We start from the raw sequence: 57,671 nt of genomic DNA, 5'->3' as shown, positions 1-57,671 counted from the left end.
CAAATATCCCCTCGTTTACGTATTTATCTATGTAAGCAAAATAAAGCTGACTTATTTCATATCACTTTATTGCGCTTTAGCAACAAAATTTACAACTAAGCGACGTTGAATCGAAACAACGTTAATTAAATTAAAAAGAGCTAAAACGAAACAGCGCTAATTCAATTAAAACAAAGTGAAAAGCTTGAGGGAAAATATGACCATTACATTTAAAAAATCTGCGGTTTATTGTGCAACATTGGCAGCACTTGCAATAGGCTCTTCAGCAATGGCTGAAGAAGTAAAAAAAGAAGCAGGCAAACCAGCAGTTGCAGATTTAGAACGCATTGTAGTAACGGGTAATACGGGCCGTGGCCAAACTATTCTAGAATCATCAATATCAGTCACTTCTTTAGGTCCAGAGCAACTTGCCAGAGAAATGCCTTTAGGTACTGCTGATTTATTAGAATCAGTACCTGGTTTTTGGGTAGAAGATTCAGGCGGCGAAACGAATAATAACGTAGCACCTCGTGGTTTACGTGGTGGTGAAGGGTTTCGCTATATTGGTGTCGAAGAAGATGGCTTACCGGTTGTATATGATGGCGTATGGGTTGATTTTTATCAGCGTCAAGATATTACCATTGAACGAATGGAAGCAGTACGTGGCGGAACAAGTGGATTACTTACCACCAATGGTCCCGCCGCATTAGTTAACTTTATTACCCGTAAACCTAGCGATGAAGCTGAAGGTACAGTTAAGTTATCATATGCAGATTATGGTATGACTCGTCTTGAAGGTTTTTATGGGGCTCCAATCAGCGAAGACTGGAAAATGTCAGTGGGTGGTTTTTACCGCCAATCAGATGGTGTGCGTGATACGGAATTTACTGCTGATCAAGGTGGTCAAATTCGTGCCAATTTAGTCCGTGAGTTTGATAATGGTCAATTGACTATTTCAGCAAAACATCTTGATGACCACACCACTTTTTATGTGCCTATTCCATTGCAAAACCAAGCCGACCCTCAAGGCATACCAGGAGTTGATCCTCAATCAGGTACGCTTATTGGTAAAGATCAGCAAAACCTTGGTTATTTAAAACAAGATGGTAGTTATTTAAACCGAGATCTTGAAGATGGCCAGCACACTAAAGTGACTACTTTAGGTTTTGAGTTTGATTATGACCTATCTGATAACTGGTATATGAATGCAAAAGCTCGTTACTCTAAGTTAGAAAATGATATGTATATCTTACTCAACTTTGATAACTCAACTCTGGTTGATGGCAATGCGCGCTTACAAGCTGATGATGTTCAAAATATGCTAACTCATTTTGCTGATGACGGTGCAGTAAGTGCAGCTTATCAATTTGTGAACTCAGGTGAAATATTTAACGATGCCAGTAGCCTTAACGGTAATGGCTTAGTTACAACAAGTTACCCACTTTACTCGCGTTATGAAGCTGACCAACTAGTGACTAAACTAAGTTTTACTTACGAAAATGATGCTCACAGTTTAACCTTCGGTTGGTTATATGCTGGTGTTGATGCCGATGATTTGCCTGTAGATAAGTGGGAGTCACAATTTTTAACCGAGGTGAGAGACAATGCACGTCGTTTAGATATTGTTGCGCTTGACTCACAAGGTGGTGTTATTGGTCAACTTACCGATAAAGGCTCTACAGGATATGCGCCAGGTTGGGGTCAAGCAACTGCTTATGGCACCACAAGCTCGCACTCACTTTTCGTTAATGAAGAATTTCAAGTTACCGATGATTTAAGACTCGATGGTGGTATTAGGGTTGAGCGTTTAAGTTTAAATAGTACTGGTTCAGGCACTTCATTTGCACAAGAAGTTGATGGCGCTTTTGATGCTAATGGCAATGATACTGATAACATTATGGCAAACAACTATACGGATATGCCTTCTAATGTTTTCTTCAATAAAAAAATGGATGTTACTGAAACGGCATGGACATTAGGTTTTAATTATACCTTTAATGAAAATATTGCCATGTTCGGTCGTTATGCTGATGCGTTTGAAATGCCACGTTTACTTAGCCATGGTCAAGGTATTCACTCAGGCGAAGATGCACAGTTTAATGAAACGGTAAACCTTACTTTCGGTGAAATAGGTGTTCGTTATTCAGGAGATACTATTGGTACTTCCGTGACCTTATTTAATACTAATTTTCAAGACTTAACTGAGCGTAACTTTACCGGTAGTAACGGTGAAGTGTCTAACCAAACGGTTGATGCAATTACTACAGGTATTGAATTCGAGGCCGTTTGGCGGCCAGTTGAGAGCATCTCAATAGAGCTGACTGGTGTAGTACAAGACCCTAAAATGGAAGGCTTTGAAGGTGATTTCAGTCATTGGGAAGGCAATCAAGTTAAGCGTACGCCTAAGATACAAATGCGCGTAACGCCGACTTATCATTTCGACGAAGGTAATGTGTACTTAACAATTCATCATTTAGGGGAACGTTTCTCTGATGGTCAAAATGAATTCGCTTTACCTGCATATACCACCGTAGATGCAGGTGTTATGTACCACTTCAATCAAGGGTTAAGTATTCACTTAAAAGCAACTAACCTATCAGATGAAATTGGTTTGACGGAAGGTAATCCTCGTGCAATTAATGACCAACAAGCTGGCTTTGAATATTACTATGCTCGTCCAATCTTAGGTCGAACGTTCACAGCTTCATTAACCTACGATTTTTAAGCGTTAAATTGAGGGGTAGCTGTGATGATTTATACCGCCACGGCTAGCCCTAGATACACGTAAATCAGTATACGTAAAACAAACACACGTTGATGGCATTAATACGCTTTACCCTTGAGCGTCGTTGATTTATTTGCCCCCGATTTCATTTACATGGCATGAAATCGGGTTTTTTATACCGAGGATTATTTGTGAAAATATCACTTTTTTTATTATTGCTTACTTTATCTGCGTCACCCTTTACCTCTGGCGCACAAAAAAGTGCACAGCAAAACGCGCTATTCCCATATCCTCAACAAGTGAGTTGGGGAAAAGAAACCTTTACCTTTAATAATGAAACTCAATTAATTTATACCAATAATGACGCTAAAAAAGTTGCTCATTATTTTAGTGACTTCATACAACCAGCCACAGGATATTTGCCATCATTGTTGACTACAGAAGAAGCTAGGTTACAGTATAAATTGGCTAATTCGGCTAATAAAATAGCGTTCTTACTGCTGGAAAAATCAAGTGAAGAAGCTGTTGAAGGTAGTTATCATTTAACCATTGATGCCAACAAAGTCACGGCTAGTGCCAGTAGCGAAGTTGGTTTATTCTACGCTGCGCAGACCTTAAGGCAGTTATTCTCAAGTGATATAGAAAGCCGTATGCCAATTAATAAAGCGCAATGGCTATTACCTAGTGTTGATATTATTGATGCACCACGTTTCAAACATCGCGGTATGCACTTAGATGTAAGCCGTCATTTTTTTGATGTTACCTTTGTAAAACGTTATATCGACTGGCTAGCATTTCATAAAATTAACTATTTTCAATGGCACCTCACCGATGATCAAGGTTGGCGTATTGAAATTAAGCAGTTTCCTAAATTAACTTCGGTGGGCGGGCATCGCGCACAAACGGTTGTCGGTCACACTTACGATTATCAATCAGTGTTTGATAATAAATCCCATGGTGGTTTTTATACTCAGGCACAAATTAAAGAGGTATTGGCTTATGCTAAAGAACTTCATGTTGAGGTGATTCCAGAAGTGGGTGTACCGGGGCATAGCACTGCATTTTTAGCGGCTTACCCAGAATATTCTTGCCATAAAAATCTGGTTAAGGTTGAGCAACGCTTTGGTATATTTGAAGAAGTACTTTGCCCTACTGAGGATACTTTTACTATGCTTGCTAAAGTTTACCAAGAAGTTGCGACTCTGTTCCCATCAAAATATATTCATATTGGTGGTGATGAGGTGATTAAAAAACAGTGGCTTGAAAGTGACTTTGTACAACAGTTGATGAAAGAGCAGGGCTTAACCAATGGAGAAGAGGTACAAAGTTACTTTATTAAACGTGTTAGTCAAATCATCACCGGCTTAGATAAAACTCTTATTGGCTGGGATGAAATCATTGAAGGTGGTATTGCCAAAGACGCTGTGATTATGTCGTGGCGCGGTATTGAAGGAGGTATTGCTTCAAGTGAAGCTGGACATGATGTAATAATGAGCCCTTACCAATATACTTATTTAGATGCTTATCAATCGCGTTCAGTTGATGAACCTAAAGCCATTCATGGTTACTTACCCCTTAAAATGGTTTATGGATACGACCCAGTACCGGCAGATTTATCACCACAGCATCAACAACATATTCTAGGTGCACAAGGGGCATTATGGACAGAGTACATTGAGAGTCCCCGCCATGCGGAGTACATGTTATTACCAAGGTTAAGTGCTTTAGCTGAAGTATTTTGGACACAACCGACAAATAAAAACTGGTCTCGTTATAGTGCTAATGTTGATCATATTATTACGCGATATCAGAAAATGGGGCTTAACCCAAGCACCAGTGCTTTTACCGCAAGCACTAAGATTGACGTTGTAAAAAGTGGTGAATTAACCGTAAACTTAACAGCCGATATTGCGGGGAAGAATATATTCTATACTATTGATGGTAGTGAACCCGCCCCCTACAGTAAAGCAACCTATTTATATAAGAATGCCATCACAGTAACGCAGCCAGTGTTAATACGGGTGGCTGTCGAATCAGCCCAGGGAAGAACGCTTTTTAGTGAAGTGAATGTGGCGTTAGCGCCGCATAAAGCTTTAGGTAAAAAAATCAGTTTTGCTGCACCTCCAAAAACGGGTGAAGAACGTTTATTAGATGGCATTATGGCTTACCAGCAGTATTACAATGTTGATGATTTTGCGGTGTTTTACGATGAGGATCTAGATGCGATTATTGATTTTGAGCAGGCCACTGAGTTCAGTCAAGTGCAACTGGGCATTGATACCGGTAAACACAGGCAGTTGCAGCCTCCTGTGTCAGTTGAAGTGTTAGTTTCGAATGACGGCATTAATTGGCAATCATTATTACGTTTAACGCCAACTCAAATTAAAGGGCCGTTATTAACCTTAGACTTTGAGCAAGTAAAAATGCAATTTCTTCGTGTTATTGCTATTAATGCTAAGAACTCTACTGATCCACAAATACCAAAACTTCCTTTATATATCGATGAGATTGCAGTCTATTAGTTTATATAAAAAACGCTAGGGAAGTTATTTAACGAAGAGGTTTAGACTACTTCGTTTAGATTATGGTAATAGTGACTTCCTTAGGTATGATAAAAGTAAATTAGGTGGAGTAAAAATAAAATTATTTATTTATTCCCAAAAATGCCACCTCATTCGTTTTATAAGTATCCAGCAATCTTTATTAAAGGAATACGATGGCACTCCCATGGCACTACAAGGATTTAATCCTGTTATCTTACCGTGTTGCAATGGCCTCTTATTTAGTAGAAATTCGATATGTTGTGGTTAGTTATGACTGATTTTTTAAAAAATATTGAACAGGCTTCTTCTGATGAAAAGAGAGTGGCCCAAGTCAAATTGCTGTATCAAGATCATCATCTACGCTTGATTCACCGTGTTATGGCAAAAGGTTTAGCTAAACGTGAGGCCGAAGATGTAGTTCAAGAAGCTTTTGTTAAATTACTTGGACTCGATAACCAAGAAATAAGCAGTTATATCCAAGCTTACCTTTATCGTATTGCCTTAAATCTGGCTATTGATAAGCTCAGGTCTAACGCAAGAAGTCCGTTGGAGTCAATGCATGAACAAGAAGATTATAGTGACGAAAGTACCTCGCCCGAGCGGAAGAATGAATCTCAACAGCTTTTGCGTAAAATGTCAGAGTCAATCAAAACGCTACCTCTTAAGTGTCGACAAGCTTTTATTTTATATAAAATAAAAGGCATGTCTTATGCGGATATTGCTAGCACCTTGGAAGTATCAGAGAGTATGGTACGAAAATATGTCCTAAGAGCAGTCAGACACTGCTTTGATGAACTCAAGTCAGATTTGTAACTTAATGCATTAAATAGATAGTCACTTTGACTAGAGCAAACTATGAAACCAATTGATATTAAAGAAAATAAGAACCCGGTTGAAAGCGCCCAGTTTGGCAAAACTCAAGATGAGCCATTAAGCGATAAAACACATGTTCAAATAAGTGATGAAGCAACTCAATGGTTGCTCACTATTGAAGAAGATGACTCTGAGAACAATCAACAGGCATTAAACGCTTGGTTATCTTTGAGTGCCCAGCATAAAAAAGTGTATCAGCAACTACAAACCCTTTGGGAAGTAGCTGATGAGCTTCCCGTCGATTTATTTAGTGAAGACTTACTTGGGTTATCAATGACACCGAGCTCTGCAGTAAATACTTCCTCCAGAGTTAATCCATATGCTTTAAAAAAAGAAAGTATTTTGGCGAAATTTATTTCCTTCTTCACCTTGAGAAAAACTATGTATACGGCCAGTTTCGCCAGTGTCATTTTTGCGACTTTTATTACATTTACACAATATAACCGCGAGATGGTTACGACCGATAAACCATTACAAGTAGCAAGTTCAAGTACCTTGCGTACCAACGAATATCAAACAAAGTTAGGCGAGCATAAAACTATTACCGCACAAGACGGATCTATTATTGTTTTAGCGGCTAAGTCACAGGTGTTTATTGATTACTCAGCTAACCGTCGAGATATTCATTTATTGTATGGAGAGGCGCTTTTTACTGTTGAAAAAGATAAAGAAAGACCTTTTATTGTGCATAATCATGGCCGTAGCGTACAAGCGTTGGGTACTATTTTTAATGTCAGAGAGTCTAAAAGCGCGATGCAAGTTTCAGTATTAGAGGGTATTGTTGAGGTGAACGTTGAGCCAGAGGTTAAGTCTAAAGTAACTAACAGTAGTGACAAAAATCAAGTCGCTACCCTTGTGGCAGGGCAAGCACTTGAACTTGATAGCTTAGGTCAATTTTCAACAACCTATGCGATTGAGGTTAATGAGCGTATGGCATGGCAAGATGGCCGATTAAATTATGTTAATACTGATTTAGCTAACGTGATTTTTGATTTGAAACGCTACTCTACTTTATCTATTCATATACCCAATAAACAGGTGGCTAACATGGGCTATACCGGTAGCGTGATATACGATAAAGTGGATGACTGGTTAATTGCCCTACCTTATATTTTTCCTGTTGAGGTACAACGTCACGGTAATAGTGTCGTTATCGTAAAACGTAAGGAATAGCTTTAAAATTATAATAGCAATAATGAGAGCATATATGACAACGCCCTTATATAAGTCGGGATGATTTATACACCGACCTCAAATTTTTTTATTGGTTTAAACACTATTAAAAGCGTTATTTTTAATAGTGTTTTAGTCGTTTCTTTCTTTTTATCCTCTACTTCCTTTGCTCAAGAGTTTGACTTTGAACTTACTGCGGGCACATTAAATAACATGCTACTGAGTATTGCTAAGCAAGCCAATATGCAATTGGTTATGCGCGCTAATGTTGAGTATGGAGAAGATAATAAACGCTATAAAGCGCTAAAGCAGCAATCGAGTTTGGACGATTTACTCTCTCAGGTATTAAGAGATAGCCCATTTAATTATCAGATTTTAGTGGATACACACGTCATCCTTATTCTTCCTAAGACAGTTGTTGCCCCTGAAAATAGCGATGCTTTAGAGGTTAATCGTGTATGGGAGCATATTTTGGTGACGGGGCATGGAAGTGAAAATAGAAACCTATTATCTTCTTCTACTTCGGTAAGCTATATAAGTAGCGGTACCTTACAGCAGTTATCTAATGAAAATACTGCAGAGTTATTACAAAATGTACCTGGATTTTGGGTAGAAGGATCTGGCGGCGAAACAAATAATAATGTTGCACCTCGTGGGTTAAGGGGAGGTGAGGGCTTTCGATTTATCAGCCTGATGGAAGATGGCATCCCTATTGTTTATGATGGTGTTTGGCCAGATTTTTTTCTGCGACAAGATTTAATGACTCAGGGAATAGAAACAATACGTGGCGGAAGTAGCGGTATTTTTACATTTAATGGACCTGCTGCGATTGTAAATTTTATTACGGCTAAAGGGACTGAAAAACAAGTTAATCGACTTAAGCTTAGTCAGGGGCTTGATCATCACTTTACTCGGCTTGATGGCTTAACAAGTGGCGCCATTAATGAGCAATGGTTTTATGCGTTTGGTGGCTTTTATCGGCAAAGTGACGGTGTACGTGAACCCGGTTATACGGCAGATCAGGGCGGTCAATTTAAGGTTAACCTTACGCGAAAGACTAAAGCTGCTGAAATGAATTTTTCCTATCGATTTTTGGATGACAAAACCAGTTTTTTCTCACCCACACCTATGACCAATGCTAATTCCCCACAAGGTGTTACAGGCATAGATGCTAGCTATGGCACTTTACTCAGTGCCGACTTTAATAACCTTACCTTTAAAAGCCCCGAAGGTTCTTTTCAACGTGACATTGAAGATGGTCAACAAAGTAAATTACACCGCTTTAATGCCAGTATTGATTGGGATGTAGCAGAAAAGATCTTACTTAAAAATAAGTTCAGTGTTGCTGATATGGAAAACACCATGTATGCCTTAATTAATTTGGGTAATGACACCTTACTTGATGCAGCTGAGCGACTTAAACAAAAGGATATAACTGATTTTATTAATCAACAACAATCACAAGGGGCAACCCAACCTGCTTATGTTTATAGTCACAGTCAACAAATAATTTCAAATCCTGCTGACTTAAACTCTAATGGATTAATCACTACCGCGTACCCTCTATATTCACATTATCAGCAAAAACAATGGCTAAATCATTTTAGTGTCAATGTAGATTTAGATGAAGTGCAAGTCAGCTTAGGACATATGTTCGCCTACAATGATTTTGGCAGTTTACCTCTCGATAAATGGCAAGGGGAAATCCTAACCGAAGTAAAAGACCAGCCACGTCGTTTAGATATTGTCGCACTTGATGATCGCGATAATGTTGTTGCTAGTTTCAGTGAACAAGGTTTCACCTCGTATGCGGGGCCGGGTTATTTAGATGGAGAAGGGGAAGCTATATCTAATTCTATTTATGGTTACCTTGAATGGCAGCCTATAACGCCATTACTTTTAGACTTTGGGTTACGTTGGGAGCACTTATCATTAACATCAACCGCGGGTACTGATAGTGTTTATGCATTAGCGGATAGTAATTTTGATGCGGTATACAAGAGCGGTTACACTTTTACTAAAAATGATGACTTTAACAAGCTTGCATGGAATTTAGGTGGTAATTATCAGTTATCACCATTATCTGCAATATTTTTTCATTTATCGAGTGGCTTTGAAATGCCGAAGCTAATTAATTTTGGCAATGAGATAGGTTGGGGGGATTATCAAGACACTATCCCAGAAGAAGCTGGTTTTGGTGACCCCGTTGAATTAACCTTTGCTGAAGGTGGCGTACGTTTAGCTGACAATAATTGGCGTATAACGGCTGCATTATTTGAAACTCGCTTTAATCCATTACCCTTTACCGTATTTCGTGGCATTTATGATCGCCAACAAAGTATTTTTATTGATACTAAAACTAGAGGTATTGAATTTGACTTTACTGTTAATTTAACCAAGCAGCTAACCGTTGCAGGCCTAGGCGTTTGGCAAAAAGCTGTACTTAGTGGCATTCCCAGTGATGCGATTGAAAGTGCATATAATGGTAATCAAATTACTCGAACGCCTGAATTCCAATTACGTATTAGTCCGAGTTACACTATAGATAAGGCGAGGTTTTTTTTAACCTACGCTTATATAGGGAAACGCTATTCAGATATTGCTAATAATTTTTCGTTAGCGGCTTACTCTGTTATCGATTTAGGTTTTACTTACCAACTTACCAAGCAGTTTAGCTTTGCGCTACACGGTAAAAATATAACCAACAGTGTTGGATTAACTGAAGGTAACCCTCGAAATGCATTAGCGCACCGTAATAGTACTAATTTTTACGCGAGAGCTATCTTTGGCCGTTCGGTAATAGCCAGTGTGGAAGTAACGTTTTAAACCTGAAATATCTAACAGGTAACTAAATTTGGCAAAGTAGCGCTATCTATTAATAAATAAGCATAAAGCCAATAACTCATGCCAGGTGCTTTTTTATGGTAAACATTCAGGTAAGAAATGACAGCGTTGTCATGTTTTATTTTCAATGGTATGGTACTGTCCAGCCATTTTTGCTTACAATTTTTTAGAGTAAAAACTTAAATTAATACTAAAGTTGTATATTAAAGTCGGATTAAAAATTTTAGCATGTTAGTTATCCAATTGTCGTTAGCTGCAGAACTTATGTAGTTTTATTGCTGGAAATAAAGAAAACAATACGTTAAAACTATGTTCAAATAATATGTAAAAATTATTAAAAGATATTTAACGTTGATGAATGAACAATATAAATAAAAAATATTTCATGTTATACCAATGGGTTAATTAATGGGTCAACGTAAAGTTAATTAATTAATCCCAATGGTATTAATAACCTCAAGTTAAGTCCGAAGGAAGAGAAAATGAAAGAATTAAAATCTTGTTATCCAGTTTCAGAGAAAGCTAAAGCGCATACCCACATTGATGCGGCTACATACGATGCTATGTACAAAAAATCAATTGAGCAACCTGATGAATTTTGGGGCGAGCAAGCGAAAGAGTTTATTGACTGGTACAAACCTTGGGACAGCGTAAGTAAAGTTGATCTTAAAAACTCTGAAATTAACTGGTTCTCTGGCGGTAAACTTAACGTAAGTTATAACTGTATTGATCGCCACTTAGCGACTAAAGCAAATGATACAGCTATTATTTTTGAAGGTGATGATCCAAATGATGACTCAAAAGTAACGTATCAAGAATTACACGACCATGTTTGTCGTTTTGCTAATTTATTAAAAGAACGCGGCGTTAAAAAGGGCGACCGAGTATGTATCTACATGCCAATGATCCCTGAAGTAGGTTACGCGATGTTAGCGTGTGCACGTATCGGTGCCATTCACTCTGTTGTATTTGGTGGTTTCTCTACTGAATCAATTAAAGCGCGCGTACTTGATGCAGACTGTAAAGTGGTAATCACTGCGGATCAATCATTACGTGGTGGTAAACGTATTCCACTTAAATCAAATGTTGATGCTGCGGTTATTGATTGTCCTAACGTTCACTCAGTAATTGTTGTTGCTCGTACCGGTGGTGATGTTGCTTGGAATGATAAAGTAGATATCAACTACGAAGAAGCCGTTGCGAAACAATCAGCAATCTGTGAACCAGAAGTAATGGATGCTGAAGATCCTTTATTTGTTCTTTATACTTCAGGTTCAACGGGCACACCCAAAGGTGTAGTACACACTTGTGGTGGTTACATTCTTTATGCTGCGATGACACACAAGTATGTGTTTGATTATAAAGAAGGCGAAGTTTACTGGTGTACAGCCGATGCTGGTTGGATTACTGGTCACTCTTATATCTTCTACGGCCCGTTAGCAAACGGTGCAACTACTCTAGTATTTGAGGGTGTACCAACTTACCCAGATGCTGGTCGTTTTTGGCAAGTCTGTGAAAAACATAAAGTTAACGTATTCTACACAGCACCTACTGCCATTCGTGCATTAATGAGTATTGGTGATGATTTAGTTAATCAAGCTGATTTATCCTCTTTACGCTTGTTAGGTACGGTAGGTGAGCCAATTAACCCTGAAGCATGGCATTGGTATTATGAAGTTGTTGGCAAGAGTAATTGCCCAATTGTTGATACGTGGTGGCAGACAGAAACAGGTGGTATTTTAATTACTTCACTACCTGGTGCAGTCGATATGAAACCAGGTTGTGCGGGTAAGCCATTCTTTGGTGTACAACCGGCACTATTTGATAAAGACGGCAATACCTTAGAAGGTGAAAATGCAGGTCTGTTAGTAATGACGGCAAGTTGGCCAGGACAATTACGTACCGTTTATGGTGATCATAATCGTTTCTATCAAACTTATTTAGGTCAATACCCTGGTAATTACTTTACTGGTGACGGCGCTAAACGTGATGAAGATGGTTATTACTGGATAACAGGTCGTGTTGATGATGTGCTTAACGTCTCAGGACACAGATTAGGTACTGCTGAAATTGAAAGTGCATTAGTACTTCATCCAGCTGTTGCTGAAGCGGCTGTTGTTGGTTACCCACATGAAATTAAAGGCCAAGGCGTTTATTGTTACGTGACCTTAATGGGCAACGCGACTGAATCAGACGAGTTAAATGTAGAGCTACGTGAATTTGTGGCGAAAGAGTTAGGTCGCTTTGCAAAACCTGATTACATTCAATGGTCACCGGGCTTACCGAAAACACGTTCAGGTAAAATCATGCGTCGTATTTTACGTAAGATTGCTGAGAATGATGTAGATAGTTTAGGAGATACTTCAACATTGGCAGATCCAAGTGTTGTTGAAAACCTGATTGATAAACGTATCATTCACGGTGCATAAACCTTAATGGCTTATCACTCGTAAACTAATTAAAAGCGCCGAAAGGCGCTTTTTTTATGGCTTTATTATTACTTAGTTCTTTTTTAGTAATTGTTTAGTGATTGTTTAGTGATTGTTTAGTTAATTGGCATAACCTAGTGAATCATCGACTCTGGTCTGAGTCACGATAGCCTGAGCCACGATAGAAACAGCGTAACAGGTCTTAATAAAGCAATATAAAGTAGCATTGACTTCCTTCGCTTACATTAAAGGGAAGATAACAGTCATCATAATGAGCCCAAAAAACCATCGCTATCTACTATTTTCCTTTATCGATAAAGTTTTTACTTCATTTTCTCTGAATATTTCGAATTAACACTATACATACGTAAAAAAGAGTGTAAAAATAACAATACAAATCGCGTAATTAAATCTTTACGATTTCTTGTTTTTGTTTTTGGTTGAGCTGTAGCCCTTATTTAGTCGCTTTTTTCCTACCTTGAATTTCACATGTTTAATCTGTTTATTTAGCTAGCGTAAACACACTTTAAAGATCCACTTGGTGGAAAAAGAACTACATTGAGGAAAAATCATGACAACAGCCAACGAATTATCTGCCGTGCCGACCAGCTCAAATAACATTCATGTGAATGCTGAGCATGTATTAATTACCCCAGAAGCGTTACGTGCTGAATTACCACTTTCAGAAGAAGGTCGTGAGTTTGTACAGCAGTCGCGTAAAACGATTAGTGACATCATCCACAAGCGAGATCCTCGTTTGCTCGTTATTTCAGGTCCGTGCTCTGTACATGATGTTGAAGCAGCTAAAGATTATGCTCGTCAGTTAAAGGTGCTACACAATAAATACCAAGGCTCACTATTCATTGTTATGCGTGTTTATTTTGAAAAGCCAAGAACAACAGTGGGTTGGAAAGGTTTGATCAACGACCCTCATATGGATGGTACGTTTGATGTTGAAACGGGCCTTCGAAAAGCACGTGAATTGATTCTTTACTTAACAGAACTTGGTTTGCCTTTGGCAACGGAAGCGCTTGATCCGATTAGCCCGCAATACCTTGCAGAAGCATTTAGCTGGTCAGCTATTGGCGCACGTACCACTGAATCACAAACTCACAGAGAAATGGCAAGTGGTTTATCCATGCCAATAGGTTTTAAAAATGGTACTAACGGTAGCCTAAGTGTTGCAGTAAACGCATTACAATCAGCAGCTTCGCCACATCACTTTATGGGTATAAACCGTCAAGGGCAGGTTGCTTTAATCCAAACTAGCGGTAACCCTGACGGCCATGTTATTTTACGAGGTGGTGCAACGCCTAATTACGATGCAAAAAGTATTGCAGAGTGTGAGCAAGCCTTAGCTAAACAAGGTATTGCCCCAGGTATTATTGTTGACTGTAGTCACGGTAACTCAAGTAAAGATTACACTCGACAACCACTGGTAACACAAGATGTTGTCGAACAAATTTGTGCGGGTAATAAATCAATTATTGGTATAATGTTAGAGAGTAATATTAACGCGGGTAACCAAAGCAGTGATTTAGCAAAAGAAGACTTAGCTTACGGTGTATCTGTTACCGATGCTTGTATTGATTTTGCTGAAACCGAACAACTATTAGATGATGCTAATGCACGCCTATCGGGTTGTTTAACTGCACGTACCGCCTAAAGGTTATTTGCCTAACATTGTTAGGTAATACCAAACGGATTAATTAGTCCGATTGGCATAATATATTTTAATTAGACGTGACTTATACCCACTACCAATCAAAGTGAGCGGGTATATGTCGCGTTTTCTATTTTAAAGGTATTGTGTAATATGCTTCAAATACTCTGTTTTAGATAAGAGACATTAATGAAAAATTCAGATCCCGATTTTGATAAAAAGTTAACAAGTTTACGTGACGAAATTGATGAAATTGATAGTGATTTAGTCAAATTATTGCAAAGACGCCTTGCTGTTACCAGTAAAGTTGGTCAACTAAAAAGTGGTGTTGGCAGACCCATTTATGATGCTAAACGCGAGGCGAGTTTATTTGCTAAACGTCGCCAGCAGGCAAGTGAGGCTGGTCTATCACCTGACTTAATTGAAGATGTTTTACGCCGTTTAATGCGTGACTCTTATGTCAGTCAAGATGCTAGTGGTTATCGCTGCGTTAACCCAGAATGTAAAAAGGTTGTGGTAGTGGGCGGTAAAGGGCAATTAGGCTCTGTTTTTGTCGACCTTTTTCAACGTTCTGATTACCAAGTTGCTATTATTGAGCAAAATGATTGGCCCAACAGTGAAGCTATTTTAGCTGATGCGAGCTTAGTCATTGTTGCTGTGCCTATTCGCCTGACGACTATGGTTATTAATCATCTTAATAACTTACCAAAAGAGTGTATTCTTGCCGATTTAACCAGTATTAAAGAGTCGCCTTTGTTTGAAATGAAAAAGGTACATGCTGGTCCTGTTGTTGGCTTACACCCTATGTTTGGTCCAGATGTCACAGGCTTAATTAAACAAACCATTATTAGTTGTGAAGGGCGTAACCCTGAACAATATCAATGGCTCATTGAGCAGTTTGAAGTGTGGGGCGCTAAAATTTATCCGGTGCAAGCGCATGAACATGACCAAGCGATGTCAATGGTACAAGTTATGCGACATTTCTCTACTATCGCTTACGGCTATCACTTGATGAGTGAAGGGGCTGATATTGAGAACCTAGTAGCGATGAGTTCACCTATCTATCGATTAGAGTTGATTATGGTAGGGCGATTATTTGCTCAAGATCCTACCCTTTATGCGGATATTATTTTTGCTAACAAAGATAATGTCAGCATGATGAAACGCTTTGCTTACCGATTTTTAGAACTACTTGAAGATGTCAGCCTTGATGATAAAGATGCCTTTGTTGATATGTTTAATAATGTTTCGGGTTGGTTTGGTGATTATGCCGGAGATTTTCTCGAAGAAAGTAAATCGATGTTATTAAAAGCTAATGAGCTGAAAAAACATTAATTTATCTTTAGTGTTTCAAACCTATCGCGCTAGTGCTTTCACTAGCGTGATTTATCCTTCTTTATTCCAATAATTCATAACAACAAATTTACTTACTTTGGTGTAACTACGCATAATGATCGAAATTAACTTATTTTCAGCTGCTTGTTCTTAGTAAGTTACGGCCAAATTACTGTTGATAAAAAATGTAAATGTTAGTCGTACTCCCCCCACGTAACTTCTGAATGAAGAATAAATCACTTTTAACTAGCAATAAGAATAAATATCTGATTAATCTAAGAAATCAGTTATAGTGAAACTCAATAATTTCTTTGCAGAGAACAAAATGGTTGATACAAAAAATAATGGCGAAGAAAGAAAAAAACTGATTTATGCTGGGCAAATGCACCTTGTTCATTGGCTAATTGTGTTGCTATCAGTAGTGTTAACGTTTGGTGCTTGGTATTATTCAAAATCTCAATTTAATCAAAAACTAGAAGATAAATTTCAACGTAATGCTGAACAAGTCGTTAGTTTAGTAAAAGAGAGAATGCAACTCTATGAAAATGCACTGTGGAGTTCGGTAGCATATATTGATGCTGATGAGACTGATATCACTCATACCAAATGGTTAGCTTATTCAAAGAGTCTAAAAATAGATTTAACGTACCCTGGTATTAATGGTATAGGTATTATATATAATATTCAGGCGGATCAACTTGATGATTATATAGAAAAACAACGGGTGCTTAGGCCAAACTATGCAATACACCCCAGCCATAATGAATCCGAGTATTGGCCCATTACTTATGTTGAACCAGCAGCCCCTAATAAGAAAGCTATAGGGCTTGATATGGCCTTTGAAACCAACAGATATTCATCAATTAAAAAAGCGCGAGATACAGGAGTCGCTCAATTAACAGGACCAATTACCTTAGTACAAGATGCTAAAAAAACGCCTGGTTTTCTGTTTTATACCCCTTTTTATAAAAATGGTACTAAGCCTGAAAGTACTGAGGCGAGAAGAGACGCTATTGACGGTGTAACTTACGCGCCTTTTATAATGAAAAATTTAATGCAGGGAACTTTAGCTGAAAAAAATAGGCATGTAAGTATTCAAATACGTGATGCTGGCGATTTGCTCTTTGATGATCATGACGACGAAAGTGTACTTGACGCGGACGCTAATCCTTTATTTACCAAAGAACAGGACATTTCATTATATGGTCGTACATGGTCATTCACTATTCAATCTAATCTAGATTTTAGAGATGAGTCAGCAGCTAATCAATCGTCATTTATTTTAATGGGAGGTTTAGTGATAGATGCCTTATTACTTGGCCTTTTTCTCTTTTTATCGCGAGCTAATCGGCAGGCCTTAGCTTATGCTGATCACATGACCCATGCGCTGGAAGAAAAAACAATTCATTTAGAAAAATCAAATAGTGATTTAGAACAATTCTCTTATGTTGCTTCTCATGATCTTAAATCGCCTCTTAATGCGATTAAACAATTGGTTGGTTGGATAGCCGAAGATTGCCAAGACATTATTCCAGATGAATCAAAAAAGCATTTAGCCTTGTTAGCTCAACGAAGCGATCGAATGATGAAGCTACTTAATGATTTGCTAGATTATTCACGTATTAATCGAAGTGAATTTAAAAGTGAACTTGTCAATTTAAATGAAATGAGCATCGATATTCTCCATTTGATAGACAAGCCCCCTGGATTCAATATCTCCGCACCAGATATTGAAATAATGATCCCCAGAGCTCCGTTTGAGATAGTCCTTAGAAACTTAATTTCAAATTCAATAAAGCATCACGATGAAAAAAGTGGCTATGTGCGTATTTCATGCAAAAGCAGTTCTGATTATCACGTAATAACGGTAGAGGATGATGGTCCTGGCATTCCTGAAAAATTTCATGATAAAGCGATGGAGATGTTTCAAACACTAAAATCTAGAGATAAAGTCGAAGGTAGTGGTATGGGATTGGCAATGATAAAACGAGTTACTGAACATTATCAGGGGAGCATTTCAATTGTTTCTGATGGACAACGTGGAACAAAAGTAATTATTCATTGGCCGAAATCATAAAGACCTAATTAGCAGTAATTCATAAAAATAAAGAGAGAGAATTATGGTTGAAAATCCAAGCGACGTAACGTTATTATTAGTAGAAGATGATGACGTTGATGCGATGACAATTGAAAGAAGTTTTCTAAAACAACGAATCGCGAACCCCATCGTTCGGGCTTATGATGGTATTGAAGCGTTAGAGTTATTACGAAGTAATAAAGTTTCTCGTCCATTAATCATTTTGCTTGATTTGCAAATGCCACGTATGGGAGGCATCGAGTTTTTAAAAGAGTTACGTGCTGACGAAAACTTGTCAGAGTTAGTCGTTTTTGTCCTCACTACCTCTAAATCTGAAGAAGACATGTTATCTAGCTACCGCCAGCATATCGCAGGTTACTTTGTAAAAGGGAAGTCAGGAGCTAAATTTTTAGATATTGTAAACGTGTTAGACAGCTACTGGAAAGTAGTGCAACTCCCAAAATAAAAGCATAAAAATGTAGCGTACTTTAGCTATATTTATTAGCTATATTGAATCCTAATCACTATTATTTGGAATGCCATTGCAACACATGAAAGTATTAATTGTTGATGATGATATCGTTGACAGAGAGCTCATAAAAAGAACGTTAAAACGAAGTGATATTAGTTGTAATATTACTGAAGTTGAATCCGTGGATGATGCTCTGAAGAATCTACAAGACTCTTCTTTCGATGCGATATTGCTCGATTATAACTTACCGCAACGAAACGGGATTGAGTTACTTTTAGAAATAAAAGGCGATCCAAATAGGCATGATACTGCTGTAATAATGATGAGCACATCAAAAGAAGATGAGTTAGCACTTAATTGTATTAATGCAGGAGCCCAAGATTTTCTGGTTAAAACTGAGATAAACGTCTTTCGATTACAAAGGGCGATAGTCAATGCACAAGCACGCTCAGACTTGGAAAAAAGACTATATCAAAGTTACCAGCGTACTAAAGAACTTGCAGAGCATGATAGCTTAACCGGTCTAGCCAACCGTTATTATTTTGATGAATCCTTAGTAAAAGATATTAAGAGTAACCAAAGAGAAAAGAAAATCCTCGCATTGTTATTAATAGACTTGGATAATTTTAAATATGTAAATGATAACTTTGGTCATGATATTGGTGATAAATTGTTAATTGAGGTGGTTAAACGCATAAGTAACTGTTTACGTGGTAATGAATTATTTGCGCGTTTAGGTGGAGATGAATTCGCCATTACATTAACGCGTCTACCATCCATTAATGGAGCTAGTATTGTTTCTCAGCGCATTATCAATGCGTTACGTGAACCTTTTCAAATCGATAATCATTGGATTCAATCGGGTGCCAGTATCGGCATTTCCACATGTCCGTGGGACAGTTCAAATACTAAGGAATTGTTTAAATTCGCTGATATTGCAATGTATCGAGCTAAGAATAAAGGCCGCAATCAATTTTCATTCTTTGAAGAAGAAATGCAAAATGAGTTTCTAGAGCAATTTAAGATTGAAACTCAACTAAGATCAGCAATAATGAATGACGACTTTTATTTACACTATCAACCAGTCATAGATGCTAAAAGTAAAACAATAACAGGGGTGGAGGCACTAATTCGATGGAATATCGACGGTGATATGATCAGCCCAGACAAGTTCATCCCGATTGCTGAAAAGTCTCGACTCATTATTGATATTGGTAAATGGGTAATACAACAAGCAATAAAACAGCTTAGCCTTTGGAACAAAAATCGAAGCTCGCCACTAACCATGGCAATTAATTTTTCTTCAGTGCAGCTAGCGGATGAATATTTATTTGATTTTATTCGCGACTGTTTAAGTCAGCATAATGTTGCTGCTCATTTAATTGAAGTGGAATTGACTGAAACAGCTTTAATTATTGAGCCAGAAAAGACAGTTAAAATTATTCAAGGAATAAGTGACTTAGGCTGTAAAGTCTCACTTGACGACTTTGGCACTGGCTTTTCATCTTTATCACACTTACATAGCTTTCCAATTAATATTGTTAAAATAGATAGAACATTGATGCCGAATGCTTCTTCGTCAGAAAAAGTTAAGCAGCTATTAAGCGGTTTAGTTCTTATGATCAAGTCGCTAGATTTACAGATTGTTGCTGAAGGCGTTGAAACAGAAAGTGACTTAAATTTATGTGTGAAACTGGGTATAGGTAAAATCCAAGGTTTTTATTTTGATAAGCCTTTATCTCCTTTTGATTTAGAAAGAAAATATTTATAACTGAAACCATTTTATTCACAATATATATATATAAAATTTAATAATTAACTCTGCTTAAGATAATTAAGCAGAGTTAATTATTGAAAATTTACCCTCACTGAATTCTGTAACTTCACTTAATAAAAATGGGATAATATACGCCCCCTTCAAACTCTTTACTGTTGTCGATATTTCATATATAGATGGCACCTGTGACAACTCCATAGTCATTCATTACCTTTAGAAATGTTAAATCAATAGTCCATTTTGCTTGAGTTCGCTGGTCTGAAAATTTCAGTTATTTGCATTAACAATATATGTGAACAATAATTGAGCTGAAGTAATTTTAGAATGATGTCTTGGGTAATAGTTCCTCCCACGTTTTCTTTGGTCAATTTAATCAAGGAATCATAATGAATAATTTAATAAAGTTTACGATCCCCTTAATACTTATATTTAGCGCAAATTGTTACGCTGAAAAACATATTGTAGATGTTTGGCAATGTAAGCTGAAAGAAAATAAAACGATGAAAGATGCTGCAGTATTGAATGAAAAATGGGTAAAATTCATGAATGCTAATGTTAAAGGAGGCGGGATTAACTCCTATGATATGGAGCCTAGAGTAGGAAATCACAATGGGTTTATGTTTGTTGATGTCTATCCAAACATGCAATCTTGGGCAGCAGGGGAGAATGTAATGGAGAAAACAGAAGAAGGTAAAGCGCTACAAAAAGAGTTTAAAATGTTGTCAAAGTGTTCAAGTAATAGCTTGTACTCGTCAACAAAACATTAGCTAATCTATTGACGTATATGTCAGCTAACCATCGTTATATTTATACATAGCTGACATTATTTATGCTTACTGATTAGTTATCAAAGCCCAACTAAGTGAGTTAGCGTAATAGTGCTTAGTTCATATTCCGCCAAACGATTCATTAACAAAAGTCATAATAAAAAGTCACATTTTAGTTCATGATAACCTCCATTATCAGCAGGCCATTTGATAAGTGTGATTGTTCAGCCATGTCCACTGTAGGTCAAAATATACAAAAAATTGTCAGTATAAGCTCTTAAATGCTAACTCCAGATTAGTGGTAAAAGTGACAGTTTGCTTTGAATAGTTTTCTATATGTTTCAGTATCTCAGTAATATTAGTGGATAACTTCTATAGTTAAACTGTTTAAACCCTATAGGAAATAAAGTAATGAATTTAGCCAATATAGTACAACGTGGTTGGGAAGCTCTTGGTGCTGGAGATTTTGATACGTTAGTAACTGACTATGTAGAAAAAATGATATTCATCATGCCAGGACAAGCTGATGTTTTAAAGGGGCGACAAGCATTCCGTTCTGCTTTAGATAATCTTGGGGAAATCCTGCCTCCAGGTTTCGAAATTACGGGGCTTCGTCAGCTCGAAGGAGAAAATGAAATTGTCTCTATTGTAGAGTGGAAGTCCGATAAGATGATAGCCTCTCAGTTGTCAGTCTTGTTCAAGTTTGAAGGTGATCAAATTTATGAGGAACGGTGGTTCGTAGACACTGAGCAATGGAAAAGCGTATTTTAAATTAGTTGATAAACATAACAAGAACTTCAAACGGAAAAATACAGTTGGCTTTCACTTCGTTCTTCTTTTGCCAACTATATTTACCGCTTAAGTCGGTGTTAGCTACTTCTAAACTTCACTGAGAGTATTTATGGCGATGGAATTAACATTTAAGCAAGCAGTAATACTAGCGATAATACCTGCCGCAATTTCTGCTTTATCAGCATACTTTGCTCAAAGTGCTGAACACTCGGCTACTAAGGCAGAACAATCAACAGCGAAAATTGAATTAATGCAGGCAATTCGGCAGGCGCGCTTAACTGAACGAGATTTAATAAGTCATGATGCTATAGGGCAAGGAGAAATAGCTTACCTAATTCCTGTTGCTGATAACCGATCTTGGGGTAGTTATTATAATTGTCGTAAAGGTGATGGATCTAGATATATTTGTGCAAGAAATCAAAAACAAATCATACCTGAATTAACCTCTGAAATAGTATCTAAAGAACTTGAAGGTGGTTACTAATACCGCTAACAAGGCATTGCATCGGGGGGATGAAATCCCCAATCGGTTTATCTTTAGCACTAATATTTATCAGCGCTAATGCTCCTTTGGTGTGTAGAGAAGACGAAAATCCCTAAGAGTATGAAAGTCAATTATACAATCATATAGCCGACATAAATTTATGCTTTTATAGTTGTTGTGTAAAAAACTAGTTAAGCTTAATAAAAAATTTATGCTGTTGATAACTATTTACTTACTCAGCGTTATCATGAGCTATTAGCGAACTTCTAGATTGGAGAATGACTCTAGTAACTTAGGAACTATCCAGTCTTCAAATAGCTTAACTTTATTCCATGAAAATTGTTGTTCCGGCGCAACAAGATAAAGTGAATAAGGACTTTTGCTAGAGTAGTTGAGTAGTTTGACCAAACGACCTGTGCGTAAATGTTCGATGACTAAGCTAGTATTTACTAATAAGAAACCACGGCCTTGAACAGCACTATCAATCAAAGGAAGTGCGTCATTCGTTTTAATTACGGGTACTAATGTTTCAAATTTAATATTTACGCTTTTACAATAATCTTGAAACCTTTCCTGTATTCCAATACTAGTGTCTTCTATCCAAGGCAAACGAAATACTTGCTCCGGGATGTCTTTATTAATACCAGTTAGTAACTCTGGGCTTGCAACAAATGTCAGATTATCATCATAGACTTTTTTTTGTACTAACTCAGAGTGACCACCTCTTCCCATACGAATTGCTAAATCAATATGTGATTGTTTAAAATCAATAAGTTCACTGGAAGGAGCAAGTTGCACCATTATTTCAGGATGTAATTTCTGGAACTCTTGAAGCCTAGGAATTAGCCAGAGAGAACTAAATGAATGTACTGTAGAAATACGTAAAACTTGTGGGTTTTGATCACCTGTAATGCTTTGTATACCGGATGATAGTTCTTCAAATGCTCTTTGTATGAAAGGTAGTAGTGTTCGGCCTTTTTCGGTAAGCATTGTGTGTCTATTTGTACGTTCAAATAGTTTTGATTGTAAGTTTTCCTCTAACGATCGAATTTGTTGGCTGACTGCTGCTTGCGTTACGTTAAGTTGTTCGGCTGCTTGTTTAAAGTTTTTAGATTGTCCCGCAGCCAGAAAAAACTGTAAGGACTTCAATGGTGGTAAATATTTCATACTTAAGTTTTTCTTAATTGAAGTTAATTTTATATCGTTTGTTTTTAAACCTTATCATATTTAATCTGTTATCTACACTTTAGAGATTAATCGAGAGAATAAATGAATGACTCATTAGTAAAATCATTTAAAACCATGTATTTAACAAGTGTCTTTTTGTTTTGTAATTTAGCAGGTGCAGAACATTTTACTGTAGATAGGGCTGAAAATTACCCCTACAAGAACCTAATTAATCGAACTGATAGTCTTAAAGTTTTCTATATCATGAATGGTGAGAGCTTTAGCTGTAAAGTTGAAGCTGTTTTAGACAACATGATGTGGGTATCCCCTGAAAAAAAAATTAGCAAAGAATTATTTTATAATGACCCTTTATCTAACTGTCTATCTCGAGAGAAGGCAAAACAGATACTATCTCAAACGGTGCTTGAGTTCGGGCAAGGATTGTAAAAAGTGGATTCGATTAGACATGTCGATATCTTTTTAAGGGCTGCTGTTTGAGCACAAAGCAGTCTTTACATGGCTGCTTTTTCATATCAATTGAAGGTCAGGTTTTTGGCATAATTTGACTTACCTAATTGCTCGCTTTAGACAAAGCTATTATTTAAGAATGTTAGATTAAGCCTCAGCAATTATTATTATTATCCTGCTAGACTATTTTATTGTAGAAAATATAGAACTGGCGACCTAAAAATTATGCAGGTCATTTTTATGCATCTTCCTCGTGCATTTGGCCGTCGATTAACGTCATATTTTCAACGAATTTTTCATCATGCTTTGCCAATCGATAGCTGCCGTCAAACATGTTTTCTAAGAAAATACATTGCCCACCGCTAGCTTGTAGTTGGTCAAGTACTTCTTGAGGTAATTCAACGCCAAAGCCAGTGCCAACCTTTTGTAACGTAAGTTCAATCATGGTAATAATTCACTTATATAATAATACGTTAAGTACCTAGTTTGCATTTTTAATAAAATGCGCCAGTTCTAATTATAGTTGTTGAATTTCATTGCAACAAGGCGATTTATCGATATGCAGTTTGAAGAAAAACATTTTACAGTGATACTAATCTACAATATTCATGACCTCTCTGTGGCACAAGTGACGATTACACCCTCAGCTGCTTTTTGTCTGGTGCTAATCTTTATTAGTGCTAATGTTCCCTAAGCGCGCAGAGAAGAAATAAGAGTTTGACGTTTTGAGTGTTTGTCGAGTTCAACAGAACATCAGTTAGTTGATCTAAGCAAGTTGGCAGAGGAATTAAAAAGTTTTGTATAGCGGACGTTCCCAAAATCGTTTTGAGACGAATTCCATACCCAAAAGAGCAAAGTATAGTTACAGAACGAGAACAATATGTGACTGCAGCTAAGCTCATAATCCAAGTGTTTGTCTACTCCACATTAATCGAAGTAGGATCTTTATATACGTGAAATTTTTTCACTCATTACTTAAAAAAATTCGTTTGTCTAGATATACCTTTTTGAATTAATCTTTAAATATGTTATCGCAATACTGTCGCTAAGGAACATATATGAAAAGTAAAACTGTCTGGTATCTATACTGCCATATGATTGATGAGTGGAAATGCATATCATCAGGAAACCTTTCTGATATCAAGAAAGCACAAAGCATGTACATACAAAGTGGAATAACATCTCCATTGAGAGTTCAGCATAGTAAATTAGATATTTCGAATGATTAAAGTGGATAGGTATTAGTTAAAACGAGAAAAATCATATTGCGCTGTATTTTTCGTTTTAACGCTCATTGAAGTTTGATAAAAATAATAACCAGTCTCGGTCTGTATGTATTGGCAAAAGTCACTGCCAATTAAAATATAGGTAAAATAGACGTCATTTTTCTTAAAATGAAAACACATGTTGGTATGTGATACTCCCCTTTTTGGTAAAAGTTAGGTACTTTTAAGTTAACAAAATCCGAACTAATTATTTTCCAAAGTGAACTTCTGCGTTATTGACCTATAGTTCTGTTTGGTCTGAATTTCTTAGCGTTTTCCCTTTATTCCACTAACATTACTGCATCCTCGACTGTCTTAAATTGGTGGTTTAGTTCGCATTCATGTTTAACCGGTTATTGGCAATAGTTTCTCATCAAAATACTCATGTTCTTATCTATGGGGAACCTCCGCTATCGGGAAAATGTCAGAGGAATGTGTTTGATATGCCATGTCCGCTATAGATAAAACAGACAAATATTTTCGGTATAGATTCTCAAAGACTAACTTCAGCAAAGTGGTATTAGAGAATACTGTTCAGAAAAATATTAGTTTAAAGCGGAATTAGTTTGCAGATTTTCAGCGAGTAAGTCGATAAAACTTCTGACTTTTGCGGAAGAAAATTTATCCTCTCTATGAACTATATTAATGGGTTTGGCAGGATACTCAAAATTTTCTAATAGTATTTTAAGCTTATTATTTTTAAGCTCTTCAGCAACTTGATATGAAATAATTCGGGTTATTCCTAAACCATTTTTTGCCGCATTAATTGCTGCCTGATTTGTAGTAACGGTCAACCTAGGGTTGATCTTTATTGTTTGATTTTTTTTATTAACCAGAAACTGCCAATCCGGATTTAGGCTACCGGTATTAGCCGCAATAAGTGTGTGCTGAGCCAACTCCTGACAGTTTTTTGGAATACCATTTTTCGCTAAATACTCAGGAGATGCAACGAGTATCAACCTAACGTTACCGACCTTTTTTGCACGCATACTTGAATCATGTAGCTCACCAATGCGAATGCCAACGTCATGACCTTCTTCGAGTAAATTAACCACCCTATCTAAAAAAACAGCATTCACTTGTGTCTGTGGATAACGCACTAAATAGTCGGTGATCGTTGGCAATACGAACTGCTGACCAAAAAGTACTGGGGCGGTAACGCTAATTTTTCCTTGTGGGGTAGCGTTGATACCTAACGCAGCTTCGTTGGCAACTTTTACATCGTGCAAAATTCTTTTTGCATCTTCCAAATAACGAGCACCAGCCTCAGTCATTCTGACATAACGCGTGGTTCTATTGAGCAACTTTACTTTTAATGTCTCTTCTAAGTGTGCGACTGCTCTGGTAACCGTGGGCGCAGACATATTGAGGCGTCTGCTCGCCGCTGAGAAGCCTTGCTCTTCAGCAACGGCAATATAAACCTTCATTAAGTGGAATGTATCCATTGTCTGTCTCTTCGTTGATTATTTCAGTATTTGAAATAATTAATTGTAAATCATGCTTATTCTTAATTAAACCGTTTTGTTTCACAATAGCTTCATCGCTTGGTTAGCCGCATTAAATCATCAGATGAGATGACAATAACTAAGCGTAATATTGCAACGTAGTAAAGAGTAATAACCGACAGTGCGTTGTTGAAAGATAGTTATTAACACCATCATGAACATGAGCATAACGTTATATGTCAGTTCATATTTTATATTTTAATGAGAATAAGGAAGAACAATGAGTCGTATTAATTTAGTTACCCCAGAGCAAGCAAATCCAGAACAAGCAGAGCTTTATGCTGCGATAACAAGCCAACTCGGCATGGTACCAAATTTTTTAAAAGTATTTGCAAACTCACCTGCAGCCTTAAAAGCATTTTTAGGTTTACACTCTATAGCTAACGAGGGAGAGTTAACCTCTAAAACTAAAGAGCGTATTGCCTTAGGTTTAGCTGAACAAAATGCCTGTGAATATTGTGTTTCGGCGCACACTGCAATAGGTAAAGGCGTTGGTTTAACGGAAGATGAAATGGCTGAAAATAGAGCGGGTGGTAGTCAAGATGCACAAGCAGCTATCGCGGTGAAGTTTGCGCGTTCTTTAGCTGAGCACAACGGTGAAGTGACCACTGCTGAGTTACTTGAAATACGTAATGCAGGTTATTCAGATGCTGAGATTGTTGAAATTATTACTCATGTGGGCATGAATATCATGACCAATATTTTGGGTAAGGCAAGTCGTGTAGCTATCGATTTTCCTAAAATTTCCCTGCAAAAAGCATCTTAATAATAGTTCAAATGAACAGGGAGTTCATTTGAATTATTTCAATTTGAAAGTTTTATTCAGTAAAAGGTGGTTATCAAAACGTTATAGCTAACAACAATTATCAGCTGTCAACATAGTGTAACCATTTACTTAGTCTAATAATCAGTTTAATGATCCTGTAGGAGTCGACCATGGCACATAAATACGCACAACTAGCCTTTACTGAGACAGTAAGAGCAATGCAGCAAGAGCAGAATAGCCGAGCAGGTTATGCCAGTATGGACCAAGGTGAGGATTACAATTTTCTCTTATCCGCAGTTGAAGCCGAGTTTATTGCCCAACGAGATAGTTTATATATGGCCAGCGTTAGTGAAACCGATTGGCCTTATGTTCAACACCGTGGCGGACCTAAAGGTTTTTTGAAGGTGCTTGATGCTTCTACATTAGGTTTTGCTGATTATAAAGGTAATCGCCAGTATGTAAGTGCAGGAAATTTCCGTAATAATGATCGTGTTGCTTTGATATTTGTCGATTATCCAAATAAACGTCGCTTAAAATTGATGGGACGAATCAGTCAAGTAGCTGAAGATGATTGGCAAACACTTGCCAGTCTTGAAGATGATGATTATCGAGCTAAAGTAGAGCGAGGTTTTGTTATTAAAGTCGAAGCATTTGATTGGAACTGCCCACAGCATATAACACCTAGATATAGTGAAAGTGAAATTGAGTCATTAATTATTCCGCTAACGAATGAGCTTTCAGACCTAAAAGCACAGTTGAAAACGCAGCAGCTTGCCTCGTCATCAGGTGAAGGTTTATCAAAAAACAGTGCAGTAGCCAAAGTAAGCTTACCTGATTATCCGAAAATATCTGGAGAGGGAGAGTTACCGTTAGTTATTAGTGGTATTAGACAATTGACCCCTCGTATTAGAGCTATTGAGCTCAGACATGTAAAGGGTGAGGCATTACCTGCTTTTGAGGCCGGTGCACACTTGGCAATACCTGTAGTATTAAATGATGGGAAAGTTACGCACAGACATTATTCACTTTGTTCAAATCCCAGTAGAACTGATTGTTATGAAATTGCCGTACTAAATGATCATAATGAGTTGAAAGAAGACAATAACGTAGATAATAGCGATATTGAAGAAAGTGGCTCTGCGGTTATTCATCAATATTTCACACTTGGGCTCAGGTTAAACTGTGTACAGCCGCAAAATTACTTTCCCCTTGAACAGTCAACAGATCCTGTTGTGTTGATCGCTGGTGGTATTGGTATTACCCCCATTAAAGCGATGGCCTTAACGCTAACCAGTCAGCAGCGTGATTTTTCACTGCATTATTGCGGTCGCTCAATCGATGAAATGGCCTTCAGTGATCGACTAAGCAGGCAACTAGGCGATAAATTATATCTATACGCGAGTGATGAAGGCAATAAACTAAATTTAGAAAAGCTATTAACTAGCTCTCCTATAAAGGCACACTTTTACTTTTGTGGCCCGCAAAAGATGATAGATCAGTTGCTTGAACTGGCTAAACAGCATGGCATTGATAGTACACGCCTACATTTTGAGCGTTTTGAGCATAAGATAGATGCTACGGCAAAACCCTTTACTGTGACACTTAAACGCTCTTCAAAACAATTTACGGTGTCGGCCCAAGAATCTATTTTAGACGCAGTATTAGCTCAAGGTATTAATGTGCCTTACAGTTGTAAAACGGGCGAATGTAAAACGTGTGTTGTTCCTGTAGTTAACGGCAATGTTATCCACAAAGATGAATGTCTAACTAACACCGACAAAGTAAATAAGCTTATGTGTCTGTGCGTCTCTAGAGCTGCCCAAGATACGTTAGAGCTGGATCTTTAAATAAGGAAAAACTATTAAGCTTTAACAAGGGCATAAGCTTTTGTCTTATGGAGCCGCTGTAAGGTCTAGAACCCGCAGAATATTCAAATCGGTTCAGGTAGTTTTTTAGGTGGGATCAGATATAGGCAAAGTCTTAATAAATTTTCCCACAGCTTAATTCTATTTATTAAAATGGCCGAGAAAACACATTTTCATGACTACTAATGTTCACTGTTTAGTTTACAGTGAATATTTCTATCTAGCGGAAAACTGTAACTATATTCATATAAAGTGTAAATATATGTAATAATTAGCAAAGTTCGCAATATTTTAATGAAATATATCTAGGTAGGTATTATGAAATTCTTGGCCATTACTTTAGTTTTTATGTGTTTTTCATCATCATCTTTTTCAGCTGATGATGAAGCACTAATAAAAAAAGTTAATCAATTAGAAAAAGAAATACAGGCGCTAAAAGATTCAGTTAACTCTGCTGATAGTGAAGTAGAGTTAACAGTAGATAAAAAAGAAGATACGGGTATTAAGTTAGGTGGGGCAGTCCGCTTTCAGTATTCTTATGAAGACTATAATGATGATAATACTAGCCGAGGAGGCGATTTAGATTTTGATGTTTTCCGTCTTGATTTAAATGGTGAAGTTGGCGGGGTAATTTTATCTGCTCAATATCGCTGGTTTCAATACATGAATGTAATTCATCATGCTTGGGCCGGTTATGATTTTGATGAAAAATGGCAAGGTCAAATAGGTATAACACGTGTGCCATTTGGTAACTTGAACTACAACTCACATAATTACTTTTTTAGTAGTAATTATTATGTTGGTTTAGAAGATGATTATGATGCGGGTATAAAGTTTATTAGAAAAACTGATGAACATGATTTAAGGATCGCTTTTTTCTTTACTGATGAAATGGGCGGCATCGATGGCTACGTAGATGATAGATCAGATCGATACTCTTACGATATTGTTGGTGTTCGTGCTAATGATGAAGGTATTTATGACGAACCTGACAATGCAGCTGCCGAGCATAATACAATAAGTTTACGTTATGCCTATCAGTTATCGAATGTTGAACTGGGCTTCTCTTACTTAAGCGGTGATTTGCGTGACTCAAGCTCATCCATAGGTGAACGAACTGCTTATGCGATACACAGTGATGCACAATTTGATCGTTGGAACGTAAAGCTACAATATACCGACTATGAGTATGATTTTGATGAATACTCGCCCTCCATTGCGGTTGGAGCTTACAGTTTTTATGATTCCATTCCAAGTGAAGCCAAGCTTTATACTGTTAATGTTGCCTACTTACAACCTGTTGAGTTTGGACCTATTACCTCATTAAATTTTTATAATAATTATAATTTGATGACAGATAAGTCGGGCGACTTTAATAATGACACTATTATGAACGTCTTGGGCGTCGCTATTTCAGCGGGTGGACTTTATACCTACGTTGATTTGGTTAGAGCAAAAAATCAGCCATTTGTCGGTGGCACCATGGCAGGCGATAGTGATGACTGGCAAACAAGATTTAATATTAATTTTGGTTATTATTTTTAAGTCTCACTTTAACTAGAAACTTTAGTTAACTCTCAGTTACCACTAAAAGGCTAATATTCAATGCCTTGAATATTAGCCTTTTTCATTTTCTAATCACTTTTCCATTCTGTTAAAGTGCAAGCATAAGTTGTCCTAGCTCTTCAACACCCCTTGTTGTTAATTGTTCTGCTATCTCTTTTTGTACTGCTTTCGATTTGTTTTGACTGAGCTTAAATCTGCCTTCAAGGTGAGTAATATTAATACTAAAAATAGTAATAGCATTAAGCATTTTTTTAATGGCAATTGCTGGAGCCTCTTCTATAGACCATGGCTTATCGATGTTGTTTGTCGAACGACGTTGCTCGAAGTAAGCGGTACTCGCTGCCATATATTGATACTTATCATCACTATCCTTTACCTCATGGGCGATACCAGATACATGTACCTTGGCATAATTCCAAGTGGGTACGCTTTGCGCATGGCTATGTTGCTTAGAAACATCCCGTGGTGATATGTACGCATCTTCACCATGAAAAACTAATTGAAGGGCTACTGTTGATGAACGCTGTAGCACTTTGGCTAACGGGTGATGATTACTCACATGAGCCGTAAGCGTGCTTCTTTCTAGTTGCTGTGTGTTCGTGTTAGAAGTCTTGAGAGAAAAGTGACAAGGAATATGACTAACGTCAATCTCTGATTCATGACTAAATAGTAGTGTTGCTAAGGGGTTACTCTCAATAATCTCATGATAATGGGTAATGTTTTCTTCATTTGTTTGATAATGCTTAGCTGGGTACATAACTGAATTCCTCTTGGTTTTTTCCTGTGCTTAACAAGTGTCGTTTTATTTGAGGCCATTCATCATCAATGATGCTAAATAATGCAGTATTTCTATAGTTACCATTCGGTGCTCGGCGATGTTTTCTTAAAACACCTTCAAAGTGACCACCAATACGGGCAATCGCTTGTCGAGATTGTTGATTATCTTCATGAGTACAAATTTCAACACGCGCCATGCCCAAGTGTTCAAAGGCATGTTTTAGCATTAAGTATTTTGCATGAGAGTTAACGTAACTTCGCTGGAATTCAGGGGTGATAAACGTATGACCAATCTCAATACTCTTATCTTTGTCATTACATCGAAACAAACGTGTTGAACCAATTATTTTATTAGTTCTCTTATCAATGGTGACAAAGGCGATCTGTAAACCTTGGGTCATTTCATCAATTGCTTCTTTCATCCACGCCGCTGCAATCTCTGTATTTTGACAACGATTTATTGGCATATGCTGCCATACTTGTGAGTGATTTCCTGCCGATAAAAAACCTGTTAAGTGTTGCAAGTTCATTGGTTCTAATTTTAGTAAACTGGTTTCTAACGTGGTTGGCTTTAGCCTTGGTTTTAACATAAGTTGCTCCATAAAAGGTTAGGTAATAGTTGTTATTATGCTTGTTATTATGATTGGTTTTGGTATAACTACTACAACCAGATATTGATAACTTGGTAGACCAGATTGAAAGCGTTAACGTTGAAAGTATTTTATGAAAACTCGGATCCTAATAAATCGTCATCGAAGCAAGCAAAGTATTTGGCGATTGCTGATGCCTTGAGAAAGGCGATTAGAGAAAGACAGATTGCGCCGACAGAAGCATTACCTTCTGCACGAAAACTTGCTCAGCAGTTATCGGTAAATCGTCATACTATTATGGCGGCCTTGGCTGAGTTAGTAGCGCAAGGCTGGGTTGAAGTAAGAGAGCGTTCAGGTTATCGAGTAGTAGAAAACCTGCCAATTCAAGGCAGTCGTACAATAAATAAAGTGGCGAAAACACCGCAAAGTTTTGACTGGAAATTTCGAGTCAAACAAACCTTTGCTGTTACGCCGAAAGTTAAAGCGAGCGAATATCCTTATAACTTCTCTGGTGGCCAGCCTGATATCAGGAAATTTCCTTTTGATGAGTTTAAAAGTCATTTTTCACAAACGTGTCAGCGTCCTAAAATAGATGATTTAAGTTACGGTGATAGTCGCGGAGAAGCTGAGCTTATTGAGGAAATAGCCACGTATTTACGACGCGTTCGCTCGATTACTGATAAAGAGTTGATGATTTGCAATGGCTCACAAGAAGCCTTGTATATGATTTCACAGTTACTTCTACAACCCGGTGATAAAGTTGCGGTTGAGCAGTTAGGTTATCCACCAGCTTGGGCTGCCTTTGAGCGCACAGGTGCGACATTAATTGCTGTTAAACAAGATGAGCGAGGCATAAATCCTGAGCATTTAGCGCAAGTATTTGCAAAAGGTAAGGTTAAGTTGCTTTATCTTACGCCATTACATCAATACCCAACGACTGTCTCTTTAGATATCTCTAGGCGTATGCAAATTTATCAATTAGCGGTGCAATACGGTGTCGCCATTGTAGAAGATGATTATGATCACGAATTTCATTATGACAGCCAGCCGATTGCACCTATGGCTGCTGATGATCCAGCAGGTTTGGTTATCTATATATCTACCTTTTCAAAACTGATGTTTGGTGGCGCACGTATTGGCTATGTTGTGGCAAATAATGCCCTAATTGAGCAAGTGGCGGCTTATAAAATGGTAATGAACCATAAGTGTAATGTTTTAGTTCAACAAGCGGTGGCTAAGTGGATGCAGCAAGGTGGCTTTGAAGCACATTTACGACGTATGACACGTTTATATCAAAAGCGTCGTGATTTTATGGTTCAACAGCTAAGATCCTTTCAAGATAAAGGCTTACCAATACATTTCGAAGTACCTGCTGGCGGTATGGCAATATGGCTTGATACCGGTAAGTCGATTATTGGGCTAAAAGAGAAGTTACTTCCACAGCAAGTGTACTTACAAACCGAAGTGGAATTTAGTAGATTTAATGAGTTGCCTGATGACTTACCTAGGACAAAATATCGGTTTATCCGGCTGGGTTTTGCGGCAATGAATGAAGCAGAAGTTACCCAAGGATTGGACATTGTGATGAATACTTTATATGGCTTGGTCAGCGAATAAGTTTATTAAAAAGTGATAACCTAGAGGGTTGAGAAGTACGTTGAAAGAAGTCATTTCCGTGACTTATTTCAACATCACTCCTTGGTCATAGGAAACCCCTGAACTTAATGTGCTTCATGATGTGTGTGTAGAGCCCGTGTATTCTGGCTGGCTGAAAACCCTTGATTAATCATAGCTGCTAAAAATGGCGTTGATTCGTTATCGCCAACATCGGCATAATCAGTACTTTGATAACGTGAATATTCAGCAAAGAGTACTGCGATTTGTTCGACGCTACCTTGATAATTTGTTAATGACCACTGGCGAGTCAAAGTTGGACTCTTGAGCTCGAAGAACTTGACTAACTGAAGGTTAGGTAACCAAACTAATTGATATTCTGATGTTTTAGTCTTATGAAAATAATGCTGTTCTAATTGGCAACCTGAATTTTTTTGCTCGACAAGCTGCATTTTATCTAAATCAGGTGTCGCGACTAATTGAAAAATATCTTGCCATTTCGGCTGATATCTTAATTCATTTGATTGATACTCAATGGTGTGTTGGTATTGCTCAAAAGCTCTATTTAACGATAAACGATTGCCCTTGTGCGACCAAATATCATTAACGCCTTGGTTAATATCTCGCTGCAAGACTCTATTATTGTATCGGTGTAATTCAAATGATTGTGTTTGTTTAGCTGCCAGTATCTGTATTTTGTTTCCTTCACTATTATTGCTTTTCTGTTGGTTAAAATCATAATAAGCGCTAAGTACCTTGGGTAATATTTTGCATTCGCCGGCGGTACTATTGACTGATGTGGTCACCCCTAATATTGTGAATAGCAGTAGGGTTAATCGTGATACAGAGATAATTTTCATACTAATATTGCTCTCATAAGAAATAGGTGAGTTGGTTAAACAATGTAAAATAAGTAAAGTAAAGTAAATGAAAGGAAGCTGCCTGTTTTTTACAAAACGTGGCAGCTTCTCTTTATATTACTTCTAAACAGGCTGATTAATGGCGAATTAGTTCATTGCCTTTTCAGCTTTTTTTACTAAGTCAGCGGCATAATCCATTACATGGAAAATAACACTTTGCTCATTTGTGCCGGTAATTAAGTGAGCGCCAGGTCCCATTGCATAAATACCGACATCTTCACCTGCATGTGTCTCTGAGCCTCTTGGTACTAGAGATTCTTGGTGGAAACCTGCTGAATTTGTATCAACCAGAGTGAGGTCCTGACGCCCTGTTATCGCATCACCGTTATATCCTTCATCGGCATCAGTTTCTGAGCCTAAATCTCTAAAACCTTTACCGTTGGTATAACCCAATGTGGTGTAAGGCATGCCATCCTTTGCTAAGCTTGGTTCAGTTTTTCCTACACTCACGACTTTACCTAAAATTGGATTACCACGTTTTGGATAACCTGCCATGGTAAATACATGACTATGATCGGCTGTAACAATAATCAAAGTTTCTTCAGGGTCAGTGTTTTCAACAGCAGTTTGTACTGCATCAGCGAATGCGATGGTATCGGTTAATGCTCCGTGCGCACTCCCTGCATGATGGCCATGATCTATGCGACCCGCTTCAACCATTAAGAAAAAACCTTCTTTATTATTATCAAGTATATCAATAGCTTTATTGGTCATTTCACGTAAAGAAGGTTCACCCGAAATATCATTTTTACGGTCGGCTTCATATTGCATATGTGATTCATTAAACAAACCGAATAAACGTTGTGTAGCGTTGCTATCAACTGCATCAAAACCCGCTTGGTCAATCACGAAACTACCCGTTGGATATTGCGCTTGCCACTCTGCCGTTAAGTCTCGACCATCAGTTCTATCACCTTCAACAGAACTGGTTGCATCAGCGGTATTATATGCTGCGTCCTTTGGTAAGAAGTGGCGTCTTCCGCCACCTAGCACAACGTCGATACCATCAACATCAGTACCGGAGAAACGGCTCTCAATATCACTTTCAAAGCTGATAAGCTGCGACGCTATGTCAACACAACCAGCGGCAATAGCTGTGGCAGGCATGTCTGAAATATCTTCCCAATTTCTCTCCGCAGATTTAGCATAGGTTGCTGCGGGCGTTGCATGAGTAATACGAGCCGTAGAGATAATACCCGTTGATTTCCCTGCAATCTCAGCCAATTCTAATGCTGTAACCAGTTCATTACCTGATGCAGTAGCACAATCGCCACGCTTAATGGCTTCGGCAACACCAATGACGCCTGCATCGGTTTTAACACCTGACATCATCGCTGTCATCGTGCCAGCAGAATCAGGCGTTTGTGCATCAACATTGTAGGTTTTTGCAAAACCAGAGTAAGGGAATTTATCAAAACTTAACTCGTGTTCTTCACCTAATTTTCCTAATTGCTGTCCTGCTAATATACGTGCGGCAGTAACGGTTGATAAACCCATGCCATCACCGACAAATAAAATGACATTCTTTGCTTTACCGCGAGCATTAACCAAAGATTTAGCATTTAACTGCGCTTGGCCTAAAATATTTTGTCCTTGTTCATACCAAAGGTTATTGGTCGTCGCGGTCAGTGATGAACCCTGCATTTGAGTCACTGTTGGTTTACAAACAAACTCTGTTGTTGTAATTTCACCCGCGTCTAAAATACCTGAGCTATCGCTATCTAAGCCTGAATCAATTTGTACGCCACCGTTAAGACATTGTTCGTGACCAACAGTAACTAAGGTTTGGCTGATTAAACTGCTTGTACCTTGGGTACCGTTATCACCACTTGTTCCGTCGCTGCCATCACAACCTGCTAATGCGGCTAACACGGCTAATGAGGTTAATTTTAATGTTAAATTTAATGTTTTATTTGATTTTTTATTTAAGGCTTTCATTGTTAATTCCTTTCTATTAGCAAGTTACTGAGCAATTAAGCCAAGAGATTGATTGATGATGTGAAAAACAACACTTTGCTCGATAACACCTTGTGCTAAATGAGCACCAGGGCCTGAGGCATGTAGGCTGATATCTTCACCAGCATGGGTTTCTGAACCCAATGGTATTGCTGCTTCTTGATGGAAACCTGTTGAACTTGTATCAACAGTGGTTAAGTCTTGACGACCAGCAACGGCATCATCGTTATAAGCAAGGTCGGCATTGGTTTCATTAACTAAATTCCTAAAGCCTTTACCGTTGGTATAACCTAAGGTGGTGTATGGCATATTGTCGTTAGCGAGTGCCGGCTCAGTATCACCAACATTAACTACCTTGCCTAATATCGGATTGCCACGTTTAGGGTAACCTGCAATGGTAAATACATGACTATGATCCGCAGTCACTAATATTAAGGTTTCTTCGGGGTTAGTATTGTTGATAGCTGCTTGTACAGCATTTGAAAACTCTATGGTATCGGTCAATGCATTGTAGGCAGAGCCTGCATGATGGCCATGGTCAATGCGTCCAGATTCAACCACAAGAAAAAAACCTTTGTCATTGTTATCTAAAATATCAATGGCTTTGCTAGTTAGCTGAGTTAATGAAGGTTCACCAGCAATATCATTTTTGCGGTCTGCTTCATATTGCATATGAGATTCATTGAAAAGTCCTAATACGCGCTCAGTGCTAGTGGCATCAATAGCATCAAAACCCGCTTGGTCAATAACATATTTACCGTTTTGATACTGCTCTTGCCACTTGGCTGTTAGGTCAATGCCATCAGTTCGATCACCTTCAATAGCACTACTGGCATCGGCGCTGTTGAAGCTTTCATCTTTAGGAAGGAAATGGCGACGACCACCACCAAAAGCGACTTCCATGCCATCAACATCAATGCCAGGGAAACGCTGTTCTAAATTTTTCTCAAAATCAATAAGTTGTGTTGCAATATCAACACAACCAGCCGTTACTGCAGCCTCAGGCATGTCAGAGATATCTTCCCAGTTGCGATCGGCAGATTTTGCATAGGTAGCAGCAGGCGTTGCGTGGGTTATGCGCGCCGTTGAAATAATGCCCGTTGATAAACCTTTAATTTCTGCAGCCTCAAGTGAGGTCACTAACTCATTACCTGCAACTGTGGAGCAATCACCTCGGGCAATATCTTCATCCACACCAATAACGCCGACATCTGTTTTTACGCCTGACATCATGGCTGTCATGGTACCAGCAGAATCTGGCGTTTGAGCGTCGACGTTGTAGGTTTTAACTTGCGCTGAATAAGGAAAGGTTTCAAAACTTAAATAACCTTCTTCTCCTGATTTACCTTCATTTTGTCCAGCTAAAATTCGTGCCGCGGTTAAGGTAGATAAACCCATGCCGTCACCGACAAATAAAATGACGTTTTTTGCTTTATTACGCGGCGTTAGTTTCGTTTTAGCGATAACAGATTGTTCGCCATCAGCAAACCACTGACTGTTTTTTTGTACGTCGGGTAAAACGCCAGCAACGGCGACGCTAGAGAGTAAAAATGATGACAAGGCTGAAAGTGAAACCCACATTGAGTTCATAGTGCTTCCTTTGTTTTTAATTTAAGGTTAGAAGTTAGGAAGTTAATGCGCATGCATTAACTTCCTCAGTATCCTAGTGATTTAAAATGACAGTTTGGTAAAGTAAAGATGAATCAACGATGAAGGATTTGTAACAGCATTGTGACAAGGTAACAGTGGTAAGCTGCTCAATAGACAATATAGAGTGCTCGGAGGGGAATCACATAAGGTAACAATTTCATCTTGCTATTAAGGCGAGTTTACGAGATAAACTTAGTTATACATTATGTTAATGTATAACTAATTTAACTAGATAATAGAGACTTAGGTGTTAGCAGAAATTTTAGTGGGGCCAATTTTACGACGTTTAACATCACAACAATTAGTGTTGTGGTGGCTTAGTCCGTTTGAGTGTCGTGGAGAGCTCTGTTGTTACTTAGGTAAGGATAGCTTAAGTAATGAAAACCTAAGTAACGATAATTCAACCTATGATGACGCCTTAACCAAGTCCCAAGATACACATACCCCATATAAAAATACTGTAGATACAGACAAATTAATCTTTACCGCAGTACTTGATGAAAGTAATTTAACGACTTTTCGTGTTGGTGAAAAAGCTGTTGTTCATTTATTTGATGTAAGTATTAACTTACCGGCAGAGACTTATATTGAATATGATTTACGACTTGTAAACTCAAGTGATAGCTTTGGTTTTAGTGACAATAAGGCTCAAGACAGTATCGATATTAGCGCTACTACTCGCGCTGAAGAGAGTAGTAAATGCCTAGCTGATATTATTCCGCATTTAGCCTATAGCAATAAAAGTCGCCCCTCCTTTATTATCCAAGAGAATATAAATAATTTACTTCATGGGTCTTGTCGTAATCCACATCATGAGAGCCCTGATAGCTTATTAGCAGGCGATCAATTAGTTGGAAAAACCTTATCAGATGTTGAAAGAAGGCCGGCGTTATTGATGATGTCTGGCGATCAAATTTATGCTGATCATGTTGCCGGCGTAACACTCCATGCAATTCACCAAGTGATCGCTTTATTAGGATTAAATGATGAAAGTTTTAGTGATGAAAATTTAGCTGAACAAGGCATTACTTGCGGTAGTGAGCTTTATCAGTTTAGTGAACAATACTTTCAACGGGAGTTACTGTTACCTAAAAGTAATTCACCCGCCGCTTTTTTTACATCAAGAAAACAACAAGCCATTTTTACCTCCACCTATGCTCACAATCATGTGATGACCTTTGCTGAGAATATGGCAATGTACTTTTTAGTGTGGTCACCGACCCTATGGCAGCAGGTGACATTGGACGATTTTATTGTCCCTGATAAATACCAAGCGATTCATCAGCAAGAGTTAGCCGCAATTAAAGGTTTTATTAGTGGTTTAGATAAAGTGCAGCGCTTACTTGCGCACACACCAACCTACATGATTTTTGATGATCATGATGTTACCGATGATTGGAATTTAACGGCTGCATGGGAGCAGGCTGCTTATCAAGACCCGTTGGCAAAACGTATTATCGGCAATAGTTTGTTTGCTTATTGGTTATGCCAAGGTTGGGGTAATGATCCTAAACAATTTCAAGGGGATTTTTATGCAGTTGCTAATGAGTACCAAGTGGCAAATGCTAATCAAAAAGAACCAAATTCAGCGCAACAAGACGATGATTCACAAGGATTAAGTTCGAAAGCCTCATGCTCGCAAGATAGGTTTATTGACTATCTATTGAAGTTCTCCCATTGGCAATACACCCTTGATAGTCAGCCTAAGTTAGTCGTGCTTGATAGTCGAACGCGTCGCTGGCGCTCAGAACAAGCGTTGGATGACCCTTCAGGATTAATGGATTGGGAAGCTTTATGTGAATTACAACAAGAATTGATAGGCCATAACGCTATCTTATTGGTATCACCAGCACCTATTTTTGGTGTTAAGGTTATTGAAACTATTCAACGCATTGCCACTTTAGCAGGACACCCCTTAGCAGTAGATGCTGAAAATTGGATGGCGCATCCAGGCGCCGCGAGTACCTTGTTGAATATTTTCAAACACCCTAAAACACCAGAACACTTTATTATTCTTTCAGGCGATGTGCATTACTCTTTTGTTTACGATATTGAATTGCGTTTTCGTCACCATTCACCCCATATTTGGCAAATTACTTCGAGTGGTATTAAGAACCAATTCCCTCAACCGCTCATTGGTTTATTTGACCGAATGAATCGTTGGTTTTATGGCCCTTATTCCCCCCTTAATTTATTTACAAAACGTCGCTCTATGCGTATTAAAGGACGTAAGTTAATGGTTGATGAGCAAGAGCAGAAATTGAAGTTAGGTCACCAACGTCTGCAACCTAAAAGTGGCTTGGGTTATTTAGAGATCCATGATGATGGCTCGCCACATTTTATAGCAGACTTGCATTGTGATGGCAGTAAAACTGTTTTCATAGAAACTAGCGAAGAGCTGCTTCCTTAGTGGTTTTTCTTTACCGGTAACATACGTGTTAGCGTGTCATCTTTTTGAATGTAATGATGCACTAACGCTGCTACTGCATGAAAGGCAATCAGATAATAACCCCATGAGCCAATTTCTTTGTGCCAGCCTTCTAATACTTTGCCAAAAGGTTTGTCATAGGGAATAAGAGCGGGTAACTCTAATCCGAAAAAGGGAATGACTTTGCCTTTTGCACTGAGCACAAACCAACCAAAAATTGGCATGGCAATCATGAAAACATAAAGCACCAAGTGCGCCATATGGGCGCCCCTAGCTTGAATAACTGAAAGTGGCGGGGTTATTTGGGGAATAACTTGTACACTGCGTAAATAGAGGCGCGCACAGACTAAAATAAATACCGATAAACCAAGCATGAAATGCCACATCTTGAAGAGATCTCGTAGCTCGGTACCTTTTTCAAAAAACACTCTGCCTTCAATACTGGCAAAAACAAAAATCATTAAAACCACCATTAACCAGTGCATTTTAATTGAAATCGAACCATAGTGATTTTGAGTGTTTTTCCAAGTCATGATCAGTTCCTTATTTACCTACTTCTTGGGGACAAAGGTGCTCGCCAGGTCGGCAATATCATCAACACTTTTTGCCAATTGTTCCATTTGCTCGGCGACATTGTCAGTTTGCTGCCAAGTCGATTCGGTATTTTGTGCAATATCTGTTAAGTGGCTATTTATTTCGTGAGATACGTGAGACTGCTCTTCAGCTGCTGTGGCTATTTGAGTTGCCGCTTGGTTAATATTTTGCATTTTTTCGACTACTGAATTAATTTGCTGATGAGACGCTTGAGCACTATCAACACAGAACTGCGCTTCATCTTTATTTTTATTCATCAAGGCGACCCATTCCTCTATGGTATTAAGCATAATGGTTAAGCGTTGATGAATTTTTACAGCTGAATCTTGAGTGCGTGATGACAAATTTCGTACTTCATCGGCAACGACGGCAAAACCTCGGCCATGTTCACCTGCACGTGCAGCTTCAATAGCTGCATTTAATGCTAATAAATTTGTTTGGTCAGCAATTGATTGAATTTCTTCCATCAAGGCACCGACGTTATTCGCCGACTGCGTTAAGCTATCAGCTGAGCTTGATGCACTTTCTACTGATTGTGCTAAATGACTTATTTTGTCACTAGTTTCATAAATACTTTGCTGAGATTGCTCACAATGTTCGAAAGTGATTTCTAATTCGCTGGCAACATTAACCGTGTTTTGTGCAATATCTTGCGTAGAATCTTGCATTTGATTCATTGCGGTACTGAGCTGTTCTAAATCATTTTTCTGCTGTGCTAATGTTGTTCTAGTATCTGTTAAACCTTGACTTACTTTTGCCATAACGGCTCTTATTGGTTTAGCTGCGTCAAGCGTACGCTCAATAATGGCTTTGATTTTGGTTTTTAACAGTAAGAAATTAAAATCAAAAACGCTGGCGGTGCCTTTACCGAAATACACTTTACGAGATACTGAGTCAAATACGCTCTGCATACGCTGGGCACGCATAGCGGTCGGAATGATATCAGACCAAAAAACGAGAACTGGGGTAATGGCGCTTAGCCCTGCAACAATGGAGGCGAACAAGCCTAGCTGAGTAAAAATAAAGCCTTGCGCGATAATGGACAGTAAAACTAGAAAAGCAAACTTATGGTTTTTAGTAAACTCAAAGGTTATCCAGTTGTTATTTTTATTTAGTGCTTGATAGATCTGTTCTGCATTGCTCGTAAGTGAAGTATCTGCGATGGAGCTAATACATTGGAAACCCGTTATTTTATTTTGACTGTATTGCGGGGTAATAAAAACATCTAGCCAAATTTTATTACCTGTTTTGCTTTTTAGCTTTAATAAACCGTGCCATGAAAAACCTTTTGCTAAGGTTGCTGATAGCTCATCAAGCACAACTTTAGGCATTTGTTCATGAGTTAAACTACGAGTATCAGTATTGAGTAATTCACTTTCTTGGTAGCCAGTTGTTTGGCAGTATGCTTGATTTACATAGGTATAATTACCCTTCAAGTCGGTAACGGTAATTAATTGTTTCATAGTAGATGACATAAATTGCACAACTTAAAGTGGTTAAGTTAATAATAACAGTGATAAAACGTTATTGTTTTGATCTATATCGGCAGCAGAGAATGAACTTTAATAAATTTTTAGTAAACTAAACTATATAAGTTATACCCGCTACCAATCAAGATGTAGGTTTCAGAGTGCTTGAGCAATTTCAATTCAAGGCGCTGTGATGAAATAATGGTTATTCAGGAGAATATGCTCCTGCATTCTCTAATAACACCATCCATGTAGCGCCATTATAAAGTCACTTAAATTCCCACTGAAAACCTGCACTTTGAATGGTAACGGGTATAGACCAATGATTTATTAAAGCGGTCTTATATTAATTAGCCTAATTTTTCATGGCATTAGAGTTTTCTAATTTGATTAACTTAGAAAGTATTTGTTTAAGTAGCTCTCCACCCAACTGATTACTCTCTAGACCATTTTCATTACCAAAACTGCCTAACTGTATATTTTTAAACTGCTTGGTTTGCGTTTTATTTTCATTAATAACGGTTAGGGTCAAGTCATCAATAATCACTGAACTTATTTTTACTCGTGTTAATGCTTTTCCTAATAAGCGTTTTTTCTGCTTAGCTTCATTGGAGGCGATTATCGCTTGGTTGGTTTCAACCGTTTGTACTTGTGGCTTGGTGTCTAACTCCTCTAAGGCCAATTTTTCGCTTCGTTCAGGGTACATTTTTGCATAAAGTCCTGCACTGATTTGTGGATATAAAGCGGGGTAATCAGTGGCTAGCTGGGCATTAATGCGATCAAACAAAACTTCTAAATTAGTTTTACCTGTTTCACTTGTTTTAGAAATCTCAGACCAAGCCTGTAAACTGCCTAGGCGAAGTTCTTCAATGTGAACAATAGTGGTTGTTTTTTTCTGTATGCTGGGCGAATCAAGCTGGCGGGTAGGTACTTTTGCCAGTTGTGCACTAATAGTATCTGCTTTAAAAAGTAAAGGCTGGATTAAGCCATCAATATTGCTCAGAGAAAAGTCAGTGAAGTTAGTGATGCCGGTATTATCGGAGTAATCAGCACTGAGTAGTTTTGCTTCTTGAGAACTATAGTAGTGACTCTGCAATATCACTTGGCTTTTGAGGTAATCATTTAAAGAGCTATTGGCGAGATACCATAACATGGTGCTAAAAAATAATAATAAGGCAAAGGCTAGTACGGCTAATTTGTTCAAGGGGTTATCTCATTTGCATTAATTTGCGTTAAGTGGTTAATATTTTAAGCTAAGTTACCGTCTAGGTAAATGCTATTAAGTAGGCTATAGGTTATAGTATTTGTGTACAACTATACCCAAACCACTTGAAGCTGCATATTTCAGGGTACCTGAGCGTCTTATGATCAAGGCGCCTCTTTTTATTAATGGTTATTCGGGAGAATATGCTCCTGCATTCTCTAATAAGCTACATCCATGTAGCGTCCTTAAAAAAGAGGCAACGAAGAGCATAAATTGCTCAGGAGTCCCCGTAGGGCTGATTTAGAAACGCTTTATGCTACGTTATTGATTTCGACAATAGAATAACTATTCTTTTCAATCAATGCCTTGCCTAAAGGTGTTTCTAATTCCAGCTGAAACCTGCATCTTCATGTAGTGTGGGTATATACGCTTTATACTTCACTATCAATATGCTACTAGAGAATTTTATGCCAAATAAGTCTGTGTCTACAGCACCTGCAAGTACTCCGACTCTCATCAGCCGTTTACCCCTATTTATTATCGTTGCCATCCTAGTGGCCTTAATTACTTATTTGCAATGGCCAGAAGCTAAGCAAGAAAAAAGTACATTCAAGCGTGTCGTTGCGGTAAAAATGGTGCCGGTATTACTTGCCGAATTTATTGAAAGCGTTGAAGCCGTGGGTACAGCGAGAGCCAATGAGCAAGTTGTTATTACCAGTAAATATTCAGACCTTGTTGATGAGATTTACTTTGATGATGGTGAGCGAGTTAAGAAAGGCGCTAAGTTAGTTAAGTTGAATAACCAAGAAGAGCTAGCAAAGGTTAACGAATTAAAAGCCAATTTGTCAGAGTCACAGGCGCATTTAAAACGACTATCTGAGTTACTCGCCAGTCGAGCTACTTCAAAATCTTTAGTCGAGCAACAAGAAGCAAAAACCAAGGCGATTGAAGCACAACTCGTTAGTGCACGCGCTAAATTAAATGACTTAACTATTCGTGCCCCATTTGCTGGCGTATTGGGTTTTCGTGAGGCGAGTAAAGGTGCTTATATTGATGCCGGTGATGTCATTACTAGTTTAGATGATTTGAGTATTATCAAAGTTGATTTTCACTTACCTGAGCGTTTACTAACCCATATTCATGTTGGACAACAAGTGAGTGCGGTAAACAGCGCTTATAAAGATAAAGAATTCATCGGTAAAATAACGGCCATTGATAGCCGAATTGATTCAAGTACGCGAAGTATTAAAGTGCGCGCCACTATCAGTAATAAAGCATTAAAACTTCACCCAGGCATGTTGCTCAATATTAGTGTGTTATTACAAGTAGAGAATATATTACAGTTACCTGAAAGCAGTATTATTCCTATTGAAGATATCCATTATGTCTTTGTTGAAAAGGAAGGGAAAGCGATACGAAAAGCAATCAAAATTGGTCGACGTCATCCTGGTGTAGTAGAGGTTTTATCAGGCTTAGTTGAAGGCGAACATGTGGTTGTTGAAGGGGCACTTAAACTGCGAGATGGCTCTGCTGTCAGTATCATTGGTCAAGTTGCTGAAGTTGAGGCTGAGGCTGGAGATAAGGCAAGCAAGTCAGCTAAGGAAAAGGCCAACAAAACTCCCGCTGAAAACGGGAGCAAAACCTAGTGATCCTTTCTGACTTATCGGTTAAAAGACCTGTTTTTGCTACGGTATTAAACTTACTTATTATAACTTTTGGCATTGTTGCTTTTTTAATGTTGCCGTTACGCGAATATCCGGATATTGATCCGCCTATTGTTAATATTAGTACCACATACCCGGGGGCTTCTGCTGCCATTGTTGAAACCAAAATCACTCAATTACTTGAAGATAGAATTAGCGGTATTGAGGGGGTTAAAACCATCAACTCTAATAGTCGTGTTGGTCGTTCAAGTATTACCATTGAGTTTAATTTAGATCGCGATATTGATGCCGCGACAAATGATGTGCGTGATCGTATCTCTCGTGCATTAAATAATCTACCAGAGCAATCTGATCCTCCTGAAGTATCAAAAGCCAATGACGATGAAAGCGTGATTGTGTGGTTCGTTTTACAAAGTGAAACCATGAGCACCTTAGCGCTTACCGATTACGCTAATCGTTACATCGTTGACCGTTTTGCCGTGGTTGATGGCGTTGCCCGTGTTCGTGTTGGCGGCGGTCGTACCTATGCCATGAAGATTCGCTTGAATCGTGCTTCTATGGCTGCGCGTGATATTACCGTACAAGATATTGAAAGTACCTTACGTGACGAGAATGTTGAGCTACCCGCAGGGCGTATAGAGTCAATAGACAGAGATTTCTCTATTCGCGTTGAGCGTAGCTACTTAACCGAGCAAGACTTTGCCAATATGGTGATTAATCACTCTGAGAGTAAGTCAGTTGTGCGATTAGGTGATGTTGCTGAAGTATTCATTGGTGCACAAGATGATGAAAATATGTTCCGCGGCAATGGTAAAAATATGGTGGGCTTGGGGGTAATAAAACAGTCTAAAGCCAATACCTTGGACGTGGTTAAAACGGCTAGGAAAGAAATGATCGCTATTCGTGATTCACTTCCTGTGGGAACAACCATCACCAATAGTTATGATAGCTCTGTGTTTATTCAAGGCTCTATCGATGAAGTGTATAACACCTTAATTATTGCCATGGTTATGGTGGTCTTAGTAATCTTTTTATTCTTAGGTAACGTTCGCGCTACGTTAATTCCTGCGGTTACGGTACCTGTTGCCTTAATTGGTTCAATGATGGCGCTATCTTGGTTTGGTTTTTCCATTAACTTACTTACATTATTGGCTTTAGTGCTCGCTATTGGTCTTGTTGTTGATGATGCCATTGTCGTACTTGAAAATATTTACCGTCGTATTGAAAATGGTCAAGCGCCATTAATGGCTGCATACGAAGGGGGGAGGGAAGTCGCTTTTGCGGTTATTGCTACCACATTAGTATTGGTTGCTGTGTTTGTGCCACTGGTCTTTCTCTCTGGCAATATGGGGCGTTTGTTTACCGAATTTGCCATTGCTATCGCTGCAGCCGTTGTTTTTTCAAGTCTTACCGCTTTATCACTTACGCCCATGATGTGCTCAAAAATGTTAAAGCATAGAGAGCGAAGCTCTTCATTTGGACAAAAGCTTGATCGCGCTTTTGCTCGCTTTGAAGCCGCTTATGGCCGTGCATTAGCCAGTAGTATTCATCAGCCATTATTAATTGTACTTGTGCTGGGCTTATCATTAGCTGCAGTATTTTTGTTGTTTAATAAATTACCTTCTGAATATACGCCTAAAGAAGACAGGGGGAATTTCTTCTTAATTATGCAAGGCGCTGAAGGGGCTAGTTATGAAAGTAACGTAAAGAATATGCATAAGATTGAAGAGAAGCTTTTAGGTTATCAAGCTGAGGGGGAATTAGACCGTGTGTTAGTACGTGTTCCTGGTTTTGGTGGCAGTGGTGGTATTGCTATTGTTGGTCTACCTGAGTGGGATAAACGAAGTATTGATACCTTTAGTTTTATTAACAAAATAAATCGTGATGTGCAAAATGTTACTGATGTACGTGCTTTTGCTATTATGCGCCGTGGCATTGGTGGCGGCGGTGGTAGTAATGCGCCAGTGTCTTTTGTTCTTCAAGGGAATACCTTTGCAGAGCTGGCTCAGTGGCGTGATATTTTGATCACGGAAGCGCAAAAGAACCCTAACTTGTCGAATATTAATAGTGATTATAAAGAAACGTATCCTCAGTTATTAGTACAAATAGATCGTGAACGTGCCTATGATTTAGGTGTGCCAGTAGGAGACATAGCACAAACGTTAGAGACTATGTTAGGTCAACGTCGCGTTACTTCCTTTGTTGATCGTGGTGAAGAATATGATGTAATTGTTGAGGGGGATGAAAAACAATTTCAAAGCCCGACTGATATCGATAATCTTTATGTACGTTCTCGAACCACGGAAAAACTAATTCCACTCGCTAACTTACTTACTATTGCTGAGAATGCGACTTCATCGAGGCTCAACCGTTATAATCGCTTACGTAGTATCACTGTTACTGCGAACTTAGCCGACGGTTATGCCTTAGGTGATGCATTAGATTTTCTAGTTGAAGTAACTAAAAATAAACTGCCAGAGCATGTACAAGTTGATTATAAAGGTGAGTCTTTATTATTAAAAGAGTCAGGTAATTCTATCTTGTTTGTTTTCTTGCTTGCGCTATTAATTACTTATTTGGTGTTAGCTGCGCAGTTCGAAAGTTTTATTCATCCTTTTGTTATATTACTTACCGTTCCACTGGCGCTGGTAGGAGCCCTTGCTGGGTTAGAACTTATGGGCATGAGCTTAAATATCTATAGTCAAATTGGCATTGTTATGTTGATTGGTTTAGCGGCAAAAAATGGTATTTTAATTGTTGAGTTTGCTAACCAGTTACGTGATAGAGGTATTGCTTTTGAAGAGGCGTTAATCAGTGCCGCGCAGCAAAGACTGCGTCCAATTGTCATGACTACTTTTACCACAGTAACCAGTGCAATACCTTTAGTGTTAGCCGTTGGGCCTGGTGCTGAAAGTCGTATGGTTATCGGTGTGGTTATTTTTGCTGGCGTATCATTAGCAAGTATATTTACCTTGTTCATTGTGCCGGGTGCATATTATTGGTTATGTCGTAATACCGGCTCACCGCAAGCTATTGCCAATGAAATTGAAAAGGCTAAGCAACTAGGATAATGACAATGTTCTATTTAGGTGAACTTATCTTGGTGTATTAATAACTAACAACCAAATAACAAGCTGATAAATGAAAAAAAGCCCTAGTAGACGATAGTCGCTAGGGCTTTTTACATTCAACATTGTTAATGAATATGTTTTGTCAGCATGTTTATTAGTATCAATTTATAATCATTAATTAATCAGAGTCAGTTGTTAAAAATTATATTTTAAATGCTTGAACTTGATTCGTCAGTTCTACTGCTAAAGCCGCCAATTCGTCACTCGCAGAAGATATTTCTTTAGTACTTTCACCCGTTTCAATTGAAATGTTGCTTATCTCTGTTGCTTGTTGGTTTATATCTCGCGCAACTGAGCTTTGTTGTTGTGTGGCAGTAGATATTTGAATATTCATATCAGAGATCATTGCTACAGATGACTCAACTTCGGTTAATGACTGTGTTACTTCATTCGTTTTATCAACGATGAGCTGGGCTTGTGTTGTACCTGCAACCATAGAGTTTGTTGCAGCACTTACATTTAACTCTAATGACTTAATCATTTTTTCGATTTCTACCGTCGAATTTTGTGTATTTTGTGCTAAATTCCTCACTTCATCAGCGACTACTGCAAAACCCCGACCTTGATCTCCTGCTCTCGCTGCTTCTATTGCTGCATTTAGTGCGAGCAAATTTGTTTGATCGGCAATGCCTTTAATGGTGACCAAAATATTCGCGATATCTTTGGTTCCCGCTTGAACGTCATCAATTAAAACTTTAGATTTAGTGATGTCATCTGATAATTGGAGGATTTGGTCTATGGTTTGATTGACTGCAATAGAGCTAATCTTGACTAGTTTGGTTGAAGTATCTGCTGCATTTGACGCTTCAGCAGTATTTTGTGTTACTTCGTCAATTGAAACACTCATCTCATTTATTGCGGTAGCAACTTGCTCTGTTGCTTGGTGTTGTCGAGATACATTTGTATTGGTTAACTCGGTAATGCTGGATAGTTCTTGAGAAGCAGTGGCTTGCTGATCGGCAGAACTCGAAATATGTTCAATCATATCCTTCAACTTAGCTATCATGTCGTGCATCGCCTGTTGCAATAAGCCTAACTCATCACTTTGATTAACGACTATCTTTGCCGTCAAATCACCTGACGAGACTCGTTGTGCTATAGCAACCGCCTGCACGATAGGGCCACTGATGTTTTTAGCAATTAAAATTGCTATAAACCCAATAACGACCGATACTGCGGCGACAATGCCTGTTGATATATTAATAAGATTATTGGACGTTTCAAAAGCTTCTGCTTCATCAATTTCTGCAATAAGTGCCCATTTAAAGTCTCCCAAATCTACCGTGGTAAACGAAGATAGTACGCTGTTACCGTTGTAATCAATAATAATACGGCTTGCAGTCTCACCGTTAAATGCCGATTTTACCGCATCGGTATTCACTCCATTATTACTAATATCACCAGCAAAAGATGCAATAACTGAATGTCCTTTGGGATCTAAATAAGAGTCTGAACGCATTCTCTGGTCTTCACCTACGAGGTATGTTTCTCCGGTATCGCCCATGCCATCACGTTGCTGCATGATTTCATTAACTTTATTTAAAGGGAACTGTAGAGCAATATAACCTATGTGCTTTCCACTTAAGTTAATTAGCTTTGTCATCATAAACGCAGCGGGCTCATCGTTGGATGGTGGGTAAGGTTTGAAGTCGGTAACTGATATTTCAGTTACGCCATTTTGTTGTGTTTTTTGAAATACATCGCCTAGACTAGTTTGGTTAATGTGAGATTGAGGAATATTAATACCTAAATCAGACTCTTTTGCGGCGGTAAATACAATGTCACCTTGTAAATTGATAAAAAAGAGATCATACCAAGCATTCACTTTATTAATTTTTATAAAACGATCAGCATATTTATTTTCTGCTTGTCGCCATGCATTACTATCTAAACCAGCAGAAGTTATTGCTTGATCAAAGGCATTGAACGCTTCGGATGCATAAGGATCATCATTTAATACCTGTAAACTGGCTTTTAATGATGAGAGGTAGTTAGATATTTGTGCTTTTTTAATCGAACGTACAGATTCTAATTGACTAAATGCTTGTGCCTGTATGGAGTCGCTTGCCATATTGATACTGATATAGGCAAAAATAATGAGTGGTGTTAAAGAAAGAGATAGAAATGTAAAAACAAGCTTGTGATTAATTTTTTTAAATTTGAGCATATAAGCTTATACCTTATTTTTGAGGGACCTATATATTTCCTCATCCATTTGGTATATAGAAAAATTTAAGTTAATAACTAACTCATAAACGAAATTATTAACTTATTGTAATAAACGTAGCACGAACTTAATAAAATTTCGCTAATTGATTAAAACTAAATTGAATTACCATGGCCATGCTGGCGAAAAGTATCGGATATGAACTTCTTTTATTTACTGTTTTTTAGTGTTAGTAATTTGCTTTATTGCTAATCAAATTATAGTTATTTCATTGTTTTTGTCAGTGAAATACATCAATAGCCATTCTCTTTATGTCATGTTTTGCTAAGATTTCTTTGGGATGACGCTAACCATTTTAATAGATTTTATGAAAATGAGAAAACATCTGAATTAGACCTTTTAATTACTAAGGTTTTTAAAAGAAATACTCGATTGAAGCAACTTACTCATGGTTTACATATGTAATAATAAAGCTGTGTAATAGGGGGGCTCCTTTAATTAGATCTCAATAATTATACAAATCATTGCTCGTTTAACTCTAAATGAGCAATATGAAAAATATGGATTGAGCCATTAATGATGTTTCAGACATCTGTATTCAATACGTTATTCTGTATTTTAAGTCGATAAATAGCCTATGGGAAGTGCAGGATAAATAGACTAGAAATAGTCAGCATTTTTGCTGTGATGAAATGGTTTCGACGGTAAAGCTTTTATTTTTAATCCCAATATTTCCTGGTACAGCTAATACAGTTGACAGGATAATTAATGATTTTTTTCAAATACCTAAAACATCCTGTTTGGAAGTAATTAGGTATAACATGTCGCTTTGACACTCATAAATTATGTAAGGTATATTTGTGAAACAGTTATTCAACCCCGCTATAAATTTAATGAACAATCTGAGTTACCCTCGTAAATTAATTGTACTTGGTGGACTTTCTCTTCTTTCCTTATTGATTGTTTCAATTTCTTTATTAGTCTATTTGTCTGAGTCAATTAGCACCGCTAATCAGCAGTTGGACGGCTTAAAGCAGACACAAAAAACATCAAGATTAATTCAATCACTTCAACAACACCGAGGAATGTCTGCGGCTGTTATTGCAGGTGTTAATGACAGTACTGAAAAACAGATGTCAGTGAATAAGCAAGTTGTTAACAATTTCTTAAAAGTTAGCAATAACTTGCCTTCAGAGTTAAAGCAAGTAGCCAAATGGTCTACAATTGTTGAGCAATGGCAATATTTAGATGCTAATGGAATGACGTTAGCACTTAATGAAAGTTTTAATTTACATACAGAATTAATTCACAATGTAAACTCCCTACAACTGCAAGTGGCTGACTATTATTATTTACTTGTAATGGATGATCTTGATTCTTATTATTTAACAAATAGTTTTTTATTCACCATACCCATTACTTTAGAATTACTTGGCCAGGCACGTGCTGTTGGTGTTTCATATCTGGGTAATAAGGAAGTAAAATTTAGAGGGGAAATGCTATCACTCTTATCAAAGACTATTGTGCCTCTTGATGTCTTTAAAGAGAATGTGGACAAAGTTAAGAGAGAATTGATTTCGGATGGAGAAAGTCTTTCCGCTCAGGAGCTAATTCAATCAATTGAGAGCCATATCAAATTTACCTTAGAAGGGATTTTAGCTGATACCACTTCTTTGAGTTCTCTTGAGCTTTATAATCAATCTACTTCAGTTATTGATGTCGGTTATCAGTTTTTAGATAATTCACTTTCTTTTACCTTAAGCACTTTACTTCGCAGTCGAGTTAAACAAGCAAACACTCAATTAATTGTAAGTATAGGCTTTTCGTCAGCACTCTTTCTTATAGTACTGTACTTTATAATAGGGCTGCATTTATCAACAATTAGAAGCATTAACTCTCTAACTAAAGTTACCGGTAAGTTTTATGGTGGTGATCTTGATGCTCGTGTAACGCTTGATACTCATGATGAGCTCAATAATATAGCGCTTGGATTCAATGAAATGGCGACATCCTTTCAAAATCTAATGATTGATAAAGAAGAAATAAGCTCAAGACTACGCGCCATTATTGATAATTCACCAATAGGAATTTGGTTTACAGGAATAGATGGTCGTTATCATTTCGTCAATAAGACATTTTGTAACTTAGCCGGAATAAAAGAAGAAGATATGCTAAATACTCCTTCATCTAATTTAGCTGAGTTATTGGGCGATGAAATAGCACATCATTGCTTAGATTCCGATAAAGCGGCTTTAGCACAAGATTCTCCTCATGTTTCTTTTGAAACTATTCCCCGTTCAAATGCCAAACCATACATTCTTGAAATTACCAAAGTGAAATTGAAAAATGCACAAGGTGAAGTTGTTGGTTTAATTGGTATCAGCAAAGATATAACAAATAAACGTCAGCAGGAAGAAGATTTAAAACTGGCAGACATTGTCTATCAAAATAGCTCTGAAGCGATGATGATCACCGATAGTAAGAATGAGATTATTGCGATTAATCCCGCTTTATCTGAGATTACTGGTTATAGCTCCAGCGAATTAATCGGAAAAAATCCTAATGTATTTAGTTCTGGAAAGCAAAACCCAGAATTCTATCAATTAATGTGGGAAGAAATAAAGTTAACCGGTACATGGCAAGGTGAAATTTGGAATACTAAGAAAAATGGTAAGGAGTACCCTGAATGGCTTTCAATTAGCACCATTTATGATGATTATGGCAACGTATTTAGACGGATTGCATTATTTTCAGATATAACAGAAAAGAAAAAGAAAGATGCATTGATATTAAGACAAGCTAAGTATGACAGTTTGACTAACTTACCCAATCGAATAATGTTTATTGATAGGTTGGAACAAGAAATTAAGGTATCTCATCGTAAAAATCAAAAGTTCGCTCTAATTTTTATTGATCTAGATAACTTCAAAAAAATAAATGACACTCGGGGTCATGTCTATGGTGATGCACTACTTATTGAGGCCGGAAAACGCATTACTCATTGTATTCGAGAAGTCGACACTGTTGCGCGATTAGGTGGTGATGAGTTTACTATTCTTTTGTCTGACATAGCCGATATACATAATGTTGAATCAATTTGTCAGAAAGTCTTACAGACTTTAAGTGAGCCTTTCTTTATTTCTAAAATGTATACCTATATCTCCGCTAGTTTAGGGGTCACCATCTATCCAAACGATGCAAGCAGCACTTTGGAGCTATTAAAAAATGCTGATCAAGCAATGTATCTTGCTAAGAACCTTGGACGAAATAGATTTTGCTATTTTACCGCCTCAATGCAGGAGGAAGCACTAGATCACTTAGAATTAATTAACGACTTGCGTAAAGCCATTAGTTTGAATCAACTTGAGGTCTTTTATCAACCCATTGTTGAACTACAAACAGGTGTTATTCGCAAAGCAGAAGCCCTGTTGCGATGGAAACATCCAGTGCGAGGCATGGTGAGTCCTGCAGAATTTATTCCACTGGCAGAAGAGTCTGGATTAATCATTGAAATAGGTGATTGGGTATTCAAGCAAACCGTTCAACATATTAATACATGCAAAGACCAGCTTGGTTTAGATATACAAATCAGTGTCAATAAATCACCGGTACAATTTAGAGAATCGATAGACCAATTAGATTGGCTAGCTTACCTTGCTGAAAATCAATTACCTGGTGAAAACATTGTTATTGAAATAACAGAAGGTCTATTAATGAATAATAATACAAGCACAATGGAGCGACTTTCTAAGTTCAGGTCTGCTGGTATTGGCTTGTCTATGGATGATTTTGGAACAGGTTATTCATCACTATCATACTTGAAAAAGTTTGCACTTGATTATCTTAAAATTGACCAATCGTTTACAAGAAATATAGCGCCAGGCTCTGAGGATATGATTTTGTCTGAAGCTATTATCACCATGGCTCAAAAGTTAGGATTGAAAGTTATAGCAGAAGGTATCGAAACAAAAGAACAGATGGAGTTACTCATTGGTGCAGGCTGTGATTATGGTCAAGGATATTATTTCTCAAGGCCTATACCAGCAGAAGATTTTTTACAGTTATTGGCTTCAGATTCTGGTGACCTAGGCATGAAATTAAAGGTTGCCAGTGGAGGGTAATCGTCAATGGGCGGGGAGGATTCTTTGTTCAAGGATCATCGAAGCTCTCTCTAAAGCAGATCTTTCAATTCAATACGAGCTTAATTCAAAAGGATGAGATATTTTCATGATATTACCTGAATATAATGAAACAGATTTTATGCAAGCCGTTATCAATGCGGCGCCAACGCCTATTTTTTATAAAGATGCACAAGGTCGATATTTAGGATGCAATAAAGCCTTTGAAGAATATATAGGGTTAAACCGTGAGCAATTAATCGGTAAAAGTGTCTTAGAACTCTTTGATGATGAGCTAGCTAGAACTTACTTTGAAGCAGACAATGCGCTTTTTGAGAGAAAAGGTACGCAAATTTATGAAGCTAAGGTGGAGTATGCTGATGGTACAACTCACGATGTTATGTTTCACAAGGCTTATTTTCACGCCGAAGGTATCGAAGGCATCGTAGGTTCAATACTTGATATTACTGAGCGAAAAAAAGCTGAAAAATCACTAGAACAACTGGCATTAAGCGATAGCTTAACGGGGTTAGATAATAGATACTCGTTAATGAAAAGTTTAAAACACTCACTGTTACGCCAGCATCGAGAAAACTTTACCTTGGCATTTTTGATGTTAGATTTGGATGGGTTTAAACAGATTAATGATAACTATGGTCACCCTGTAGGAGATGCTCTCTTAATAGAAGTAGCCAACAAGTTAAAGAATCACTTTCGAGAAAGTGATGTCATTGCTAGGGTTGGCGGTGATGAATTTTCTGTAATACTAGAGAATATTCATTCTACCGAGTCGTTAATAGTATTAGCAAATAATATCTTAGCTGAATTTCTTAAACCTTTTGTTATTGATAATAACAAGTTCACCATAGGGATTAGCATTGGTATTGCGACATCATCATTTAGCGAATGCTCATCTGAAGACATTATTAAACATGCAGATGCAGCACTATACCAAGTAAAAAATAGTGGTAAAGGGAGTTATCATTTAACGGTAGTCAATTAGAATACAAATCTGCATAATTTATCGAAGGTTGACTACCTAAATATCAGCTCAATAATCCTTCTGTTTGTGGGGAAATAAGATTTTTACTTAAGAACTAGTTGATTGAAATCAGTAAATAAAGGATAACTTTAGACTATAGTTTAATGAATTATTTATTAGTGTGATAAATATAAAACACTAGGAAATATCATGGCTGCTGTGCATCCTAAACTTATCGAAAGTTTAGTAGAACAAACACCAAGAGCAATGATTGCTATGCTAATAGTGTCTTCTGCTTACTTTTGGATATTCATTAAATTTATTCCATTTGAAATTTTAGTTGTCTGGTTTGTTTTTCAAATGTTTTTGGCTATGTATCGTTTCTATAATGCAATAATGTTTAAAAAACATTTAGCACAGAAGGCTCATGAAAAAATAGAAAAAAATGAACTATATTTCATGCTTTCTAATGTGTTTCAAGCAGCTATGTGGACAATATCTTCAGTTCTATCCATTGTATATGCACCTCAACCCTATGAGTTGGTTAGCTTGATTATGATCATCGGCATTATAACGGCTGCCGCACTCTCTATGTCATCGCTGTATAAGGCATATTTGCTCTTTTTCTTTTCAATGATAATTCCTCAAATTATTATTATGATTTCCTTTGGAGAACACCAACATATTGGTTTAGTTGTCTTAATTTTTATTTATATACCCGCTACTATTTTACTTTCAAGAGCCATATACAATAGCCGTTTATCGAGTGTTGAAGCGAATGACAGCCTTGAAAAAAGTGTCAATGAATTACATCGATTATCGATAATGGATAACTTAACTAATATATACAATCGACGTTATTTTTTTGAGATGTCCAAGAAATTAATTGCTACAGCATTTAGAGAACAAAAACCAGTTTCACTAATAATGCTTGATATCGATTTATTTAAAAGAGTCAATGATAATTATGGGCACCAAGCTGGAGATTGTATTTTAATAGATTTAGTAAAAGAGCTAGAAAAAGTTATGCGTAAAAGTGATGTTTTTGCTCGTATCGGCGGTGAAGAATTCACAATTTTACTCAATAATACCTCACTTGAGGGGGCAAAGGTCATTGCTGAGAAAATGCGTTTAACGATAGAAAATAAAGTCTTTATTTATAATACGACTTCGATAGACATAACGATTAGTATTGGTGTGTCTGAACTGAATACAGAAAATACTTCTATTGAAGATTTATATAAGCAAGCAGACAAACAGCTCTATAGAGCTAAACATAAAGGAAGAAATAGGGTCTGTACGTAATTAACGGCAACACAGCATTGAAGTAATATACCTAAATTTAGTGACTATACAGTTAAAAGTAGCATCAATTTCAATCTTCGTGCTACTTACTTCACTATCGCGTTTTTCTTTTCAGTTGAAATAGCTACAACATAGTTCGATTGCAATAAGTGGCTTTTTCAAAATCACTAATGTTCATCGCAATATTAGTAATATCAGGAAACATAGTTGTAAGCATAGTTACTACCATTTTTGATAAATCAGCTTTTTGCTCAGTTGTCCTGCCTTGCATTATATGAGTAAAAACGTGAATAAAATCGTCAGTTTTATTACCAACAATAAATTTCTTAAAGGGATTTATTCTGACTTTTATATCGCCTTCATCAAATAACCCTGTTGAGTAGGCAATAAGGTGAACTTGTTCGATGATAAACTCTTCTTTATGAGACTCTAATACGCTTTGTGAACAGTCCATTATAAAGTGTGGCATTACTATTCCTCTTTGTGGGGGACAATTATTGTTGGTTAGAACCCTAACAATAAGTTATTTTGTTTTAAATGCATAATATAGCTTGGTCTATTACAAAT

General features: G+C 37.7%; 38 protein-coding genes. 25 read left to right on the top strand and 13 right to left on the bottom strand.

What is annotated here, in order from left to right; all coding sequences use genetic code 11:
- Nucleotides 1-196: 196 nt before the first annotated feature.
- The 14 genes from CPS_RS17715 to CPS_RS17650 all read left to right on the top strand — a co-directional run bounded on the left by CPS_RS17715 (nucleotide 197) and on the right by CPS_RS17650 (nucleotide 21,933).
- The gene (locus CPS_RS17715; protein WP_011044705.1) at nucleotides 197-2,704 is read left to right on the top strand and encodes a TonB-dependent siderophore receptor; all 2,508 of its coding nucleotides are present in this window, start codon (nucleotides 197-199) and stop codon (nucleotides 2,702-2,704) included.
- Between the two features lie 191 nt (nucleotides 2,705-2,895).
- Nucleotides 2,896-5,226 (top strand): beta-N-acetylhexosaminidase, encoded by a 2,331-nt coding sequence (locus CPS_RS17710; protein WP_011044704.1) that lies wholly within the window; start codon nucleotides 2,896-2,898, stop codon nucleotides 5,224-5,226.
- Between the two features lie 276 nt (nucleotides 5,227-5,502).
- Nucleotides 5,503-6,060 (top strand): RNA polymerase sigma factor, encoded by a 558-nt coding sequence (locus CPS_RS17705; RefSeq protein WP_011044703.1) that lies wholly within the window; start codon nucleotides 5,503-5,505, stop codon nucleotides 6,058-6,060.
- Nucleotides 6,061-6,102: 42 nt separating this feature from the next.
- Nucleotides 6,103-7,293, top strand: a complete 1,191-nt coding sequence (locus tag CPS_RS17700; protein ID WP_011044702.1) for a FecR family protein — start codon at nucleotides 6,103-6,105, stop codon at nucleotides 7,291-7,293.
- Nucleotides 7,294-7,353: 60 nt separating this feature from the next.
- Nucleotides 7,354-10,119 carry a TonB-dependent receptor domain-containing protein gene (locus CPS_RS17695; RefSeq protein WP_049757922.1) on the top strand — a complete coding sequence of 922 codons (2,766 nt, stop codon included), beginning with the start codon at nucleotides 7,354-7,356 and terminating at the stop codon, nucleotides 10,117-10,119.
- 500 nt (nucleotides 10,120-10,619) lie between these two features.
- Nucleotides 10,620-12,566 (top strand): acetate--CoA ligase, encoded by a 1,947-nt coding sequence (gene acs, locus CPS_RS17690; protein ID WP_011044699.1) that lies wholly within the window; start codon nucleotides 10,620-10,622, stop codon nucleotides 12,564-12,566.
- 571 nt (nucleotides 12,567-13,137) lie between these two features.
- On the top strand, nucleotides 13,138-14,232 hold the full coding sequence (locus tag CPS_RS17685; RefSeq protein WP_049757921.1) for a 3-deoxy-7-phosphoheptulonate synthase: 1,095 nt from the start codon (nucleotides 13,138-13,140) through the stop codon (nucleotides 14,230-14,232).
- A gap of 186 nt (nucleotides 14,233-14,418) precedes the next feature.
- A complete protein-coding gene (gene tyrA, locus CPS_RS17680) occupies nucleotides 14,419-15,564 on the top strand; it encodes a bifunctional chorismate mutase/prephenate dehydrogenase (protein WP_011044697.1) in 1,146 nt (381 codons plus the stop codon).
- A gap of 292 nt (nucleotides 15,565-15,856) precedes the next feature.
- Nucleotides 15,857-17,641, top strand: a complete 1,785-nt coding sequence (locus CPS_RS17675) for a CHASE domain-containing protein (protein WP_011044696.1) — start codon at nucleotides 15,857-15,859, stop codon at nucleotides 17,639-17,641.
- A gap of 43 nt (nucleotides 17,642-17,684) precedes the next feature.
- Complete coding sequence (locus tag CPS_RS17670) at nucleotides 17,685-18,107, top strand: response regulator (protein WP_011044695.1); 423 nt, start codon at nucleotides 17,685-17,687, stop codon at nucleotides 18,105-18,107.
- An 85-nt stretch (nucleotides 18,108-18,192) separates the two neighbouring features.
- A complete protein-coding gene (locus tag CPS_RS17665; protein ID WP_041737120.1) occupies nucleotides 18,193-19,884 on the top strand; it encodes a two-component system response regulator in 1,692 nt (563 codons plus the stop codon).
- A gap of 392 nt (nucleotides 19,885-20,276) precedes the next feature.
- Nucleotides 20,277-20,657: a hypothetical protein gene (locus tag CPS_RS17660; RefSeq protein WP_041737119.1), complete on the top strand. Its 381-nt coding sequence runs from the start codon at nucleotides 20,277-20,279 to the stop codon at nucleotides 20,655-20,657.
- 411 nt (nucleotides 20,658-21,068) lie between these two features.
- Nucleotides 21,069-21,428 carry a nuclear transport factor 2 family protein gene (locus CPS_RS17655; RefSeq protein WP_011044691.1) on the top strand — a complete coding sequence of 120 codons (360 nt, stop codon included), beginning with the start codon at nucleotides 21,069-21,071 and terminating at the stop codon, nucleotides 21,426-21,428.
- A gap of 130 nt (nucleotides 21,429-21,558) precedes the next feature.
- Entirely contained in the window at nucleotides 21,559-21,933 is a 375-nt protein-coding gene (locus CPS_RS17650; RefSeq protein WP_011044690.1) for a hypothetical protein, read from the top strand.
- Nucleotides 21,934-22,188: 255 nt separating this feature from the next.
- On the opposite strand, the gene CPS_RS17645 is transcribed toward CPS_RS17650, so the two are convergent.
- Complete coding sequence (locus CPS_RS17645; protein WP_011044689.1) at nucleotides 22,189-23,100, bottom strand: LysR substrate-binding domain-containing protein; 912 nt, start codon at nucleotides 23,098-23,100, stop codon at nucleotides 22,189-22,191.
- 102 nt (nucleotides 23,101-23,202) lie between these two features.
- Here CPS_RS17645 and CPS_RS17640 point away from each other — a divergent pair, with 102 nt between their 5' ends.
- Complete coding sequence (locus CPS_RS17640; protein ID WP_011044688.1) at nucleotides 23,203-23,547, top strand: hypothetical protein; 345 nt, start codon at nucleotides 23,203-23,205, stop codon at nucleotides 23,545-23,547.
- Nucleotides 23,548-23,806: 259 nt separating this feature from the next.
- On the opposite strand, the gene CPS_RS17635 is transcribed toward CPS_RS17640, so the two are convergent.
- Together CPS_RS17635 and CPS_RS17630 are read right to left on the bottom strand one after the other, a co-directional pair.
- The gene (locus tag CPS_RS17635) at nucleotides 23,807-24,013 is read right to left on the bottom strand and encodes a hypothetical protein (protein ID WP_011044687.1); all 207 of its coding nucleotides are present in this window, start codon (nucleotides 24,011-24,013) and stop codon (nucleotides 23,807-23,809) included.
- Between the two features lie 1,365 nt (nucleotides 24,014-25,378).
- On the bottom strand, nucleotides 25,379-26,278 hold the full coding sequence (locus CPS_RS17630; RefSeq protein WP_011044685.1) for a LysR family transcriptional regulator: 900 nt from the start codon (nucleotides 26,276-26,278) through the stop codon (nucleotides 25,379-25,381).
- 280 nt (nucleotides 26,279-26,558) lie between these two features.
- Between CPS_RS17630 and CPS_RS17625 the strand changes: the two genes are divergently transcribed.
- The 3 genes from CPS_RS17625 to CPS_RS17615 all read left to right on the top strand — a co-directional run bounded on the left by CPS_RS17625 (nucleotide 26,559) and on the right by CPS_RS17615 (nucleotide 30,514).
- Nucleotides 26,559-27,104, top strand: a complete 546-nt coding sequence (locus CPS_RS17625; RefSeq protein WP_011044684.1) for a carboxymuconolactone decarboxylase family protein — start codon at nucleotides 26,559-26,561, stop codon at nucleotides 27,102-27,104.
- 170 nt (nucleotides 27,105-27,274) lie between these two features.
- Nucleotides 27,275-28,951: a 2Fe-2S iron-sulfur cluster-binding protein gene (locus CPS_RS17620; RefSeq protein ID WP_011044683.1), complete on the top strand. Its 1,677-nt coding sequence runs from the start codon at nucleotides 27,275-27,277 to the stop codon at nucleotides 28,949-28,951.
- Nucleotides 28,952-29,287: 336 nt separating this feature from the next.
- Nucleotides 29,288-30,514, top strand: coding sequence for a porin (locus CPS_RS17615; protein ID WP_041737118.1), 1,227 nt, complete (start codon nucleotides 29,288-29,290; stop codon nucleotides 30,512-30,514).
- Nucleotides 30,515-30,623: 109 nt separating this feature from the next.
- On the opposite strand, the gene CPS_RS17610 is transcribed toward CPS_RS17615, so the two are convergent.
- Together CPS_RS17610 and CPS_RS17605 are read right to left on the bottom strand one after the other, a co-directional pair.
- Complete coding sequence (locus tag CPS_RS17610; RefSeq protein WP_011044681.1) at nucleotides 30,624-31,292, bottom strand: FMN-binding negative transcriptional regulator; 669 nt, start codon at nucleotides 31,290-31,292, stop codon at nucleotides 30,624-30,626.
- Nucleotides 31,279-31,902 (bottom strand): GNAT family N-acetyltransferase, encoded by a 624-nt coding sequence (locus tag CPS_RS17605; protein ID WP_011044680.1) that lies wholly within the window; start codon nucleotides 31,900-31,902, stop codon nucleotides 31,279-31,281. The genes CPS_RS17610 and CPS_RS17605 overlap by 14 nt, the downstream gene beginning before the upstream one ends.
- Nucleotides 31,903-32,022: 120 nt before the next feature.
- On the opposite strand from CPS_RS17605, the gene CPS_RS17600 reads away from it, so the two are divergent.
- Nucleotides 32,023-33,519, top strand: coding sequence for a PLP-dependent aminotransferase family protein (locus tag CPS_RS17600; RefSeq protein WP_138140310.1), 1,497 nt, complete (start codon nucleotides 32,023-32,025; stop codon nucleotides 33,517-33,519).
- 104 nt (nucleotides 33,520-33,623) lie between these two features.
- Here CPS_RS17600 and CPS_RS17595 read toward each other — a convergent pair whose 3' ends face one another.
- The 3 genes from CPS_RS17595 to CPS_RS17585 all read right to left on the bottom strand — a co-directional run bounded on the left by CPS_RS17595 (nucleotide 33,624) and on the right by CPS_RS17585 (nucleotide 37,982).
- Entirely contained in the window at nucleotides 33,624-34,376 is a 753-nt protein-coding gene (locus CPS_RS17595; RefSeq protein WP_011044678.1) for a hypothetical protein, read from the bottom strand.
- A 147-nt stretch (nucleotides 34,377-34,523) separates the two neighbouring features.
- On the bottom strand, nucleotides 34,524-36,374 hold the full coding sequence (locus CPS_RS17590; RefSeq protein WP_011044677.1) for an alkaline phosphatase: 1,851 nt from the start codon (nucleotides 36,372-36,374) through the stop codon (nucleotides 34,524-34,526).
- Nucleotides 36,375-36,398: 24 nt separating this feature from the next.
- Nucleotides 36,399-37,982 (bottom strand): alkaline phosphatase, encoded by a 1,584-nt coding sequence (locus CPS_RS17585; protein ID WP_011044676.1) that lies wholly within the window; start codon nucleotides 37,980-37,982, stop codon nucleotides 36,399-36,401.
- Between the two features lie 307 nt (nucleotides 37,983-38,289).
- Between CPS_RS17585 and CPS_RS17580 the strand changes: the two genes are divergently transcribed.
- Nucleotides 38,290-40,452, top strand: coding sequence for a hypothetical protein (locus CPS_RS17580; RefSeq protein ID WP_041737117.1), 2,163 nt, complete (start codon nucleotides 38,290-38,292; stop codon nucleotides 40,450-40,452).
- Here CPS_RS17580 and CPS_RS17575 read toward each other — a convergent pair.
- The 3 genes from CPS_RS17575 to CPS_RS17565 all read right to left on the bottom strand — a co-directional run bounded on the left by CPS_RS17575 (nucleotide 40,449) and on the right by CPS_RS17565 (nucleotide 43,737).
- On the bottom strand, nucleotides 40,449-41,003 hold the full coding sequence (locus CPS_RS17575; protein ID WP_011044674.1) for a cytochrome b: 555 nt from the start codon (nucleotides 41,001-41,003) through the stop codon (nucleotides 40,449-40,451). The two genes, CPS_RS17580 and CPS_RS17575, sit on opposite strands and share 4 nt — an antisense overlap.
- A gap of 18 nt (nucleotides 41,004-41,021) precedes the next feature.
- Nucleotides 41,022-42,539 carry a methyl-accepting chemotaxis protein gene (locus CPS_RS17570; RefSeq protein ID WP_011044673.1) on the bottom strand — a complete coding sequence of 506 codons (1,518 nt, stop codon included), beginning with the start codon at nucleotides 42,537-42,539 and terminating at the stop codon, nucleotides 41,022-41,024.
- Nucleotides 42,540-42,888: 349 nt separating this feature from the next.
- Complete coding sequence (locus CPS_RS17565; protein WP_011044672.1) at nucleotides 42,889-43,737, bottom strand: hypothetical protein; 849 nt, start codon at nucleotides 43,735-43,737, stop codon at nucleotides 42,889-42,891.
- A gap of 467 nt (nucleotides 43,738-44,204) precedes the next feature.
- On the opposite strand from CPS_RS17565, the gene CPS_RS17560 reads away from it, so the two are divergent.
- Both CPS_RS17560 and CPS_RS17555 read left to right on the top strand, forming a co-directional pair.
- Nucleotides 44,205-45,383, top strand: coding sequence for an efflux RND transporter periplasmic adaptor subunit (locus CPS_RS17560; RefSeq protein ID WP_011044671.1), 1,179 nt, complete (start codon nucleotides 44,205-44,207; stop codon nucleotides 45,381-45,383).
- Nucleotides 45,383-48,472 (top strand): efflux RND transporter permease subunit, encoded by a 3,090-nt coding sequence (locus CPS_RS17555; RefSeq protein ID WP_011044670.1) that lies wholly within the window; start codon nucleotides 45,383-45,385, stop codon nucleotides 48,470-48,472. The genes CPS_RS17560 and CPS_RS17555 overlap by 1 nt, the downstream gene beginning before the upstream one ends.
- 202 nt (nucleotides 48,473-48,674) lie before the next feature.
- On the opposite strand, the gene CPS_RS17550 is transcribed toward CPS_RS17555, so the two are convergent.
- Nucleotides 48,675-50,699 (bottom strand): methyl-accepting chemotaxis protein, encoded by a 2,025-nt coding sequence (locus tag CPS_RS17550; RefSeq protein WP_011044669.1) that lies wholly within the window; start codon nucleotides 50,697-50,699, stop codon nucleotides 48,675-48,677.
- 860 nt (nucleotides 50,700-51,559) lie between these two features.
- On the opposite strand from CPS_RS17550, the gene CPS_RS22995 reads away from it, so the two are divergent.
- The 3 genes from CPS_RS22995 to CPS_RS22990 all read left to right on the top strand — a co-directional run bounded on the left by CPS_RS22995 (nucleotide 51,560) and on the right by CPS_RS22990 (nucleotide 57,104).
- Nucleotides 51,560-54,820, top strand: a complete 3,261-nt coding sequence (locus CPS_RS22995) for an EAL domain-containing protein (protein WP_011044668.1) — start codon at nucleotides 51,560-51,562, stop codon at nucleotides 54,818-54,820.
- A 106-nt stretch (nucleotides 54,821-54,926) separates the two neighbouring features.
- Entirely contained in the window at nucleotides 54,927-55,820 is an 894-nt protein-coding gene (locus tag CPS_RS24275) for a sensor domain-containing protein (protein ID WP_011044667.1), read from the top strand.
- A gap of 189 nt (nucleotides 55,821-56,009) precedes the next feature.
- Nucleotides 56,010-57,104, top strand: a complete 1,095-nt coding sequence (locus tag CPS_RS22990) for a GGDEF domain-containing protein (protein ID WP_011044666.1) — start codon at nucleotides 56,010-56,012, stop codon at nucleotides 57,102-57,104.
- A 124-nt stretch (nucleotides 57,105-57,228) separates the two neighbouring features.
- On the opposite strand, the gene CPS_RS17530 is transcribed toward CPS_RS22990, so the two are convergent.
- Nucleotides 57,229-57,573, bottom strand: coding sequence for a 5-carboxymethyl-2-hydroxymuconate Delta-isomerase (locus tag CPS_RS17530; protein ID WP_011044665.1), 345 nt, complete (start codon nucleotides 57,571-57,573; stop codon nucleotides 57,229-57,231).
- Nucleotides 57,574-57,671: the final 98 nt, after the last annotated feature.

It is taken from the genome of Colwellia psychrerythraea 34H (genome assembly GCF_000012325.1).
In the GTDB taxonomy this organism is placed as follows: domain Bacteria; phylum Pseudomonadota; class Gammaproteobacteria; order Enterobacterales; family Alteromonadaceae; genus Colwellia; species Colwellia psychrerythraea_A.
Note: the sequence above shows the minus strand (reverse complement) of the source record. Positions and strands in the feature narration are given on the sequence as shown.

Coding starts and splice junctions, on each gene's coding strand:
- tyrA (WP_011044697.1), top strand. CDS start 14,419: ATGAAAAATTCAGATCCCGATTTTGATAAAAAGTTAACAAGTTTACGT.
- CPS_RS17685 (WP_049757921.1), top strand. CDS start 13,138: ATGACAACAGCCAACGAATTATCTGCCGTGCCGACCAGCTCAAATAAC.
- CPS_RS17610 (WP_011044681.1), bottom strand. CDS start 31,292: ATGTACCCAGCTAAGCATTATCAAACAAATGAAGAAAACATTACCCAT.
- CPS_RS17705 (WP_011044703.1), top strand. CDS start 5,503: ATGTTGTGGTTAGTTATGACTGATTTTTTAAAAAATATTGAACAGGCT.
- CPS_RS17625 (WP_011044684.1), top strand. CDS start 26,559: ATGAGTCGTATTAATTTAGTTACCCCAGAGCAAGCAAATCCAGAACAA.
- CPS_RS17630 (WP_011044685.1), bottom strand. CDS start 26,278: ATGGATACATTCCACTTAATGAAGGTTTATATTGCCGTTGCTGAAGAG.
- CPS_RS17590 (WP_011044677.1), bottom strand. CDS start 36,374: ATGAAAGCCTTAAATAAAAAATCAAATAAAACATTAAATTTAACATTA.
- CPS_RS17640 (WP_011044688.1), top strand. CDS start 23,203: ATGAATGACTCATTAGTAAAATCATTTAAAACCATGTATTTAACAAGT.
- CPS_RS24275 (WP_011044667.1), top strand. CDS start 54,927: ATGATATTACCTGAATATAATGAAACAGATTTTATGCAAGCCGTTATC.
- CPS_RS17605 (WP_011044680.1), bottom strand. CDS start 31,902: ATGTTAAAACCAAGGCTAAAGCCAACCACGTTAGAAACCAGTTTACTA.
- CPS_RS17560 (WP_011044671.1), top strand. CDS start 44,205: ATGCCAAATAAGTCTGTGTCTACAGCACCTGCAAGTACTCCGACTCTC.
- CPS_RS17595 (WP_011044678.1), bottom strand. CDS start 34,376: ATGAAAATTATCTCTGTATCACGATTAACCCTACTGCTATTCACAATA.
- CPS_RS17650 (WP_011044690.1), top strand. CDS start 21,559: ATGGCGATGGAATTAACATTTAAGCAAGCAGTAATACTAGCGATAATA.
- CPS_RS17695 (WP_049757922.1), top strand. CDS start 7,354: ATGATTTATACACCGACCTCAAATTTTTTTATTGGTTTAAACACTATT.
- CPS_RS17530 (WP_011044665.1), bottom strand. CDS start 57,573: ATGCCACACTTTATAATGGACTGTTCACAAAGCGTATTAGAGTCTCAT.
- CPS_RS17715 (WP_011044705.1), top strand. CDS start 197: ATGACCATTACATTTAAAAAATCTGCGGTTTATTGTGCAACATTGGCA.
- CPS_RS17665 (WP_041737120.1), top strand. CDS start 18,193: ATGAAAGTATTAATTGTTGATGATGATATCGTTGACAGAGAGCTCATA.
- CPS_RS17635 (WP_011044687.1), bottom strand. CDS start 24,013: ATGATTGAACTTACGTTACAAAAGGTTGGCACTGGCTTTGGCGTTGAA.
- CPS_RS17620 (WP_011044683.1), top strand. CDS start 27,275: ATGGCACATAAATACGCACAACTAGCCTTTACTGAGACAGTAAGAGCA.
- CPS_RS17570 (WP_011044673.1), bottom strand. CDS start 42,539: ATGTCATCTACTATGAAACAATTAATTACCGTTACCGACTTGAAGGGT.
- CPS_RS17700 (WP_011044702.1), top strand. CDS start 6,103: ATGAAACCAATTGATATTAAAGAAAATAAGAACCCGGTTGAAAGCGCC.
- CPS_RS17655 (WP_011044691.1), top strand. CDS start 21,069: ATGAATTTAGCCAATATAGTACAACGTGGTTGGGAAGCTCTTGGTGCT.
- CPS_RS17645 (WP_011044689.1), bottom strand. CDS start 23,100: ATGAAATATTTACCACCATTGAAGTCCTTACAGTTTTTTCTGGCTGCG.
- CPS_RS17615 (WP_041737118.1), top strand. CDS start 29,288: ATGAAATTCTTGGCCATTACTTTAGTTTTTATGTGTTTTTCATCATCA.
- acs (WP_011044699.1), top strand. CDS start 10,620: ATGAAAGAATTAAAATCTTGTTATCCAGTTTCAGAGAAAGCTAAAGCG.
- CPS_RS17585 (WP_011044676.1), bottom strand. CDS start 37,982: ATGAACTCAATGTGGGTTTCACTTTCAGCCTTGTCATCATTTTTACTC.
- CPS_RS17575 (WP_011044674.1), bottom strand. CDS start 41,003: ATGACTTGGAAAAACACTCAAAATCACTATGGTTCGATTTCAATTAAA.
- CPS_RS17660 (WP_041737119.1), top strand. CDS start 20,277: ATGAATAATTTAATAAAGTTTACGATCCCCTTAATACTTATATTTAGC.
- CPS_RS17670 (WP_011044695.1), top strand. CDS start 17,685: ATGGTTGAAAATCCAAGCGACGTAACGTTATTATTAGTAGAAGATGAT.
- CPS_RS22990 (WP_011044666.1), top strand. CDS start 56,010: ATGGCTGCTGTGCATCCTAAACTTATCGAAAGTTTAGTAGAACAAACA.
- CPS_RS17550 (WP_011044669.1), bottom strand. CDS start 50,699: ATGCTCAAATTTAAAAAAATTAATCACAAGCTTGTTTTTACATTTCTA.